Source organism: Bacillus sp. SG20033 (genome assembly GCF_044570195.1).
Classification (GTDB): domain Bacteria; phylum Bacillota; class Bacilli; order Bacillales; family Bacillaceae; genus Bacillus; species Bacillus subtilis.
This window is the reverse complement of record NZ_CP172606.1, coordinates 1,789,625-1,847,295: the sequence shown is the minus strand read 5'-3', so window position 1 is coordinate 1,847,295 and position 57,671 is coordinate 1,789,625. Positions and strand designations below refer to the sequence as shown.

Sequence of the window (57,671 nt, the reverse complement as noted above, 5' to 3'; positions counted from 1 at the left end):
GACGACATATAGTTCCTCGACGCCCGTGTAATCTCTGGGAGGGCGATATATCCCTTTACTTCAAAATCCAAGGAGCTCACATGCAGCGGAAGCATTTTTTTGGCGACAGCCGTGCCGTAAATCGCTGCCAGTACATGGCGCACATCTCCGTTTCCGTTCGTTTGAAGCAGGTTTTTCCCATGATGGCGCAAGCGGATCGATACCTCTGGATGCGCCAGAGCAATACGGTTAACCACGTCTGTAATGTTTCCAAGCTCTGTATGAACGGTTTTCATATATTTCAAACGGGCCGGTGTGTTAAAAAACAGGTTGGAAACGACAATTTCAGTTCCCTTCCTGCTTGAGGAACGCGATTCGGAAATGATGTTTCCTCCTTGGAGGACGAGCTTCGTCCCAGCTCCTTCACCAGTGCTTGTTGTAATCTCCAGATGAGAGACTGACGCGATACTCGGCAGGGCTTCTCCCCTGAAACCGAGCGTTCTCACCCTGAATAAATCATTTTCATCTTTTATTTTACTCGTTGCGTGGCGGCGGAAAGCTCGCTTGCAATCTTCATTCTCCATTCCTTCGCCGTTATCCAAGACCCGAATGGATGCAAGGCCTGCTTCCTCAATATCGATTTCAATGACTGTGCTGTCAGCGTCGATCGCATTTTCCACCAATTCTTTGACGACTGAGGCGGGCCGTTCCACAACCTCGCCCGCCGCTATTTTATTTGAAAGCTCATCTGACAGCTGGATGACTTTTGCCACATTCATCACCCCGTTTTAATGTAATTTCTTTTGCAGCTTGTACATTTCATTCATCGCTTCAAGCGGTGTCATATCAAGTATATTAAGTGATTTGAAAGCATCGATCACTTGCTTTTCTTTTTTTGAAAGCTTTGGTGTTTCAGCCGGCTTTTCCGCTTCGTCAAAAAAGGACAGCTGTGCCGGCTTTTCTTTCACCTGAGGTTTCTGCACCGGCACTTCCGGTTTGTTTCCTGAATGTTCAAGCTCTTTTAAAATATCTTGAGCGCGCGCAATCAGATCTCCCGGCAGTTCGGCAAGCTGAGCTACATGGATACCATAGCTTTTATCAGCGGCACCTTCTTTAATTTGATGAAGAAAGACAACCGTTCCGTTATATTCTTCAGCGCGAACATGAACGTTTTTCAGCTGGGGCAGCTTGTCCTCTAGAACGGTCAGCTCGTGATAGTGTGTGCTGAACAGCGTCTTGGCGCCGATATGATCGTGAACATATTCAATAATCGCCTGTGCCAGCGCCATGCCGTCATAAGTGGACGTTCCCCGCCCGATTTCATCAAACAGGATGAGGCTGTTTTTCGTCGCATTGACAATCGCATTTTTCGCTTCAAGCATTTCTACCATAAATGTACTTTGTCCGGAAATCAAATCATCTGCAGCGCCGATTCGCGTAAAAATTTGATCGAAAATCGGGAGCACCGCTTTTTTCGCGGGTACAAAGCAGCCGATTTGCGCCATAATGGAAATGAGCGCGATTTGTCTCATATACGTGCTTTTCCCTGACATGTTTGGACCTGTAATGAGAAGCATTTGTCTGTTATCGCCCATCATACAGTTGTTCGGGACATATTCCTGGCTGTCCATGACTTTTTCAACAACCGGGTGTCTGCCTTCAATCACTTCGACTTCATCTTTAGAGAACTCCGGTTTCGTGTAGTGGCGATTTTCACTGATTGTCGCAAAGCATTGCAGTGCGTCCAGCTCGCTCATCTGTTTTGCAAGCAACTGTAGCCGCGGAATATACTGCTTCACTTTCTCGCGCAGCTCGGTAAACAGCTCGTACTCCAGCTCACAGATGTTATTTTCCGCCTCTAAAATGAGCGCTTCTTTTTCTTTTAATTCAGGTGTAATGTAGCGCTCTGCATTGGTTAACGTCTGCTTCCGCTCATAACGCCCTTCCTCAAGCAAGTGCAAATTTGCTTTTGTCACTTCAATGTAATAACCGAAAACTTTATTAAAGCCAACCTTTAAAGAACGAATGCCTGTGTATTCCCGCTCCTGCTGTTCCAGGCGGGCAATCCAGTCTTTTCCGTTTCTGCTTGCATCACGATATTCATCAAGCTTTTGATTATAACCATCTTTAATCAGATTCCCTTCTTTTACCGATAAAGGAGGGTTTTCGTACAGCGCTTCTTCCAGCAGTTCAAGTACATCCCCGCAAGGGTCAATGCGCTCTGCACGTTCCTTGGCCTTGTCATGAGCCAGTGAAGCAACCAGCTGTTTGATGCCAGGAACTTGCTTTAACGATTCCTTCAGCTGAATCAAATCCCGGGCATTGACATTTCCGAATGCAACGCGGCCGGCAAGGCGTTCTAAGTCATACACTTCTTTTAAACGTTCACGCAGATCTTCCCGTTCAAAGAAATGGGACATCAATGTTTCCACCATTTCTTGGCGCTCTTCGATTTGATTGACTCTGATAAGCGGCCGGTCAATCCACTGTTTAAGCAGCCGGCCTCCCATTGCCGTTTTTGTTTCATCCAGCAGCCACAAAAGGGAGCCTTTTTTATTTTTCGAACGAATCGTTTCGGTCAGCTCCAGATTACGCTTTGAGTACAAGTCAATTTTCATCGCTTCCTCAAGCTCATACACCTGCACGGGCTGAAGATGATCAAGGCTGCGCTTTTGGGTTCTTTTCAAATACGTATATAAGCGCATAAATGTTTTTGTTATATCTTCATTATTTAAGTGCTCAATGATCGTTACGTGTTCGTCTGTTTCTCCATCTTCAATTGAGATCGTTGCACCGCACCGCTCTCTCAGTTGTGCCACTGTATCGGCATCCAAGCTTCCTGAAACCACGATTTCCCGTGCGCCGACTGAATAAATTTCTGATATGACGTCTTCAAGCCGTTCAATCAAAACAGCCAAATTTTCTCCCGTTGTTAAATCAGACAGCGCAAGTCCGTATCCGTTCGAGCAAGTTGAAACAGATGCGATAAAATTATTTTCCGATTCATGGATGCCTTTGCCGTCCATTACAGTTCCGGGCGTAATCAGCTGAACCACTTCTCTTTTCACAACGCCCTTTGCGGCTTTCGGATCTTCCGTCTGTTCACAGATCGCCACTTTGTATCCTTTTTTAATAAGCTGTTCGATATACGCGGAAGCAGAATGATACGGCACACCGCACATCGGTATTTTTTCAGCCGCACCGCCGTCTCTGCTCGTTAACGTAATTTCCAGCTCCTGTGACGCTTTTTTGGCGTCCTCAAAAAACATTTCGTAAAAATCACCCAGGCGAAAAAATAAAAAGGCATCCTGGTGCTCTGCCTTTATTTTTAAATATTGCTGTATCATAGGCGTATAACCGGCCATTGTTTAATCCCTCACTATGTATCAACGTTTCTATTTTCCAACCTTCATTATAACATAAACAAAAAGTGATAAAAGAATGATATATCAATATAAAAAAGAGACTTGGGGGTACTGTCTCCCCTAGTCCCTTTTTTATTCTTCAGGATCTCCCACTAAAAACTCCGGGTTGATGTCTTCAAGCTCTTCATCAAGCTCATCTTCCCAATCTTCCTCGTCATCCTCTTCCCAGTCAGGATTGACCTCAACAACTACCTTTGTTTCCCCTACCACTTCCGCCAAAAATTCTCTTTCTGCCTGCACAACGATTTTATTTCCATTCGGCGAAATGGTCACTTCAAGGCAGTTTGGCTGCTGAAGCACTTTGGCAATCACTTCATGCTCATCATCTAAGTAATTATTGTCTCTGTATCTGAGTTTAATGACATCTACATATTTTACCCGTTCTGTGACAACCTCTGTCTTTGTGTTGTCCGCGTAAGAGTACCATACGTTTATATCATAATACCCTTCAATTTCTACCGTTTTTCCAATTTTTTCAGCGTCATACTTGTGGTTAATAATCCAACCACCCAAAATGCTGCTCGGTTTTTTCTCAGGCGAGATGGTGTTGGTGCATTGGGTGAATTTTCGGCCTTTCGCTACTACTGCCTTCGTAATAATTTCCCTGTATTCAGACATTCCGGCATGCCTCCTTGTTCTTCTTCGTGTTATCTTATGCTGGGCATTTGTCTAGTGTGCATTTTTATAAATAAAATATAAAAATACAAAGTTTCTGTTCCATTGTATGCAGGGGTGCCTAGAAACTTTACTTATAAGTGCGATAAAGTTTATACGCGGCTGAGCACAGAAAAACCAATTGAACATTTGGTACATAGATTATTTAGTTCATTTTTAACCGCACAAATGATAAAAAAAAACACGGGCCTGTTAAGGCACCGTGTTTAGAGAGAACAGCTGTTATTTGAATGCTTCACCTTTGAACCGGTTTCCCCTTTCAGCAGGTCGCCTCCGGTTGATGTGATGATTTCATTTGTGACTTGGTTGGAAATGGTGTGTGCAACGAGCTGCAATAGGTCATTTACTTCCATCTGCGAGTCTCTGAATTCCTGGATAACAGGAATCTCTTCAAGCTCTTCTTGCAGCGCGTCAATTTTTGCTTCTACTTGTTTGAGCGCTTCATGCTTTTCATAATGCTTCAGATTGACAGCCTGCTTTTGCAGGGCTTTAATCTGATTAACGATTGTGGACACTTTGTCATTCTCATTGATTTGCGCTTCAGCCCGTTTGAAAAAATCAACCTCTTCTGTTTCAGAAATCATTTTTGCAAGGTTTCGAGCCTGCTGCACAATGTCTTTTTTTGAGTAGAGCGTCATCTCATTTCACCTCGATTGCTTCTCCTACCATTTCTCCGTCAAGCGACCATGTTTTCGCTTGCTGGATTTTCACGCGGACGATTTTGCCGATGGCTTCCTTCGGCCCTTTGAAATTGACAAGCTTGCTTTTTTCAGTATAGCCCGCAAGAATATCAGGGTTATTTTTGCTTTCACCCTCAACTAATACTTCGACAACCTTGCCTTCGTATTCCTTCATTTTTTTAGCAGAAATTTCATTCACCAGTGCGTTTAGACGCTGCAGGCGTTCTTTTTTCACACGCATCGGTACATTATCTTTCATCTTAGCAGCCGGAGTGCCTTCACGCGGAGAGTAAATGAACGTATAGGCGCTGTCAAACTCCACTTCACGGTATAGAGAAAGCGTTTCTTCAAACTGTTCGTCCGTTTCATTTGGAAATCCGACGATAATGTCCGTTGTCAAAGAAGCGTTTGGCATTGCTTCTTTAATTTTTCGCACCAGCTCCATGTAACGCTCTCTGTCATATTTGCGGGCCATCAGCTTGAGAACTTCTGAGCTTCCTGATTGAACCGGAAGATGAATGTGATCAAGCAGATTTCCGCCTTTTGCCAGCACTTCAATGAGGCGGTCGTCAAAGTCGCGCGGATGACTCGTTGTAAAACGGATTCTCGGGATATCGATTTTTCTCAGTTCATCCATCAAATCACCAAGTCCGTACGTCATATCTTCAAAGTCTTTTCCATACGCGTTTACGTTTTGGCCTAACAGAGTAATTTCCTTATAGCCTTCACTTGCGAGCCTTCTCACTTCCTGAATGATATCCTCAGGGCGGCGGCTTCTTTCTTTTCCGCGTGTGTAAGGCACAATGCAATACGTACAGAATTTGTCACAGCCGTACATGATATTGACCCAGCCCTTAATTTTTCCATTTCGGACTTTCGGAAGGTTTTCAATAACGTCCCCTTCCTTAGACCAAACTTCTACAACCATTTCTTTTGAAAGGTATGCTTCTGACAAAAGCTCCGGCAGGCGATGAATGTTATGCGTTCCGAAAATCATATCGACAAACGGATGTTTTTTCAAAATACGGTTCACGACTGATTCCTCTTGGGACATACAGCCGCACACACCTAAAATCAGATCGGGATTGTTTTTTTTCAGTGCTTTTAAGTGCCCGAGCTCACCAAACACCTTGTTCTCAGCATTTTCACGGATTGCGCATGTATTTAACAAAATGACATTGGCATCGTCAACAGAGTTTGTCGCTTCATAACCTAGCGCCATAAAGATCCCTGCCATAACCTCTGTATCGTGTTCATTCATTTGGCAGCCGTACGTACGGATATAGAACTTTCTTCCGTCTCCCAATCCTTTAAATTGTTCAGAAATTTTAAAGTCATTATGATAAGTAACGGCTTCCTTGCCTCGTTTTTTCGCGTCTTTTAAAGAAGGCGGAATGTAAACAGCTTCAAAGTACTTGCTGTAATCCTTCTCGGATTTTTTGTCCGATGGATTAACTTGTCCGCTCTCTAATTTTTGTTTTTCATTCATGTCATATTTTCTCCTTTCAAACCAAACTTCCACCCTTCAGTATAAAGGTTATTGAAGCTCTGCACAACTGGCAACCTATCATTGTACACTCATTGAGAATAATAATCAATAAGGAATCAAAAGAGGAAGAGTAAACTCTTCCTCTTGTTACAATAGCTGGAGCTCCTTTGCCGTCTTTTCGATGACATCAAGCGCCTGATCCAGTTCATCCTTGGTGTGCTCTGCTGTTATAATCGTGCGAATTCTGGCTTTTCCCTTTGCTACAGTCGGGAAAACGATACTTTGGGCAAAAACACCGTGAGAAAGGAGCTGATCTGAAAATTGCTTTGCCACACCTTCATCACCTATTAAAATAGGAAGAATCGGCGTTTGACTCTCTGTGAGAGTCAAACCCATTTTCACAAGCATTGCTTTAAAATAGGCAGTATTCTCCCACAAGCGCTCCATATGCTCCGGCTCTTCAAGCAAGACATCAATTGCTTCCATACAAGCTGCAGTGACAGCCGGCGGATGAGATGTGCTGAATAAAAATGGACGGCCTTTATGGCGCAAATAATCGATCAGCACCTTTGAACCTGCAGCGTAGCCGCCGAGCACTCCGATTGCCTTGCTTAATGTTCCGACCTGAATATGAACTCTGCCGTCAAGGCCGAAGTGATTCACCGTTCCCCTGCCGTTTTCGCCAAGTACTCCGGATGCATGGGCGTCATCCACCATCACAAATGCGTCATATTTCTCAGCGAGCTCTACAATATCAGGCAGAGGAGCTATGTTGCCATCCATGGAAAATACGCCGTCTGTCACAATCAGACGCATCCGATAATTCATTGACTTTCTCAGCACCCGCTCTAAATCACTCATATTGACGTGCTGATACACCTTTTTATCCGCCTTTGTCAGTCGAATTCCGTCAATAATAGAGGCATGGTTCAATTCATCTGAGATGACAATGTCCTCTTTTGATAGAATACTTGAAAGTACGCCTTGGTTTGTTGTGAAGCCTGATTGGAATACAAGTGCCGCCTCCGTTTTTTTAAAGGCTGCCAGCTTTTTCTCAAGCTCTTGATGCATTGTAAATGTACCGGCAATCGTTCTCACTGATCCGGTGCCGGCTCCATACTGCTGAACGGCCTCCTGTGCGGCGTTGATGAGTCTAGGATGTGAAGTGAATCCGAGGTAATTATTAGAAGATAGCTGAATGACTTTTTGGTGATTCACTGTGACAGATGAGCCCTGCATAGATTCAAGCTGTTTTATGTCTTGCCATGTATGGTTTTCTTTCATACTATCAAGATCTGCTTTTAAAAACTCAAATTCCTTCGTCATGTTTATCCCCCTTTATGGAATTAAAATTACTTTTCCGCACTGGCCGCTTCTCATCAGTTCGAAACCTTTTTCAAACTCCTCTAACGGAAACTGATGGGTAATAACAGGTGCAAGATCGATCACGTTTGAACTGATCAACTGAGACACCTGGCGCCATGTTGAAAACATTTTTCTTCCTGTGATTCCTTGGATGGTAAGCCCTTTAAATACCACTTTATTCGTCAAATCAATTGTCACCGGATGTTCCGGCAAGCTGAGAATATGAAATCTTCCGCCATTCGCAGCCATCGCAAGACCTTGGGCAATCGCTGAGGGATGACCCGACATCTCACAAACAAGATCTGCTCCTTCCCCACTCGTTAAAGCGCTTACAATTTTGAGCGGGTCTTCTTTTTCAATAGAAACAGTACAAGTCGCTCCCATTTGTTTTGCAAGCCTCAGCCTGTATTCATTCTTATCAATCGCTATCACCTGAGAAGCTCCTGCTGCTTTTGCAACCGCAACAGCCATAAGACCAATCGGTCCGCATCCAATGACTGCAGTCGTTCCTCCTGCAGGCTGGCTCTCGAGTACGGTATGAACTGCATTTCCTAAAGGCTCTTGAATGGAAGCAATCGACGGGTCCATATCAGCGGGATTTCTCCAAATGTTATCAGCTGGAACTTTTACATACTCCGCAAAACAGCCTGCCGTGTCCACTCCGATTATAGCAGTATTGGTACACACATGAGATTTTCCTGTTACGCAAGGGACACATTCACCACAGACAATGTGTGTTTCCGCAGACACATACTCTCCCACTTTTACACTGCTGACATTCTCTCCCACGTCCTCTACGATGCCGCTGAACTCATGGCCGAAAACATAGGGTGTTTTGATTCTCTGACGTGCCCATTGATCCCAATTATAAATGTGGACATCCGTGCCGCATATGGAAGCGGCTTTCACTTTTATGAGGACTTCATGTTTATCAATCTCAGGAATGGGAACTTCAGTCAGTACAGCACCGAACGCCCCGTCCTTTTTCATTAGAGCTTTCATCTTTCCACTCTGCATGTACAATCCTCCTTGAAAAATTCTTGTTATATTCGGATTGTACCATGATATGGAATAAGCGTAAACAGCACTGTCTTTTCCAGAAGGACAAAAGTATCTGTCTTGAAAAATGGGCGGGAATTTTTTTTGAAACGTTTTAGCTCATTTCTGATTTTGTATATTCGCTCATTTATGTGCTAAAAATACTATCGGGAGAAAATATCACAATAAATGAAAAACAACCTGTTTGCATTACGCAAACAGGTTGAGAATGCTTTATTTGTTTTTAGCGAGGCTCCACGATTAATTTAATCGCTGTTCTTTCTTCCCCATCGATTTGAATATCTGTAAAAGCCGGAATACAAATCAAATCAACGCCGCTAGGCGCCACAAATCCCCTGGCAATCGCCACAGCTTTTACAGCCTGGTTTAATGCACCCGCTCCGATCGCTTGAATCTCGGCGGCTCCTCGCTCTCTCAACACGCCTGCAAGCGCACCTGCCACTGAATTTGGACTCGATTTTGCTGAAACTTTTAAGATTTCCATTTCTGCTCCCCCTTAGTTTTACAATGGATAAGTGAGTGTTCATTAGAACAATCATTATTAGATGTTGCTATCCAAAAAGCCATCCCCACAATGCTTTTCAAAAATAGCGGGCTACCTTCCATTTTTACTATATTCACTAAGGAGTTGCTATATTCCTGCTTTTCTTTTTAATATTTTTATAAAATAACCATATGTTCAACTATTCAAAGAACATGTGATCATCGTTGATTAAAATACGCTCAATTTTCACGGCTTTTTTCGTTTGATCGTCAATGTCAATGACAACTCCGCTGAGCGTTGTTTTTCCTTCAGCGACAGTAAACCGGACTGGAAGGTTCGTTTTGAACCGCTTAATAATCGTCTCTCTGTCCATCCCCAGTATACCGTCATACGGGCCAGTCATTCCCACATCAGTAATATATGCCGTTCCCTTCGGCAAAATGCGGTTATCCGCTGTTTGCACGTGTGTATGAGTTCCTACTACAGCCGACGCCCTTCCATCCGCATACCAGCCAAGTGCGAGCTTTTCACTTGTCGCTTCGGCATGAAAGTCGATAAAAATGTACGGTGTTCTTTTCGCAGCTTCTGCGATCAATTCATCCGCTTTTAAAAACGGGTCATCAAGCGGCGGCAAAAACGTACGTCCCTGCAAATTAATAACTGCTAGTTCTTTGCCGTTTGCTTTCACATATGTGATCCCTTTCCCCGGTGTTCCTTCAGGAAAGTTTGCCGGGCGAACCAAGTTCGGAACGTCATCTATAAAATCAAATATTTCTTTTTTGTCCCATGTGTGGTTCCCCATTGTGATTGCATCTGCGCCGGACTGGATTAAGCTGTGATAAATTTTTTCCGTCAGGCCTTTTCCATGTGCGGCGTTTTCACCATTAATAATGGTAAAGTGAGGCTTATATTTTGTTTTTAGCTTTGGTACATATTCTTTGACCATGTCACGGCCCGGTGAACCGACAACATCTCCGATAAATAAAATTCTCATTTTGTAAATCCTTTCTTCTTGAAAATTCCTTGCCGTCAAAAAAATAAAGTGATGCTTAGCGCATCACTTTATTTTGCATACTCTACGGCTCGAGTCTCTCTGATTACTGTCACCTTAATATGACCTGGATAATCGAGCTCGTCCTCAATTCGCTTGCGGATATCTCGCGCCAGTCGATGAGCCTCAAGATCATTAATTGAATCCGGCTTCACCATAATACGCACTTCGCGTCCAGCCTGAATGGCAAATGATTTTTCAACACCTTCGTAGGACTCAGAAATTTCTTCGAGTTTTTCAAGTCTTCGAATATAATTCTCGAGCGTCTCACTTCTTGCGCCTGGTCTTGCAGCAGAAAGCGCATCTGCTGCAGCTACCAGCACAGCGATAATGGAAGTCGGCTCCTCATCCCCGTGGTGTGATGCAATACTGTTAATCACGACTGGGTGCTCTTTATATTTGGTCGCAAGCTCTACCCCGATTTCAACGTGGCTTCCTTCTACTTCATGGTCAATTGCTTTCCCGATGTCGTGAAGAAGACCCGCACGTTTAGCAAGCTTTGCGTCTTCACCAAGCTCCGATGCCATTAGACCGGCCAAGAATGCGACTTCCATGGAATGCTTAAGCACATTTTGACCGTAGCTTGTACGGAACTTTAAGCGGCCGAGGATCTTGATGAGATCTGGATGGAGGCCGTGAACGCCAACCTCAAATGTCGTTTGCTCACCCATCTCACGAATATAGTCATCGACCTCGCGGCGAGATTTTTCAACCATTTCTTCAATCCGTGCCGGATGAATACGGCCATCCTGAACGAGTTTATCAAGAGCAATTCTGGCTGTCTCACGTCTGATCGGATCAAATCCGGAAAGAATGACAGCTTCAGGCGTATCATCAATAATCAGGTCAATTCCTGTCAGCGTTTCAAGCGTACGAATGTTACGCCCTTCCCGTCCGATGATACGTCCTTTCATCTCATCATTTGGAAGATTGACAACTGATACCGTTGTTTCGGCAACGTGGTCCGCTGCGCAGCGCTGTAAGGCGAGTGAAAGAATGTTTTTCGCTTTCTTATCCGCCTCTTCTTTCGCACGGTTTTCAGTTTCTTTTGTCATGATGGCGATGTCATGTGAAAGCTCGTTTTCAACCCGCTCAAGAATGATTTGTTTCGCTTCGTCACGAGTTAGACTCGAAATTCGTTCCAACTCAGACTGCTGCATACGAATCATCTCATCCACTTTGCTTTCCATCTCTTCAATATGTTGTTGTCGTTCATTCAGAGAATGATCTTTCTTCTCCAACATCGCTTCCCGTTTATCAATTCCCTCATGTTTGCGATCAAGGTTTTCCTCCTTTTGGAGTAAACGGTTTTCTTGTTTTTGAAGCTCATTTCGTCTTTCACGAACTTCCTGTTCAGCATCTATTCGAAGTTTGTGGATTTCATCCTTTGCTTCAAGCAGAGCTTCTTTTTTCAGTGCTTCAGCATCACGCTTCGCATCTTCAAGAATTTGCTCGGCTGCACCGCGTGCGCCCGCAATTTTCGCTTCGGCAATGGTTTTACGAACAAAGTAGCCAACAACTAAACCGAGTAGAATCAGCAAAATGGAGATGAGAACCATCATAATTGGGGTCATACTTTCACCTCCTCTTGCTATGAACTTGGTTGTTGCTTAAAAAGTGTCGGCATGTACATTGTCTAGTTTTCTCAACATACAGAACCTTCACAGGGAATGAGTGTGTTCATCGCCCTTGTCAAGTTTAAATGGTTTAACAATCATGTTAAAAAAACAAATGTTACAACTTCATTGTAAATGTGTCGGAAATACTTGTCAAGCTTGCCATCTTAACGTTTGCAGGCCAGTCGTCTTTTCACGTGCCGAATGCAATTCATCCAAAAGAAGATCGCCAATCATTCTTGATTTAGAAGCTGGTATATTTTATTGTTCACTTGGCCCAATTTAGCATTATTTTGAATGTTTGAGAACAAAATAACAATGGTTTGCCCAGATTTGCTAAAGCTGTTCAAGATATTGAAGCCCGGCATAACACCATGGTTTGAATAGCTTCCGGGATCAACATAAAATCCCATGCCGTATGTGGAGCTGCTCCCTGGCGTAAACATCTTTTCATAGCTTTTTTGCGAATACAGTTTTCCGTCTATCAGCGCTTGGTCAAATTTGTACATATCTATAGCGCTCATATAAATATCACCGGCTCCATACAGCTGGGATAGATCAGGTATATACGGTGTAACTGTTTTGCTGCCCTCCATCTTATACCCGACAGCAGGATAAGGTTCTTTTTCATATGTTTTGTAAAAGCCTGCATGCTTCATTCCCGCAGGTTTAAAAATATGATTCTTTATGTACTGTTCATAGGGCTCACCGCTTACTTCAGCAATAATATAAGCGAGAACAGAATAGTTGGAATCCTTGTAGTCCCATACGCCCGGCTGACGTTTGATTCCCTGAAGTTCTATGTCTTTTATTAAATCGTCCGGAGTAATGGCGCCGTTTCCTTCAATATGTCCGTTTATCCCCGATGTATGTGTAAGCAGATTCTTCAAAGTAATCGTTTGTCCGTTAGGAAAATGAGGTAAATACGTGCTTACCGGATCACTTGTCTGAAGTTTCCCCTTTTCCTCAAGCTGCAAAATAGCAGTTGCAATCAGCGCTTTTTGTGATGAACCGACATAAAAAGATGTCAATGGATTATTTTGAATATAGTGTTTACGGTCAGCATAGCCAAAACCTTTATTTGTTACGATTTCTCCATTTCTGACAATCATGGCTGTTCCGCTGAAACCGATCTCTTCTAAATAATTGCTGATTTTTTGATTTCGATCCACTGTTTTGATTTGTTCCTCTGATTTTTTGGCAGTTTTCTTTTTGACCTCTTTTTTCTGATCGGTATTTGAAACCGCTGCAGTTTCTTGAGATGGCTCGTTTTCTTCACTATTTCGATGAAGAGCATTCCAAATCGTAATGCAAACCATCACTGCTAAAAGACCAAGCAACAGTTTTCCTCTTTTATTTAGTTTTCTCCGTCTGCGTTTCGCAGTTCTTCTGCGGGTTGGGCTTGTCATTCATTTTTTCCTCCCAAAATAAATTCCATTTTGCACACGTTTTGTTAGACGAATAAAGCCCTAAAAAAGTTGTCAAAAAAAGCAATATTTTTATCATTTTTTTGCAAAATACAAAAAAGCTGAGTTTTTCACTCAGCCTTTTGTATCATTTGAAACTTATTTTATTTTTATTCTTCAAATTCGAGTTCTTCTTGTGTCTCTTCAGCTTGCTGCTGCACTACTCCGTTATTATCCAAGCCGTAATGTTCGCGAATTTGCTCCTGGATCATCAGCATGATATCTTTATTTTCTTTCAGGAATTGTTTTGCATTTTCACGGCCTTGGCCAAGACGCTCTTCTTCATAAGAGTACCATGAACCGCTTTTTTGCACGATATCAAGTTCAGTTCCTAGATCAATGATTTCGCCTTCTTTTGAAATGCCTTCTCCGTACATAATGTCAACCTCGGCTGTACGGAACGGCGGAGCCACCTTGTTTTTCACGACTTTGATTTTCGTTTTGTTCCCCATTACGTCGTTGCCTTGTTTCAGCTGTTCAGCACGGCGCACTTCAAGACGCACGGAAGAGTAGAATTTCAACGCACGGCCGCCAGGAGTTGTTTCCGGGTTCCCGAACATAACACCGACTTTTTCACGAATTTGGTTAATGAAAATCGCGATTGTCTTCGATTTGTTAATGGCCCCTGAAAGCTTACGAAGCGCTTGAGACATTAAGCGTGCTTGTAAACCGACATGAGAATCTCCCATGTCGCCTTCAATTTCCGCTTTCGGAACGAGAGCGGCTACAGAGTCGACAACGACAATGTCAACTGCCCCGCTTCGAACCAATGCTTCCGCAATTTCAAGCGCCTGCTCGCCTGTGTCAGGCTGAGACAGTAAAAGCTCTTCGATGTTAACACCCAGCTTTTGCGCGTATACCGGATCTAACGCATGCTCCGCATCGATAAACGCGGCTTGTCCGCCCTGCTGCTGAACTTCAGCAATCGCATGAAGCGCCACAGTTGTTTTACCTGAGCTTTCAGGACCGTATACTTCAATAATCCGTCCGCGAGGATATCCGCCAATTCCCAGTGCTGTATCAAGAGCTAGGGAGCCGCTTGGGACAGTAGAAATTCTTGTATCTGTCTTTTCTCCCAGTTTCATAATGGAACCTTTGCCGAACTGTTTTTCTATTTGTTTAAGAGCCATATCTAAGGCTGCCTGACGATCACTCATTCTATTTTTTCCTCCTTTATGTTACCACTACATATACTATACCCTGTTTGAAGGGATTTGCCAAGAAAAAAGCGAACGCATATTCGGATTTTTTCTTAGCGTGATTCCTATCAAAATATCATAATGTATCAGAGAAATCATGTTTTCTTAGGAGGATAATGTGCTGAAAATATTATTTTTGCTCTAAAAGCTTTAAGATTAAATGGCAGCCGTATTTAGCGCCGCGTTTTCTGATCCCCGTTCTGGAGCCCGCAAAGTGAAACTCGTGAACCTCTTCTTTACCGTTTGCGGAAATGCCGATAAACACATGCCCAGGCTCATGCCCTTCTTGAGCATCAGGTCCTGCTACACCAGTAAAGCTAATGCCGATATCGCTGCCAGTGAGTTTTTGAACACCCTTAGCCAGTTCGGATGCGCATTCCTTGCTGACCGCCCCAAAACGATCTAATGTTTCCTTCTTGACACCAAGCACATTCTGCTTCACGTCGTTTGTATAGCAAACAACGCCCCCGGCAAATAATGTTGAGGCACCGCTATGATCCGTCAGCCATTCAGAAAACAGCCCTCCGGTAAAGCTTTCTGCCGCAGAAATTGTAATGCCTTTTTCCTTACACGCTATAGATAGCTCTTTTACAAGAGAAGTATCATCGTAACCATAGAAAAATTCACCTACACGCTCTAAGATAACGGCCTCTGTTTCTTTTAACAGACGCTCTGTTTCCTTTTCATCGGCGTGTTTGGCTGTCAGACGCAGCGTCACCTCTCCATCAGCCGCCAAAGGCGCAATTGTCGGATTGGTTTGTGCATCAATAATATCTTCCAAATCGGCTTCAAGCTGAGATTCACCGATACCGAAAAAGCGAAGAACAGTTGACACAATTTTTTCATTTGAACCCATCTTTTTCAGTAGAAGAGGCTTTGCCTCGTTTTCAAACATTGGACGCAATTCGCTCGGCGGTCCAGGAAGAAGCATATAATAGCGCGATTCATGCTCTGTGAGCATTCCCGGGGCCATTCCAAAGTGATTCGCCAGCACGTCAGAGCCTTCGATCACAAGCGCCTGTTTTCGGTTATTAGGTGACATCGTGCGTTTTGTTCGTTTGAAATAGTCCTCAATGGATTGGAATGCCTCATCATTTAACACAAGCGGACGTCCCAGCGTATTTGCAATCGTTTCTTTCGTCAGATCATCTTTTGTGGGTCCAAGCCCTCCTGAAAAAATAATGAAGTCAGAGCGTTCTTCAGCAATGCGGATGACCTGCTTCAGCCGCTCCGGGTTATCTCCGACCGCTGTATGATAAAATACGTTGACCCCGATTTCAGCGAGCTGTTTGCTGATAAATTGAGCATTTGTATTGGCGATTTGGCCAAGCAGCAGCTCTGAACCGACTGCAATTATTTCTGCTTTTTTTGGAAATTCCATGACGAAGTCCTTCTTTCTTAGTTAGATGTTTTTAACGCTTCCCAGTTTTTAGAGAAATATTCCCAGCCTGAAACGACAGTAAAGAAGACGGCTACCCACAGCGCCAAGTCCGCAAACGGGAATGACACAAGTTCAAATGGAAGATTATGAAGAAGCAATGCGGATACCGCAATAATCTGTGCCCAGGTTTTGATTTTACCAAGCATGTTAGCAGCTACGACTTCTCCTGTTCCGGCCAAAACAAGCCTTAAACCTGTCACGGCAAACTCCCTGCTGATAATCACAATGACCATCCAAGCTGGAGCGAGATCAAATTGAACAAGGATAATTAACGCTGCGGATACGAGCAGTTTGTCCGCAAGCGGATCAAGAAATTTCCCGAAGTTTGTTACGAGATTCAATTTTCGGGCATAATACCCGTCCACCCAGTCTGTTGTAGATGCAATAATAAATAGAATGGCCCCCGCCAAATGTGCGACCGGGATGGATTCGTCTCCAACTTCGAGCCTGCCCCAGTCAAACGGCGCCAGCATGATAATCATGAAGATTGGGATTAATGCGATTCTAGCTAGTGTGATTTTATTTGGTAAGTTAAACATAAAGCCCCTCCAATTTCATACTCGGACGTGAAGAAAAGTCATCTGGTAATTAAGATGACTTTTCTTCCTTTTTATTTACAATCTTTATGGTTTGTGCCATCACTTTTTTCGGATCAAGTTCATATGAAAGAACCTTACCGTTGATTTTTATTTTCAGATTAGGTGCATATCCGGTGCGGATATCAACTTGTTTCTGATCAGTTATGTCTTTTTTATAGGTTTCGTCTTTTTTCAGCGTTCCTTCTTTTAAAGAGCTGCTGTTTTCATCGCGCACTCGAATCCAGGAGCTGTCTGATGCCTTCAGTTCCAGCTCGATTTTATCAGCGCCGGACACTTCATAAGTCGTTAACGATCCTTCAGTGCCAGCAGCTTTAATCTCCAGCTTCTCACTGTCATTTTCTTTTTTCTTATCTTCGTTTTCTTTCGTTTCTTTTTTAGTGTCTGTCTCTTTTTCAGAGCTGTTATTTTGATTCTCTTTCAGCGTTGAATCTTTAGGGATTTCGTACTTGCTCTCACTTTGCGTAATTGCTTTTTCTGATGCCGCATTGTGATCATCACTGTTTTTGTGATTGGCAAATTGAATGATCGCGTACACAATGGCAATCACGACAATCACGCCGAGAATAACAAGTATTGTTGGCAGCAGCTCCAGCGCCTTAGATGCTGGCTTTGGCATTTCCTTTTGAAGATTCATGCCGGAGATCTTTTCAGACACATCATCATGATACGTATTAGGGATATCTTTTTTATGCTCCTCAAACAGCTGATCCGCATCAAGCCCAACGGCTTCTGCATATTGCTTGATGAATGCCCGAACATAAAACTTCCCCGGAATAATGTCATAGTTTCCTTCCTCCAAGGCGGTTAAATACCTTTTTTGAATCTTTGTTGCCGCTTGGAGATCATCCAATGACATTGCTTTTTCCTCTCTGGCTTCTTTGAGCCGGATTCCTAGTTCAGTCACAACAAACACCTTCCAATTTTAAAAATCAAAGCTTGAAAACCCGGATTGATCAAACATTTGGGGTTCCTCGGCATGTTCATATGTAATAACCTCATCAGGGTCATTTCTCAGTTCAATAATATAATCAAAGTCATCTAGTGTATACTCTGTATTTTGAACGAATATGTCCGGATGCTCCACCACTTTTGTTGCAGGCAGCCGCATGATTTCTCGGACCAGCTGGAGATGGCGTTCTGACCCTCTTCGTGTTGACACAATTCCGTCAACGATAAAGACATTTTCAGTGCTGTATTCATCGGCAATCAGCTGGCTTCTTATCGTCTGCTTCAGCAAGGTTGATGACACAAACAGCCACCTTTTGCTCGCACACACACTAGAGGCTACAATCGATTCCGTTTTCCCGACACGCGGCATACCTCTGATTCCGATTAATTTATGGCCTTCTTTTTTGAACAATTCGGCCATAAAATCGACTAATAAGCCAAGCTCGTCCCGTTCAAAGCGGAACGTTTTCTTGTCATCGGCATCCCGTTGAATATAACGGCCGTGGCGTACGGCAAGACGGTCGCGAAGCCTCGGTTCTCTAAGCTTCGTTACTTTAATTGTTTCCATCGTTTTTAAGATTGATTCTAATCGTTTAATTTGATCTATATGGCGGCACCTGAGGAGCATTCCCCTTCTGGAAAGATCGACGCCGTTTATCGTTACGATGTTGATAGAAAGCATCCCAAGAAGAGATGAAATATCCCCGAGCAGTCCGGGGCGGTTCACTTGAATTTCATATTCAAAATACCATTCGAGCTTTGCCAAATGATATACCCCCTTCATTGTGGCAAAATTTTACCTTCCTTTATCATAAAGCATTTTTCTCTAATTAGAAAGAAGAATGTTGCTGTGATGAGGAAAACATAAAAAAGAGAGGAAAAATCCCCTCTCTTCCTAGTGAGTGCTGTTATTTTCAACAAGCTTAACCATCATATTGGCAATGGCGTGCTGTTCATCTTTTGATGCTACACTCCAAAGATCTGCCAGCACTTTTTCCTGCTCGTTCTTAGATTCCACTTCATTAGCCAAGTAGCTGCCGATTTCTGTCGCAAGATCTGTAATCGTATCCTGGCTCATACCTTTATCTTGCGCATAGTTCAGACGGTCGCCAAGGAAGTTTTTCCAGCTATCCCAGTTTTCTAATACTGACATGCTTGTTTCCTCCATTTCATGTGAAGTTACAAGATTATTGTGTCCTTCGCAAAAGAAACTATACACCGAATATTTTCGGATCAGCAGTGCCAGCCGCCATTCACCGACAGAATTTGGCCGGTGATATATGACGCTTTTTCAGACAGGAGAAAAGCTGTTGCATCCGCAATTTCTTGCGGCCGGGCCAGCCGGCCGATCGGAATCTCATCAGCGATCTCTTCTTTTTCAGGCGGGGTAAATTGATTCATCATATTTGTATCAACTGCGCCCGGCGCTACGGCGTTTACTCTGATTCCGCTTGGCGCCAGCTCCTTAGCCAATCCTTTTACAAACGAATGCTGAGCTCCTTTTGCCATGCTGTACAGCACTTCACAGGATGCTCCAGTCTCTCCCCAAATCGAGCTGACAGCCACAATCGCTCCCGATTTATTCCGAATCATGCCTGGCAGAAGGTTTCTCGTCAGCATATACGGACTCGCTACATGAAGCTGAACCATTTCCTGAACCGTTGCGTTATCTACATCCGTAATCAGCCCAAAATGGCTTCGTCCGCTGTTTAAAACAATCGCATCAACCGGCTGAACAATTGAACTTGTCAGCTTATCTGCTCCATCTTGCGCGGACAGATCAGCTTGTAATATCTCCGTATTTACGCCAAACATCTCACTTAGTTTTTCAGCAAGCTCCGCTGCCGCATTTTGATTTGTATTGTAATGCAGCAGCAGATTGTACCCCTTAGCCGCAAGGGTTTCGCTGATGCTTTTGCCAATGCCGCCGCTTGCTCCGGTGATTAGTGCTGTTTTGTTCATTCTCTTTCCTTCTTTCCGCAGAAAAACACCCCTCACACTGGAGGGATGTTTTGTTTATGATTTAGGAACAACCTTGCAGACAGTCAGCCTGTCTGCAGCGATTTCCTCTTGTATTACGTTCTGGACATCCTCGAGGGTAATCTGCTCGAGTACCGTTACAACGTCAAACAGGCTCATATCCAAGAACGCATAACGGGTAAATTGATTGGCGATGTATTCAGGGGAATTCAGCGCTTTTAAGAATGTGCCGATCTTTTTCTTTCTGGCAAGTTCAATCTTTTCAGCAGTAATCAGTTCACCGGCGCGCAAAAGCATGCTTGAAATGTCTTCAGCCAATTGATCAGGCTCAGGCGTATCTCCGCCGATCGCCGCAAAACCGAACCCATATTCAGCAGTAAAATCAAAGCTAAACGTTTCGTCAATATATCCTTTTTCATAAAGTGATTCATACTGGGCAGAGCTTTTGCCAAAAAGAGCTTCAAGCAATAAGTTCATTGAAAGTTCATGCTTTAAGAGCTCTTTGCCTAATTTAAACGGCTTTTTGGATTTCAGCCCGACAAGACATTTCGGTCCCTGCACGTTCATTTTGATCTCTTTTTCTTTTCGGAAAACCGCTTCTTGCTCTTTCACTTCTTCTCGTTTGATCTCCGGCTGATCGGTATACGGCTTTTTCTCCTGGTTTTCTCTTACCTGAGAAATAATCGCTTCAGGATCTACAGGTCCGACAATGAAAAGGAGCATGTTACTCGGGTGATAAAACGTTTCATAGCATTCATAAAGAAGGTCTTTTGTAATATGTGAAATGCTTTCCACTGTTCCCGCTATGTCAATTCTGACAGGATGCTCTTTGTACATGTTTTCAATGACCCCGAAGTAAAGCCTCCAATCAGGGTTATCGTCGTACATATTAATCTCCTGCCCGATAATCCCTTTTTCTTTTTCAACCGTTTTTTCAGTAAAATATGGGTCCTGTACGAAATCGATAAGCGTCTCTAAATTGCGTTCAACATTTGATGTGCTTGAGAAAAGGTAAGCCGTTCTTGTAAATGACGTAAACGCATTGGCAGAAGCTCCCTGTTTGCTGAAATCTTGAAAAACGTCTCCGTCCGCTTTCTCAAACAGCTTGTGCTCAAGAAAGTGAGCAATCCCGTCCGGCACGTGAACCATCTCGTTTTTACCTAAAGGGACAAACCGGTTATCTATCGAGCCGTACTTTGTTGTAAAGACCGCATATGTCTTGTTGAAGCCTTTTTTCGGCAAAACGTAAACATCGAGGCCGTTGGACATTTTTTCATGATACAGCGTCTCCTGAAGCTGTTCATATTCGATTGGTTTGATCAAGATGCACCCTCCGTCCCTTTTAAGAAATAAGTCGTATCAAGCTGAATCTTTTCGCCGGCTTTAATGATATCCTCTTTTGTGACATTCTCAATATTGGCAAGAAAGTCTTCGATAGGAATCTCGACTTGAGCAGCGGCCTGCTGATATAAAAACTCAGATAAACCGTATGCTGTATCAATCGTTTCCAGCACTTGATTTCGAATGACGGCCTTTGTCTGTGCTATATCCTGCTCACTGAAATCGCCATTTTTCATTGCCTGGAATTGCTCAGCAATAATCGAAACAGCCTGTTCATAATTTTTTACTTCAATGCCTGACATCACCATTAACAAGCCTTTAAAACTTTCTATACGGGAAGCCGCGTAGTAAGCAAGACTGGCTTTTTCCCGAACATTAATGAAAAGTTTAGAATGAGAGAATCCGCCGAACAATCCGTTAAACACTTGTAAAGCAGGATAATCCTGATCTGTATAAGTGATGCTGGTGCGGTAGCCGATATTCAGTTTTCCTTGCTTGACATCCTCTTCATCAATTACTTCTTTTGGCTGAACTTTTTCATCAGCGTGATTGTTTTCAATCGTGCCAAGAGTTCGCTCTTCTGTTTTGAAATACTTATCAATTGCCGAATGTACCTGGTTACTGTCCACATCGCCAACTACATATAAATCAAGCTGGTCTTTTTGGATAGCGCTTTGGTATGTTTCGTATAATTGCTCTGCCGTAATGTCATCGACATCGTCGATTTCACCATTGACATGAAGCGCGTAAGGCTCATTTTTGCACATTTCCTGTATCAGCCTTAAATTCGAATAGCGCATTTTATCATCATAGACGGCTTGGATTCTTTGCTTAAGCGTCCGTTTTTCTTGAGCCACATATTGTGACTGAAAAGCGTCTCCCTCCAAAGCAGGTGAAAAGACGATTTCTGCGAGAAGCTGGAGCCCTTTCTCAAGTAGCGGCGTTTGGTCTTTTAAATATTTTTCATTCGGAATTTCAAGCCTGAACGTAATGACGTGCCGCTCTCCTTTTTTCGTAAGATCAGCCGATACTGACGTGCCGTACAGCTCATCCAAATATGAACGCAATTCTGCGGTTTTCGGATGGCTTTTCGTTCCGCGAAGAAGCACATGCGGGAGAAGCGCTCTTTTGGTGACTTGATCCTTTGTCAGCGGCGCAAGCATCTTAAAAATAAGCGAGACGGTTTTGAATTTTTCTGTTTTTACAATATGTGCGGTTAAACCGCCGTGCTTTGATTTGAGTTCATTAACATATGACATATGGAACCTCCTTCGTTCATTTCTTCATTAGTATGTATTATGACCAATTTTCAGCATCCGCAGAAACACTCTTTCATGTAATTATAGCAACTGTAGGATTTATAAGGAAACAATAACCTCCGCATGCTGTATAGGTACAGTTGTAAACTGTGCAAGGAAGCGCAAAAAAAGACGGTTGGCTAGACCGTCCCTAAGTTTTTTTCTTCTTCTTCACTTTTTTTAGCATCTACAGTAAAGAGCACTAAAAATAAAGAAACGATGCTGCAAAACGCCGAGAGTATGAAAATAATCCAGTTTGCATTAGACATTAATGCAGCAAAAACAGGTGGACCGAGAGCTACTCCTATAAAGCGCATGCTATTGTAGAAGGAGGAAATGGTTCCGCATTGTTCACTTTCAATCCCTTCGGTTATCAATGCATCTAAAGCAGGAAGAGCCATTCCAATCCCAATCCCGCCAAAGCTTAAAAAGACAAATAAAAAATAAAAACTGTGGTTCCACCACAAGGCAATAAACGAAAGGGTTAACAGAATCATTCCTGTAACAACGCAAAATTTCATTCGGCCTTTATCTTTACCGATCTTTTTGCCAGCTATAAAAGAACTGGTTGACAAAAACAAAAGTGGGATTGCCAGTAATCCACCTTTAGCTACTCCGTCAATAGCATACTTGTTCTCCAGCGTATCTGATAAATAAAATAATACGCCAAATAACAAAAACATAATGACACACCCGATAATGAAGACCGTATAAAGCCAGCGACCATCCTGTTTAAAAATTTTCTTCACACTCTTAATAAACTCAGAAACAGCAGGCGCATCTTCATCTTCTTCAGGCTTGGCCACCAAAAACAATACGAGCAAAAAGCTGATCAAACAGAAAAACGGAATAAACCAAAACGGTACAAACCAATACCAAGAAGCCAGTAAGGCTCCAAGTATGGGACTCAGTACCTTCCCTGACGTGTTGGCGGTTTCAATATCGCCAAGACCAGCGCTGACCTTTTCATCGTCTCCTTTAAACAGGTCGCCGATAAACGGCATGACGATCGGAGCGGCACCTGCAGAACCAATGCCTTGAAGAACCCGCCCCGCCAAGATCATAGCATAAGGATTTTTCATATAGGTCGAGGCAAAAGCAGCTACGGCTCCCCCCAATCCTGCAATGAGGAGGCATGGAAGCAATATTTTTTTTCTCCCGAAACGATCCGACAAATATCCGGCAATCGGAATGCAAATAATTGCTACTACTGAGTATACAGTAATGATTAAAGACACTTGAAATGAAGTCACAGACAGCTTTTTCTCCATCATCGGAAGAACAGGAATCAGCATGGAGTTCCCGAGTGTCATCACAAGCGGGACGGAAGACAATGCAATAATATTTTTCATTCCATTTTCTCTCAACATTTTCACCCATTCACTTTCTTGTCATCTCTTATATATTGCGTTAACCGGAATGAAAGTATGTACAAAGAAACATGAATCAGTGCAAATAAAAAAACAGACACATACAGGCGTCCGTTTTTAGAATCGTTTACGCAAAACATGAAATCTGAATTTATCCGCTCTAAAATAATTTAAAGAATAAAGCACCGGTTTATCGTGCTGATCGTAATGGGTTTGTTTTAACAGCAAAAGAGCTGTTTCCGGATCGCATTCAAGTACTGGAGAAATGGTATCGTGATAGCCGATCGGTTCTATATCAGTTACTGCATAGCTGATTACGGAGCCTGAATTTTTCTCAAGCAGGTCAAACATGGATTCTTGCTGATGAGAAAAAGAATTCGGCAAAATATTCATCGGAATTTTGTCTATACAATACACAATCGGCTGTCCGTCAGCTGTCCTGACTCGTTCAAGGTAAAAAAGTTCTTGCCCTTCTGCCAAATGAAATCTCTTCGTATCATCTTCAGACGGCATAAGCACTTGTGATGATAGAAAAATCGTGCCAGGGGTCATATTCGCCTGTTCTATCATCTTGGTTACACTGTTCAGCTGTTCAATGCCCGAAAGAAATAACGGCTTAGAATGGACAAAAGTGCCTACACCATGCCTTCTGATAATCACATGCTCTTCTTCCAGTATCCGCAAGGCTTCTCTTAGCGTCGCTCTGCTGACACCAAGCTTTTTGGAAAGCTCAAATTCAGAAGGCAGCTTTTCCTTCTCAGTGTAGATCCCATTTTTTATATCCTCTTTAATTCGTTCAATTACTTTCAAATACAAGTGCCGATTATCAGCTTTTGTAGACATGTTTCCCCTCCGTAAACCACTTTCGATAAAAATTATTGAACAATTGGGACAACTATATCATGTTTTGTCGAAAAAATAAATAGAAAGGTGACCAGTTTACATAATGTTATTATTGACAACTATAGAAAGCGGAACTCCCTTCATTAAGAAGAGAGCTCATCATATTTCTCTTTTGATAATAATACTTCCCTAGGTTTGCTGCCTTCATACGGTCCGACAACACCGCGTTCCTCCATTGCGTCAATCAGGCGCGCCGCTCTCGTATAGCCGATTCTGAATCTTCTTTGCAGCATTGAAACAGATGCCGTCTGCATGCCGACGATTAATTCAACAGCTTCATCATAAAGTTCATCAGTAACCTCGGAATGAGTTTCCGTCGTCTCCTCAGGAATCATTTCTTCTTGATATTGCGCTTTCTGCTGCGTAATCACATGATCGACGACCTTCTCCACTTCGTCATCCGACAAAAATGCTCCCTGCACACGGACAGGTTTGTTAGCCCCTACAGGTAAAAACAGCATATCGCCGCGGCCAAGAAGCTTCTCAGCGCCACCCATGTCAAGAATGGTCCTTGAATCCGTCTGTGAAGATACGCTGAACGCGATTCGTGACGGAATGTTCGCTTTGATCACCCCTGTGATAACATCCACCGATGGCCGCTGTGTCGCAATAATAAGATGGATGCCGGCAGCCCGCGCCATTTGGGACAATCTCGTAATCGAATCTTCCACATCAGATGAAGCGACCATCATGAGATCGGCAAGCTCGTCCACAATGACAACAATATAGGGCAGCTCTGGCTGTTTCGCTCCTTCTTCATTGTTGGCGCGTTTTATATAATCATTGTATCCTTCAATATTTCTTGTACCCGTATGAGAAAATAATTCGTACCGCCGCTCCATTTCATTGACAACCTTTTTCAAAGCCTGCGACGCTTTTTTCGGATCGGTTACAACCGGAGCAAGCAAATGCGGAATCCCGTTGTAGACATTTAGTTCTACCATTTTAGGATCGATCATCATCATTTTCACTTCATGCGGTTTCGCGCGCATTAAAATACTTGTAATAATGCCGTTGACACAGACACTTTTCCCGCTACCGGTTGCGCCTGCGACCAAAAGGTGGGGCATCTTGTTTAACTCAGCCAATACAGCTTCACCTGAAATATTGCGGCCGAGTCCAATTAACAGCTTCGCATCCGGTCTGTCATTCAATTTAGACTCCAGCACTTCCTTCAGCGAAACCATTGCCACTTCTGCGTTTGGAACTTCAATTCCGATTGCTGATTTGCCTGGTATAGGCGCTTCGATCCTGATATCCTTCGCAGCAAGCGCAAGCGCTAAATCATCGCTTAAATTGACAATTTTGCTAACCTTCACTCCGACATCAGGATATACTTCATATTTTGTTACGGCCGGTCCGAGATGAACCTGTGTGACTTTCGCCTTTACGCCAAAGCTTTGGAATGTGCGTTCAAGCTTTCTCGCATTTTCATAAATATTCTTTTTATCAGCCTGCTGGCCGGTATGCTTCGGATCTGCCAGCAAATCCAGTGACGGCATCTCGTAATCCTTATTTTCGAGCTCTGTAAAGGTCATAGGAGGAGCAGAAACAGTTTCCTGATCACCTGTCTCCGGTTGGATGTCCTGAAGCGGCTTCGACACAGGTTCGGCGCGCTTTTCTATAACTGGAGACTCTTCCTCTTCATTACGATCAGAAAAGCTTGAGATAATCGGCTCTGAATGAATAAGAGGCGATACTGTTTCATAATCCCCCTCTTCATCAGGAGGCTCCGGTTCCATTTGCTGTTTTTTGCGGGCCGGTTTTTGTTTTTTGCTCGGCGCTTTCGTTTTTTTCGATGACTGCATATTTGATTTGAAGGATTTCATATCATCAATAAATGCTAACCATTGTTCTTTTATAAAACGTCCAATCGGGCTCATCCACTTTTTTAGCGTTTCTTGTAGCGAGCGTCCTGTTACTAAAATCATTCCGATCAAAATCATGACAATTGCCATAATCTGAGAACCAGTCGACGCAAACAAAAAGTGTGAAGCCGCAAACAGCAGCGCACCGATCATCCCTCCGCCTAAATCAGGTGAAGCAGAGCTGCCATTCATGTCCATTAAAAATAATTCCCACGTATTGCGCACCACGCTTGCAGACTCAATAGACCCTTTGTGCGTCAAATTTTTAAATAGCTGCACGTGAGAAAGCAGCAATATGCTTGCGATGATACAGTACAACCCGGCCTTTCGTCTCGTTAAAAGGCTTGGGGTTTTTTTCTTCCAAAACAGTGAGACTCCTAATACCAATAAACCTAACAAGCATAAAATAAACCACTCTCCAGCAAAAAAGCGGAACAAATAGATAAACGTTTGCCCGACTACCCCCAGCTGCAAGATTGCGATAATTGAAATGGCTATACACAGCAATCCGTTGAGCTCGTATTTTATATTGAGCTGTTTCGCCTGTTTTTTTCTTGATTTTCGTTTTTTCTTTGCCACACTCATCACCTTACTGCGTTAAAAAATGTAAGTTCATACATAATGAAGAAAGCAGCCGTTTACAGGCTGCGTTTTTTCTGTAGGATTCCCCTATTATAGCATATTTTGCCCTTAAAAAAGGGTTGGATTCTTATACGTTTAATTTCAGCTTTTGTCCCGGTGAAATGTCCGGATGCAGAAAATGCATTGGATTGGTGCTCATGATTTGAATGACTTCCGCTTCATTCCCTTTCATTTCGACTAGAAGCGGTACACCTTTATATTCAATTTGCTCATGTGCGCTTTTCTCTTGGTTCTGTTCTGCAAACACAATTTCCTGCGGCATCACGGTATAAAGAATCATTGAATCATCCGTCCTTCTTCTTTCCTTGCTTCATCGATGAGCTCATTCAGTTTATTGATTGCCTGTCCGACACCGCCTGCGTGATCGATCAATCCGTATTTAACTGCATCCTTACCGACCACATTTGTTCCGATATCGCGTGTTAAGTTTCCTTTTGAAAACATTAGCTCTTTAAACTTCTCTTCGGTTATATTGGAATGGCTTGTCACAAATTTAACAACTCTTTCTTGCATCTTATCCAGGTATTCAAACGTTTGCGGCACCCCGATGACCAGCCCGGTGAGCCTAACTGGATGAATCGTCATCGTTGCTGTTTCGGCGATATAGCTGTAATCACAGGATACAGCAATCGGAACGCCGATTGAATGCCCCCCGCCAAGCACGATAGAAACGGTCGGTTTCGATAAAGATGCAAGCATTTCCGCTATGGCAAGACCAGCTTCAACATCTCCTCCGACAGTATTTAATATGATCAGCAAGCCTTCAATTTTAGGATTTTGTTCAATTGCCACAATCTGCGGGATGACATGTTCATATTTTGTTGTTTTGTTTTGCGGAGGAAGCTGAACATGGCCTTCAATTTGTCCGATAATGGTCAGACAATGAATATTTGTATCTTGGGGCAGCTGCGGAAGCGTCGTTTCACCAAGCTGCTGTATTTTATTCATAATGCTGTCCTTCGCATCATTTTTTTCAGGACGCTCTTCTTCTGTGTTTTCCATACGATGATCCATCTCGCTTTCATCCTTTCCGAGTTTCTCTTTGTATTATGAACAAAGATACTTCATTCAATCCCGGCTTGAAGGACAAAAAATAAAGACCGGAGCAGCTCCGGTCTTTAGTCAGTCATTATACTTCCATAATAATTGGGATGATCATCGGTTTACGTTTCGTTTTTTCATAAAGGAATTGGTTCAAAGCATCCCGCATTGCCTGCTTCAGCGTTGACCATTCGACATTTGATGTTTCAGTCGCTTCTGTCACGATGGACCGGACAAGCTCAGTAGCCTGTACGATAAGACCTTCAGACTCTCTTACATAAACAAAGCCGCGAGTGATAATTTCTGGTCCTGATACAAGATGTTTCTTTTGTTTATCAAGTGTAATGACAACGATTAAAATTCCGTCCTGTGAAAGCAAGCGGCGGTCTCTCAATACGATATTGCCGATATCACCGACACCTAAACCATCAATTAAAATATTGCCGTAAGGAACTTTATCCCCAATTTTTACGTTTTGGCCGCGGAATTCAACGACGTCGCCTTTTTCAATTAAGAAGATGTCACTGCGCTTCATGCCGGTTTCTTCAGCGATTTTTGAATGAGCTTTTTGCATTCTGTATTCGCCGTTTACAGGAATCAAATATTTTGGTTTAAGCAGGTTGATCATCAGCTTTAACTCTTCTTGTGAGCCGTGGCCTGATACATGAACACGCTTTTGGGCAAAGATGACTTGTGCACCGGCTCTCGCAAGAAGATCTACTGTTTTAGAGTAAATGAGTTCCTGCCCGGGAATCGGAGTTGACGCAATGACCACCGTATCCCCTTCTTCAATGTTCAGCTGTTTGTGAGCTTTGTTTGCCATTCTTGTCAAAGCAGCTAATGGTTCACCTTGGCTTCCGGCTGTAATAATGGCCACTTCGCGCTTCGGATATTTTTTGACATCCTGTACAGAAATAAACAATTCATCATCTGCTTCAATATATCCTAACTTTCTCGCCAGCTGCAGGACAGATTGAAGATTTTTTCCGGCTACGGCAATCTTTCTGCCATTTTGAGCCGCTGCATGAATGACTTGCTGAATCCGGTTAATATTGGATGCGAAAACAGCAATAATCACCCGGTTCTGTGAATTATACAGCGCATCCGAAATTTCTCCGCTGACAGCCGCTTCCGAAGGGGTGTAACCCGGCCGTTCCGCATTTGCACTGTCAGAAAGCAGAGCGAGCACGCCGCTATTGCCGATCTTGGCGATCTCGCCAATGTCGCACGTCTGATTAAGTGCAGGTGTTTGGTCAAATTTGAAGTCTCCCGTGCATACAATAGATCCAAGTGATGTTTTAAAGCTCACACCTACAGAATCAGGAATGCTGTGAATCGTTCTAAAGAACGATACCTTTGTTGATTCAAATGTAATGACAGATTTGGAGTGAATTTCTCTTAAATCAGTTTTTCGGTTATGTCCGTATTGTTTTAATTTCTCTCTTAACAGTGCAAGCGTCAATTTTGTTCCGTACACTGGAACGGACAGCTTGTTTAATAAGTAAAAAACGCCGCCGATATTTTCATCGTGCCCGTGCGTTAAAAAGATTGCCTTGACGCGGTCAGCCCGTTCAATCAAATATGATATGTCAGGAATCACTACATCAATACCGAGCATTTCGTTTTCTGGATGCATAAGGCCGGCATCAACGACAAATATGTCTGAGTCAATTTCAATGACATAAAGGTTCTTCCCAATCTCTCCGACACCGCCAAGGGCGATAATTCTAACGTTTTCTGTATTTTTCTTTTTCAAAATCTATATCCTCCTAGTCTCATACCCGTCCATCATCACTTGTTCCTATTATAACTGAAAGTAAATTTAGAAAACAAGATAAAGCAGAAGGTTTAGGGAAAACCAATATGTAAAAGAAACGGTCAAACTCAGCTGAATGTGAGAATGACCGCGTTTGTTTCACTGTATGAAATTTTCTTACAGTTCGCTGATCGTGCTGCTTAAGCTCAGACGTTCATCCTCAGTTAACGGGACTAGAGGCAGACGCACAGAACCGACATCAAGACCTCTCAGCTGAAGCGCTGTTTTGACTGGAGCAGGATTAGGCGCTTTAAACAGTTCCTTCATAATCGGCAGCAGTTTCTGATGGATCAGTGCCGCATTAGCTGTTTGCCCATTCGTATAATTTTTGATCATTTGCTGCATATCAGAGCCTGCAATATGGCTCGCCACTGATACAACTCCTCTTCCTCCAACTGAAAGAATAGGAAGCGTCAGAGCGTCATCCCCTGAATAGACATAGAAGTCTTCCGGTGTTTCAGCAATAATTTTTGTAATCGCTTCTAGGTCTCCGCTTGCTTCTTTAATCGCAACCACATTCGGAATGTCCGCCGCCAAACGGATCGTCGTTTCAGGAGCAAGAGAAGCAACGGTACGGCCAGGAACATTATAGAGCATAACCGGAAGAGATGTCTCTGCCGCAATTGCTTTAAAATGCTGGTACATTCCCTCTTGAGAAGGTTTATTGTAATACGGGGTAACAAGCATAACAGCGTCCACGCCCGCTTCCTCAGCTTTTTTTGTCAGCTTAATGGAATCTTTCGTATTGTTGCTTCCAGTACCAGCGATAACCGGCACCCGTCCGTTTACTTCTTTTACCGTATATTCAAAAAGCGCAATTTTTTCTTCAGTTGATAGGGTCGGAGATTCTCCAGTTGTTCCCGCTACTACTAAAGAATCCGTTCCGTTTTTCAACAAGTAATCGATCAGTGTAGACAGTTTTTGAAAGTCTACGTTCCCTTTATTGTCAAAGGGTGTAATCATCGCTGTAGACACATTTCCGAAATTCATTTTATTCACCTCATCATGATTCAATCACATTTACTTCGAAAGTTCAAACACTTCATGCAAAGCGTTTACAGCAGGAACCATATCCGCTTCATGGACAAGCACCCATATCGTCGTATGGCTGTCAGCCGACTGAAGGATCGGAATTTCTTTTTCTGAAAGAGCCGATACAATTTTGGACGTAACACCGGGAACACCCATAATGCCCGCGCCGACCGCCGATACCTTCGCGCAGTTTCTCGTCACCATTGGATCATAGCCCATATCCATTAAAATACGCTGAGCTGTTTCTGTTTTATTTCCGGCTACCGTATAGACGATTTCACTAGGTGTAATGTTAAAGAAATCGACACTGATTCCAGCGTTTGCCATAGCCTTGAACACTTCAGTCTGAACGTTATACTGGCCGATTTTCGCAGGCACTTTGAACTGCGTGACATCTTTGACATGGGCGATTCCCGTAATCAGCCTTTCAAAAACATCACTGCCGACCTTGGAAGAGTGATGTGATGTCACCAATGTACCTTTATCATTCGAATAAGTCGAACGGACGCGGATCGGAACCTTGGCCTGCATTGCGATTTCCACCGCACGCGGATGAATGACCTTGGCCCCCTGATACGCCAGGTTGCAGATTTCTGTATACGTCACAACAGGAAGCGGTTTTGCATTTTCCACCACTCTTGGGTCAGCAGTCATCACGCCTTCTACATCGGTGAAAATATCGATGTATTCCGCATCAACAGCTGCTCCGAGTGCGGCTGCAGACGTATCGCTGCCCCCTCTGCCGATTGTTGTTGTATCACCCTTTTCAGTTGCGCCCTGGAAGCCTGCGACGACTACTGCATCATGATTGGCGAGCACACTGAATAAACGCTCCGGTTTCATTTCAATGATTTTCGCATTGGTATGCTGATCATTCGTTAAAAAGCCAGCCTGAGCCCCTGTCAGCGCAGCTGCTTTCACACCGTTATCAAGCAGCATGCTTGTAAAGACGACAGAGGAAATAGTCTCTCCGCAAGATAAAAGCAAATCCTGTTCCCTAGGAGAAATCGCTGACTGATCGCCGTAAAGCAGCCCGAGCAAAGAATCTGTTGCATACGGGTCTCCTTTTCGGCCCATCGCTGAAACGACAACGACAACCTTATATCCTTCACTGATTGCTTCTTTAATATGCCCTAAAGCCAGTTTGCGGCCTTTATCATCTTTTACTGATGTTCCGCCGAACTTTTGAACAATTATCTTCACTGTTTTCACTCCAAATTATTCGGACGTAACAGAAGAGAGCAGGCTGATAGCGCCTTACTCTCTTCTATTCGTCTTTAGAAAATTCTCTCTTTTATACGAGGTTTAGTTTTTTCAGGCTTTCTGCAATTTGAACAGAGTTCCATGCCGCGCCTTTTAATAGGTTATCAGAAACAACCCATAAATGAAAACCGTTTGCTCTGTCCAAGTCTTTGCGGATGCGGCCTACAAACACATCGTTTTTGCCGACAGCATCAGCAGGCATCGGATAAAGCTGCTGGCTTGGATCATCCTGAAGTGTCACGCCCGGAGCTTCTTTCAATAGATTTTTAATATCTTCAACTGTAGCGTCTTCACGGTCTATTTCGATGTAGACGGACTCTGAGTGCCCAGTTTGGATTGGCAGTCTCACACATGTAGCCGCTACTTGAAGGTCAGGCATGTGCATGATTTTTTTCGTTTCATTTATCATTTTCATTTCCTCAAACGTATAGCCGTTATCTTGGAATTTATCGATTTGCGGAATCGCGTTGAAGGCGATTTGATAGTGTTTTTTGTCACCTTTTACAGGCATGATCTCAGGCTCTATTTCTTCTTTATTTAAAATCGCCTGTGTTTGGCTGTAAAGCTCTTTTACAGCTTCATTACCCGCTCCTGATACTGCCTGGTAAGTTGATACGATGACTTTGTTTAAGCCATATGCTTTGCGGATCGGTTCAAGTGCCGCAACCATTTGGATTGTAGAGCAGTTTGGATTGGCAATAATGCCGTTGTGTTCATGCAAGTCTGCCTCATTCACTTCTGGCACAACAAGCGGTGTATTTTCATCCATGCGGAACGCGCTCGTATTATCTATAACAATAGCGCCGCGTTTTACAGCTTCTGGTGCCAATGCTTGTGATACGCTTCCGCCGGCGCTGAACAAAGCAATATTTACCCCTTCAAAGCTCTCAGGAGAAGCTTCCTGAACAGTCAGCTCTTGGCCTTTAAATGTGACTTTTGTCCCCGCAGAGCGTTTTGAAGATAGCAATGTAAGTGTGTCCATTTCAAAGTTTCTGTCTTCAAGTGTTTTAAGCATTTGTTGTCCCACAGCCCCTGTCGCTCCGACAACAGCTACGTGTAAACCTCTTCCCATCTGTAAAACTCCTTCCGCCAATCAGCTTCATTGAATTGATTTGACTATGATTTTACGTTTTATTTTACCATAGAATATGCGGGTGATGACCGAATTTTTTAGTTTGGGAAAGATTTTCTGTAAATTTAGTCATTTCCCTGATAATTCTCAACTAGAATCGGCTGAAGCTGCTGGTGCATGAGTGCCTTTTCAATCGTTTGCGGTAGCAGATCCATTTTGGCTACCATTGAATTCGGTTTTTTAAAGGGATCGTCTTGCCCGAATGGAATAAAAAAGATATTTTTTGTTGACATGAGCCTCATTAAATTTGTTCCGTTTAAACCAAGAGCATCATTTGTCGAGATACCCAGAACGACAGGCCGATTGTTCCGGATTGTCGCTTTTGCCGCCATCAGCACCGGGCTGTCCGTCATGGCATTTGCCAGCTTGCTCATTGAATTGCCTGTTAAAGGCGCAATGACCATGCAGTCAAGGGGCAGCTTCGGCCCAAGAGGTTCTGCCTTTACAATCGAATCAATGGCCTCATATCCAGTCAGCTCTTCAATTTTTTTAACCCATTCTGCGCCCTCTCCAAATCGGGTATTTGTGGATTTTACATTAAATGTGACAACCGGACGGACTTCAGCTCCTTCGTTGACCAACGCCTCAATTTGCGGGAAAACCGCTTCATATGTGCAATGCGACCCGGTCAGCCCAAACCCGATTCTTTTTCCTTTTAATGACGACATCCTTATTTCCCCTCCTCAGCTTGTATTTCAGCCAAAAGCTTGCTCAAGACGTTTGCAAGGATTTGCCCAGCTGTTTTAGGAGCGACAATCCCTGGAAGCCCGGGAGCAAGAAGTGCTTTAATCCCTTGTTTCTCGGCATATTTAAAATCCGTTCCCCCGGGACGTGAGGCCAGATCCAATATTAAGGTTTTTGGTGTCATGCTAGAAAGTACCGTTTGATTTAAAATCATACTCGGTATGGTATTAATGCAAATATCTATATCTTTTACATGCTCTTTCAGCTCATCGGTATGAAACGGAACGAGCCCCATTTCAGTGATACGTGCCAGATGCGCTGAACTTCTTGCCCCCACTTTTACATTCGCTCCGAGCGCGGCAAATGTACGGGCAATCGTCATCCCGGTGCGCCCCAGACCAAGAACGGCCACCTGTGATCCGTGTATCGTATAATCCGTGTGCTGAATAGCCAGCATGATCGTTCCTTCTACTGTCGGAATAGAGTTGTATATCGCAATGTCATCCCGCTCAAACAGTTTAACAAGTTTTCTTTTTGCCTGAGCTGCAATGTTTTCTAAATAGGCGTTAGAAATTCCTGAGAAAATGACACAATGTGCAGGCGTTCTGTCGAGATGGTCCTGTTTTAACACAACTTCTTCATTAGAAAATACAGTCGATACGACACCTTCTCCTGTTGTCGCGGATACTGGAAGAATGATGCTGTCTATTTGCTGAAAAGGAATTTCATCAATATTGCATTTTACTGCCCCGGTAAAACCGTGATCCAATTGGTCAAAACCGACAAGATAGATGTCAGCCTGCTGTTCAGTGAGCTTTCTTATAATTTCGAGCTGTCTTGCGTCACCGCCGATAACTGCAATTTTCAATCCGGTTAACATTCTAAACGTTCACCTTCTTTGTATATACTGGATCTCTAGTTGTTAAGCTCCCCTTCATCTTATGATCAAAAGGAAATACCGGTGAATATAAAAGATGCGCTTTTTCCATATAAAAAAACATCGGCTCCGGCAGCCGATGTTTCAGATGTTTTCTTTAGAGCCCGCTTCACAGTCAATTGGGCTATTTACTCTTGTCGAGGAGGCATTTCCTCAGGTACATCTAATATAATCATATCTGAACCGATCTTTTGAATATGGTGCCATGGGACACGAATGTCATGACCTTGCTTTCTCAAACCAAACCACTTAACTGTGGGAATGAGGAGTGCTGTAATCTGTCCATCCTGTTCATTGATTTCCAAATCGGTCTGGCCGAGCACTCCGAGCCGTTCAGCTCTTTTGATGTCTACAATTTCCTTTCCTGATAATTCACTGAGCCGCATGTCTGTCACCCCCTTGTACTATGTATGATGAAAGGGATTAAAAAATGCCTGCTCCATTATGGAGCAGGCTTTCCTTTTTAAGACGGCATATTGCCGGAAGGGCTGATAAGTGCTAATGCATAGTCTTCGGTAAACAATTGTCTGGCAAGGCCGTTAACACGCTCTAAGTTCACGGCGTTTAATTCATTGATGATTTCATCTAATGTTTTATGTTTGCCGAGCAGCAGTTCATTTTTTCCGTTTCGGCTCATTTTGCTGTTTGTGCTTTCTAAGCTCAGCATTAAGCTTCCCTTCATTTGCTCTTTGCTGTTTTCCAGTTCTTTCGAGGTAATGCCGTCACGTTTTAATGTGGCAAGGGTTTCTTGAATTGTTTCCGACAGCTGCTGAAGCTGATTTGCACCCGTTCCGCCGTAAATCGTGAGCATTCCGCTGTCCTCATATGAGCTGTGATAGCTGTAAACAGAATAAGCAAGTCCTTTATCTTCACGCACATCTTGGAACAGCCGGCTGCTCATGCTGCCTCCGAGCACATTGTTGAGGACGATTAAATCATAAATACGTTCATGGCCAACCTCTAAGCCTTTAAATCCAAGGCACAAATGAGCCTGCTCTGTTTCTTTTTTTCTCGTCAGTTTTTCCGTGTGGAACTCAGGCTTCTCAAGGCCTGTCGCTTTGCCTTTCGCCTCGTATGACCCGAACCATTTTTCTACATCTTTGATAAAACTGTCAGATATATTGCCCGCTACCGAAATCACCACTCGGTCCGGCGTATAATAATCATGCATGTATTGTCTGAGAGAGTCACCGTTAAAGGAAGCAAGCGTTTCTTCCGTGCCTAGAATTGGGTAGCCTAAAGAATGATTGCCGTAAGTGGCTTTGCTCAATAAATCATGTACAATGTCGTCCGGCGCATCTTCATACATTTTAATTTCTTCATATACTACATTTTTCTCTTTTTTCAGCTCGTTTTCATCAAACGTTGAATGAAAGAACATATCTGCTAATACGTCCAGCGCGTAATTCGCATGCTCGTCAAGCACCTTTGCATAGTAGCAGGTATATTCCTTTGAAGTAAACGCATTGACCTGGCCGCCAATACGATCAAAAGATTCTGCTATCTCGCGTGCAGATTTTGTGCTCGTCCCTTTAAAGAACATGTGCTCTAAAAAGTGAGAAATTCCGTTTATCTCCGGCGTTTCATGTCTCGAACCTGTGCCGATCCATACACCGATCGCAACAGAACGGACTGTCGGATTATTTTCCAGCACAATTCTTACACCATTTTGACACGTATATCGTTTAATCAAATTTGTTCCTCCTATTCAAAGACAAGCTGCCTTCATCTGTTACTTCAATAGTCTTGTTTCATCCATTAGTTCAGTGACTGTTCCAAGCGCATATCCTTTGTCTTTTATCTTTGTAATCAGCGCTTCAAGACTTTCCGCCGTAGGGTCAGTCGGATGCATTAAAATCATGGCACCATTATGTATCTTGCTTAACACTCTCGTCTGAAGTACAGACGGAGCCGGCTTTTGCCAATCGATTGTATCAACTGTCCACATGACTGTTCCCATCTGTTTCTCTGCTGCAATGTCGATAACCGCTTTTCTGAAACTTCCGCTTGGCGGAGCGAACCACTTTGGCTTAACGCCGATCGTTTGTTCTATTTGTTCATTAGTCTTGTCGAGCTGCTCGGAAATTCTTCCTGTAGTCAGTTTGCTCATATCCGGATGATTGTATGAATGATTTCCGATTTCATGTCCGTCTTTTGCAATCTTCTTAGCGAGCTGTTCATTGTTTCTCACCCAATTGCCTTCTAAAAAGAACGTAGCTTTAACCTGGTGCTTTTGCAGAATAGGGAGCATTTTTTCCAAATACTCATTTCCCCATGCCACATTGATTAAAAAAGCCACCATCGGTTTGTCAGGATTTCCTTTATAAATAGGCTCAGGCTGAAGTGACTCAAGATGAACACTTGGTTTTACTTGGCTGTACACCAAATCTTTTTCCCGAAACTCGCCATTCTTTTTCATTTTTTTATATGATTGTTCAATATTGACCTTTAATCCATTGTAGCCTGGAATTCTTTTCCACACTTTATCAATTCTTGCATTCTGGGGTTTAACTTCGTACTCCGGCGCTTTTTGAAGCAATTCTTCATATAACGGGTCTTTTGACGCCGTGACAGTCACCGTATCTTTTTTCATTGCCCCTATATAATCAAGTGCATGCGGATTTTCCATCATCTCAAATGAGACAAAAAAAAGAAATAAAAAAACGGCAAACGGTACAAATTTTTTGTACATGTTCTGTCCCCCCTCACCTCACATTATGAAGGAGAAGGACAAGGTAGAACCCGCCTGCTTTTGAAAAGCTTCAAAATAAAGAAGCCGGGTCTCCCAGGCTCCTTTTATGTTTTCATTTAAGATTGTTGTTCTTCTTTTTCTTTCTCTTCACGGAGCACCGCTTTGCGGGATAAATTCACTCGTCCTTGTTTATCAATTTCAGTGACTTTGACAAGAATCTCGTCTCCGATTTTTACAACATCTTCAACTTTCCCTACGCGTTCAAGCGCAAGCTCTGAAATGTGCACCAAACCGTCTTTTCCGCTGAAAATTTCAACGAAAGCCCCGAATTTTTCAATCCGTTTCACTTTACCTAGGTAAAGTTGGCCGACTTCAACCTCTCTAACAAGGTCTTCGATGATTTTTTTCGCTTTTTGGTTGCCGCTTTCATCTGTAGAGGAAATAAAGATTGTGCCGTCCTGCTCAATATCAATTTTAACACCGGTTTCTTCGATGATCTTATTGATTTGTTTTCCGCTTGGTCCGATGACATCGCGGATTTTATCAGGATTAATGGTCATTGTTAAGATCTTAGGCGCATATCGAGAAAGCTCTTTTCTTGATTCGCTTAATGTTGCAAGCATGCTGTTGAGGATTTCCATTCTGCCCTTTTTCGCCTGCTGAAGCGCTTCTTCAAGAATCTCTCTGGAAAGGCCTTCAATTTTAATGTCCATTTGCAGGGCCGTTACGCCTTTTTCAGTTCCCGCTACTTTAAAGTCCATATCTCCGAGCGCGTCTTCCATGCCTTGGATGTCAGTCAAGACAGTGTAATGTTCGCCTGATTTGACAAGACCCATTGCAATACCAGCAACTGGCGCTTTAATCGGTACACCGGCATCCATCATTGCAAGTGTGCTTGCGCAAATGCTTGCTTGAGATGTAGAACCGTTTGATTCAAGCACTTCTGAAACAAGACGGACAGTATAAGGGAAGTCTTTTTCAGACGGAATAACTGGCTCAAGCGCACGCTCACCCAGTGCTCCGTGTCCGATTTCACGACGTCCCGGTCCGCGCATCGGTCCTGTTTCCCCAACGCTGAATTGCGGGAAGTTGTAATGATGCATAAACCGTTTCGACTCTTCGACACCTAAGCCGTCAAGGATTTGCACATCTCCCAGAGCACCTAGCGTACATACGCTGAGGGCCTGAGTTTGTCCCCTTGTAAATAGACCTGAACCGTGCGTTCTTGGCAAGAGGCCAACCTCTGAAGAGAGCGGGCGGATTTGATCGACACCGCGGCCGTCCGGTCTTACTTTCTCTTCAGTAATCAGGCGGCGAACTTCATTTTTCACCAGCTTGGATAAAATCTGCTTCACTTGCTTGATTGTGTCTTCATCATGTTCTTCATCCTCGAATTTTGCCACAACTGCGTTCTTCACTTCGTTAATGGCATCTTCACGGGCATGCTTTTCATGAACTTGGATGGCTTTCAGCAGATCCTCTTCTGCCAAAGCTTTTACTTTTTCATTAAGCTCTTCATCAATTTCAAAGAGCTTAATTTCAGATTTCTCTTTGCCGACTGCTGCAACAATTTCTTCTTGGAATGCAATCAGGCGTTTAATCTCTTCATGGCCGAACATAATGGCCTCAAGCATGATTTCCTCAGGAACTTCGTCCGCTCCCGCTTCTACCATGTTAATCGCATCTTTCGTGCCGGCAACGACAAGATTGATGTCGCTTTTTTCAAGCTGATCGACTGTCGGGTTAATGATAAATTGATCATCAATGCGTCCGACAGTAACCCCTGCAATCGGTCCTTCAAACGGAATATCCGATACAGAAAGTGCAAGAGATGAACCGAACATGGCAGCCATTTCTGAAGAGCAGTTTTGGTCAACACTCATGACAATGCTGATGACTTGAACTTCATTACGGAATCCATCGGCAAACAAAGGACGGATCGGACGGTCAATTAAACGGCTGGCAAGAACCGCTTTTTCACTTGGACGTCCTTCTCTTTTAATAAATCCGCCCGGAATTTTCCCTACCGCATATAATCTTTCTTCATAGTTTACAGTAAGAGGGAAGAAATCAAGCGGTTTAGGTTCTTTTGAAGCGGTTGCTGTACTAAGCACTGCTGTATCACCGTAGCGGATCATCACAGCACCATTTGCCTGTTTGGCAAGCTGGCCGGTTTCAACAGTAAGCGTTCTTCCGGCCCAATCTATGGTAAAGACATGTTTTTCTTGTCCCATACAATTACGAACTCCTCTCTTCGTTGTGTGAAATAATCAATTACTCCTATTATGAACGAAATGAATTGAACATATCAATGTCAAAGTAGTATGTAAAAGGATTTCAATGATTTGTTATAAGAAATTTCGCTTTAATACGATAAAAAAGCGGGAATCCTCCCGCTTTTTACGATTATCGACGTAAGCCTAGTTTGTTAATTAACTCACGGTAACGAGTTACGTCTTTATTACGCAGATACGTAAGAAGATTACGACGCTTACCTACCATTTTAAGAAGACCGCGACGTGAGTGGTGGTCTTTCTTGTGAGTACGTAAATGCTCGTTCAAGTTGTTAATTGAGTCAGTTAGGATAGCGATCTGAACTTCTGGAGATCCAGTATCAGATTCGTGTGTTTTGAACTCATTGATGAGTTGGTTTTTACGCTCTTGAGTAATTGCCATCCTGTTTCACCTCCAAATCATATTTAGCCCCAGTTACCTAGCAACCGTCGGTGACTTCGGATTGCCAAGCAATGGTTTTAAGACTACGAAAACTATCATACTAAAAATCGCGCCTATATGCAAATATTTTAGAATAAAATTTGTGTGCGTTGCAAGTTATTTCCGCAAATTGCTGAAATAACGGATGGCTTCCTGCTTATCTTTCTGAATTTGTTCAGTTAATTCTTTGATGCCATTGAATTTCCGCTCGCTCCGAATCCGTTTATACCATTCGATTTTTATAGCGGCTCCATATACTTCCTGATCGAAATCAAACAGATTGACCTCGATCGAAGGCTGCTCAGGGCGCTTTTCATAAAACGTCGGCTTATAGCCAATATTGCAAACGCCATTGTAAACTTCGCCGTTCACTTCCGCTTTTACGGCATATACACCTGTGGGCGGAACGATATAGCTGTTATTTAAACCGACATTTGCTGTCGGAAACCCGATGGTCCGCCCTCTTTTATCACCATGAATGACAATTCCTTTAATAAAATAAGGCTGTCCAAGCAAGACATTCGCCAATTCAACATCTCCGTTTTGAAGCGCGGTACGGATATACGAAGAACTGATTTTTTTATCCTGCTCCGTCAATTTTTCTACCATTGTGCACCCAGCTTTTCCGTCTAAATCATCCGGCATGGTCTCCATTGTTCCCTTGCCGTATTTGCCGTACGTAAAGTCAAAGCCTGCCACTGCGTGCTGCACATTAAGGCCGATAATATACTGGTCTATAAACTGCTTAGGAGAAAGAGAAGCAAACACTTCATTAAATTTAACGACATACAGAACTTCTGTGCCTAATTGTTCAATTTGGTTTATTTTGTCTTCAAGAGGCGTAATCAGATCCTTTGGTTCCTTATCTCTGCCCAACACGTGAGAAGGATGGGGATGAAAGGTCATCACAGCCAATGTCAGACCTTTTTCTTCGGCTATTTGCTTCGCTGTGCCGATTACCTTTTGATGCCCGAGATGAACGCCGTCAAAATAACCTAACGCCATCACTGATTTTGCCTGCTCCTCTTTTATTAAATGATGAGGATGTGTAATATGTATCGTCTTCACAGAACGGTCACCTTTTTTCTATTGTTCGCTTTTTTGCATCAATACTTTTGCCGGCTTTAACAGCCCTTTTTTTGCAGGATGAGGGAAATAGATCGCCAAGCAGGTTCCGGATTCAGTAAAGACGGCGATACGGTCTTCACTTGTCATTTCAGAAAACTGCTCGGGCGTCTCAAGCAAAGCCCCATTTTCTACTTTCTTAGCTAATGTATCACTTATGATCCATTTCGGCAAATGATTGAGCGCACGTTCAATAGGAACTGTATGCTCTTCCACGGTTTCGGATTGGGCCTGTGCTTCGAGCTCATCAAAAGTAAAGCATTCGTCGAGAGAAAAATCTCCGGATGCCGTACGGATTAAATGAGACATATGAGCCGGATATCCGAGCTTTTCTCCGATCATGACCGCCAGCGTCCTTACATAGGTCCCTTTGGAGCAAGTCACTGTAAACCGGAAGCTTGCGGTTTCTCCATGATGTTTAATCTCTGTCGTCAGGGCAATGTCTTCAATGGTTATCATACGTTTCGGACGTTCTACTTCAATCCCTGCTCTTGCGTATTCGTATAATTTTTTGCCGTTTACTTTTACAGCGGAATACATGGGCGGAATTTGTTCTTGTTTCCCCTTTAAACTGTTTAAAACCTTTTCTACATCCGCTTTATCAATCTCGTGATTGACAGGCTTTGTTTCCACCGTTTCTCCGGTTTGATCCTCTGTTGTGGTTGAAAAGCCAAGCGTTATTTCTGCATCATACGTTTTAGATTTTTCAGTTAAGTATTCGACTATTTTTGTCGCTCTTCCTACACAAATCGGAAGCACGCCTGACACTTCCGGATCGAGCGTTCCTGTATGTCCTACTTTTTTTGTTTTTAACAGCTTTCGGATCTTCATGACACAGTCGTGCGATGTCATGCCAACAGGTTTATGTAAAAGGAGAACTCCGTTAACCATTTGCCTTTCACTCCTTCTTTTGAGCTTTTTTCTTTTAAACGAAGAAAGAGGACAGACGATATACGCCTATCCTCTCATTTTTTATTCAGATGGTTTCTCTGAATGTAATTCGTGAATCAGTGTTTCGATCCGATTCCCGTAATCGATTGATTCATCGAACTCAAATTCAATTTCAGGCGTTTTTCGAAGTCTGATGCGGCTGCCGATTTCGGATCGGATAAATCCTTTCGCTTTTGCCAGCCCTTTCAGCGCTTCTTCCCGTTTTTTCTCGTCACCGAGAACCGAGATATACACCTTTGCAATTTGCAAATCACCTGATACACGTACATCCGTTACTGTCAGAAAACCAATTCTCGGATCTTTCAGCTTGCGGCTGATAATATCACCGAGTTCTTTTTTCATTTGCTCGCCGACACGGTTTGCTCTCATACTCAATTCAATCACCTCTAAGTTAAAACCACTCTGTCCTAGTGATCGTCCGTTCAATTTCAGGAAAAGAATCGATAAACGCTAGGACGCGCTGCAGTTCTTTTTCTGTTTGAACGCGAGAGGAAGAAACAGCGGCGATTCCGAAGCTGGTTCTTTGCCAGGTGTCCTGATAGCCAATCTCCGAAATCGAAACATTGAACTTGTTTTGAACCCTGGTTAAAACCCGCTTCAGAACGGCACGCTTTTCTTTTAGCGATCCTGCATCATAAATGATGCATTCACACTCCGCAAATCCGATCACGTTCTTTCAATTTCTTGCATGACAAACGCTTCTAGGATGTCACCTTCACGAATGTCATTGTATTTCTTAATTGTAATACCACATTCATAGCCTTGTGAAACTTCTTTCACATCGTCTTTAAAGCGTTTCAGAACATCTACTTCGCCTTCAAAGATGACGACGCCGTCACGAATTAAACGGAGGCCGCTGTCGCGCGTAATGGTTCCTTCAGTAACATATCCGCCGGCAATTGTACCGATTTTAGATACTTTGAATGTTTGGCGTACTTCTACTTGACCAATTACTTTTTCTTCATATTCAGGATCAAGCATACCTTTCATGGCAGCTTCAATCTCGTCGATTACTTTGTAAATGATACGGTGAAGTCGAATATCTACATTTTCAGCTTCAGCCGTACTCTTAGCATTTCCGTCCGGTCTCACATTAAACCCGATAACAATTGCATTGGAAGCAGATGCCAAGATAATGTCTGATTCAGTAATCGCACCAACGCCTGTATGGATGATTTTCACTTTAACGCCTTCTACTTCAATTTTTTGAAGCGCAGCCGTTAAAGCTTCAGCAGATCCTTGAACGTCAGCTTTTACGATGAGGTTGATGTCTTTTACATCACCTTGCTTAATTTGCTCGAATAAGTCATCAAGACTGAGCTTCGCTTTATCGCTGCGCTGCTCTTCAAGCTGTTTCGAAGCACGGGCTTCACCGACAGAACGAGCTGTTTTTTCATCTTTAAAGACAAGGAATTGGTCTCCCGCTTGAGGGACATCATTCAAACCGGTAATTTCAACCGGAGTTGACGGGCCGGCAGTTTTCACACGGCGGCCAATGTCGTTGACCATTGCACGGACACGGCCAAATGTATTGCCGACTACGATCGGATCACCGACATGCAGTGTTCCAGTCTGTACGAGCAACGTCGCAACTGACCCTCTGCCTTTATCGAGTTCAGCTTCAATAACCGTTCCTTTTGCCTGACGGTTCGGATTCGCTTTCAGTTCCTCTACCTCACTGACAAGCAAAATCATTTCAACGAGCTCATCAATGCCTTTTCCAGTTAAAGCGGAAAGCGGCACAAAAATGGTTTCTCCGCCCCAAGCTTCAGGGACAAGTCCGTATTCCGTCAGTTCTTGCATTACACGGTCAGGGTTTGCGGATTCTTTATCTATTTTATTCACAGCAACGATGATTGGAACCTCTGCTGCTTTTGCATGGTTAATCGCTTCAACTGTTTGCGGCATGACACCGTCATCGGCAGCTACGACAAGAATCGTAATATCAGTTACTTCTGCACCGCGTGCACGCATTGTTGTAAATGCGGCGTGGCCCGGTGTATCCAAGAACGTGATTTTCTTGCCGTTCTCTTCAATTTGATAAGCGCCGATATGCTGAGTGATTCCGCCTGCTTCTCCTTCAACAACCTTTGTTTTACGGATGCTGTCAAGAAGCGTTGTTTTCCCATGGTCAACGTGGCCCATGATTGTCACGACAGGAGGACGAATTTCAAGATCCTCTTCATTATCAGGCTCTTCGTATTTTTCCAGCTCTGTTTCTTCAAGCACAATGACCTCTTCTGTTTCAACACCATATTCTGATGCAATGAGTTCGATTGTGTCTTTATCAAGCTCTTGGTTAATGGTTGCCATTACGCCAAGAAGCATCAGCTTTTTAATGATTTCTGAAGGCTCTTTGCCAAGCTCTTCAGCAAGTGCGCCAACTGTTAAAGTGCCAGAGAATGTAATTTTCTCAGGAAGCTCTTTTTTCGGCTTTACAGGCTTTTGCTGATGTTGGTTTTTATTATTGTTGTTGTTGCGTTTATTTTTTTTGTTGTTGTTATTCTTCTTGTTTTTGTTAAATTGATTATTCTGCACGTCATTCTTCTTTCCGTCTCGAATTTTATTTGGTTGATTTCCAGCTGATTGCTGATTAACCCCTTGTGGCTGTTTGTTTTTGTTCGTTTCTGCTGGCTTTTGAGATTTAGCAGCTGCGCCGCCTTTTTTATATTTGGCATCAAGCTTTTTAATGGCCTTTTCTTCAAGCATGGCCATGTGATTATTCACTTCTAAATCCATGTTCTTCAGTGCGGTCAAAATTTCCTTACTTGAAACATTTAACGCTTTTGCATATTCGTATACTCTCATTTTAGCCATTCGTTCACCCCCAAAAATATTAATCGAGCAAGCTGATCAGCTTATTCGCAAAACCTTGGTCAGTGACGGCGACAACGACACGGGCTTCTTTACCGATAGAGCGTCCAAGAACCGCGCGACTCTCGACTTTTTTATAAGGGACTTTATAATAATTGCACTTGTCAGTTACTTTTTTTGCTGTGTTAGATGATGCATCCTCTGTAAGCAGGACAAGCTTTGCACGCGCATTCCTGATTTCTTTTATTACCAAGTCTTCGCCCGACACGACCTTACGAGCTCGATTGGCCAGACCCAGCAAGGGAAACCATTCCATTCCAGACATTTTATTTTTTCACCTTTTCCGCCAGTTCCAGCAATTCATCGAAAATCTGGTCATCGATTTGTGATTGAAATTGATTTTGCAAAGTGTTTTTCTTTTTTGCTGCTAAGATGCACTCTTTATCCAGCGTTAAATAAGCACCCCGCCCATTCTTTTTTCCGGTCGGATCTACTGAGATTTCGCCTTCTTTCGACCGTACAACTCGGATCAGTTCCTTTTTAGGCTTCATTTCACCAGTCACTACACATTTGCGTAATGGGATCTTTTTGTGTTTATTCACCTAAAGTCACCTCTTATTCATCCGATTCAGCAGTTTCAGGCTCCGTAAAGAGCGGCTCATCATCTTCTTCAAGTTCTCTCGGATAGATTCCAAGTTCTCTTGCGTCCGTTTCGCTCTTAATATCAATCTTCCAGCCTGTCAGTTTAGCAGCTAAGCGTGCGTTTTGTCCTCTTTTGCCAATTGCCAGAGACAGCTGGTAATCAGGAACAATAACAGTTGTCGCTTTTTCTTCTTCATTAACAATGACATCAAGCACTTTGGAAGGGCTGAGCGCATTCGCGACAAATTCTACAGGATCACTGGACCAGTTGACAATGTCAATTTTTTCACCTTTTAATTCATTGACGATTGCTTGCACACGCTGGCCTTTAGGCCCTACGCATGAACCGACAGGATCAACGTCAGGATCATCTGTGCGAACAGAAATTTTTGAACGGTCGCCGGCTTCTCTGGCAACAGATTTTAGCTCGACAGTTCCATCATAAATTTCAGGCACTTCAATTTCAAACAAACGCTTTAACAGGCCTGGATGTGTTCTTGACACATAAATCTGCGGGCCCTTCGTTGTTTTTTCTACTTTTGTGATATATACCTTAATGCGGTCATGGGGCTTGTAGCTTTCATTCGGCATTTGCTCATTAACCGGCAGCAAGGCTTCTATTTTGCCTAAAGACACGTAGATAAATTTATTGTCCAGACGCTGGACGATCCCTGTCATGATGTCTTCTTCACGGTCGATAAATTCAGAATAGATCACACCGCGCTCAGCTTCGCGCACACGCTGTGTGACGACCTGCTTCGCTGTTTGAGCAGCTATGCGCCCGAAATCCTTAGGTGTAACTTCGATTTCGACGACATCGCCGACCATATATTCCGGATGGATGCCCTGTGCCTCTTCAATTGAGATTTCTAATCTCTGGTCGTATACTTCGTCAACGACATCTTTTCTTGCAAATACACGGATGGAGCCAGTTTCACGGTTTAGATCCACCCGTACATTTTGCGCTTGATTAAAATTCCGCTTATAAGCAGAAATTAACGCAGCTTCGATTGCTTCGATGATAATTTCTTTACTGATGCCTTTTTCTTTTTCAAGAATCGTGAGAGCATCTAATAATTCACTGCTCATTTAACGGTCTCCCCCCTTAAAACATTTGTATTCATTAGAATGTAACAGCTAATCTTGCATTAGCTATCTTTTCATACGGAATATTGATCCGTTTCTTTCTTGTTTTGATCGTGATCTCAACTGTCACTGTTTGTCCATCAAATTCAGCCAGTTCACCTTCAAACACTTTTACGCCGTCAATAGGCTCATACGTCTTAATGTATACGTTTTTTCCTAGTGATTTTTCGAAATCGGCTTTTTTCTTTAGCGGACGCTCAGCTCCTGGAGATGAGACTTCAAGAAAGTAATTTTGGCTGATTGGGTCTGCCTCATCAAGCTTTTCGCTTAAAGCTTCGCTTACTTTGGCACATTCCTCAATATCCACACCGTCATCGGAATCAATAAACACGCGAAGGAACCAGCTTTGGCCCTCTTTGACAAATTCAATGTCAACGAGTTCCAGCTGAAGGTTGTCTACGATTGGCTGAGCCATTTCTTGAACGGTGTCAGTCACTTTTTTGCTCATGTTCTTCCTCCTTGTGCTGTCGATCTCATATTCGTCTCGTCACTCTGCATAAAAACCCTGCTTCAAAAGAGCAGGGGCTAAAAAGTAAACGATGAACATGTCGAGACAAAATTCTCCTGTTCAATACAAAAGAGCGGGTTTCCCCACTCTTTGCCTCGGTAATCGTTAGCATTTCCAATAAAACTATACCATAACCATATTTTTATTGCAAATGGATATACGCTTACCTTCATACCTAAGCAAGTGACAGAAACTCTAATATTACGATGGCACTTTTTGCGCTTATGTATGCATAGAAGCAGAATTTCTGAGAAATTCTGCTTTCCATATTAGAACAGTGACAATTGGTTTTGATCAGGCAGTGATTCCAGACAGCCATGGCGATCTAAGTACTCTAAAATCGTTTTTGATACTTTCCCTCTCTTTTGCAAATCTTCTTTTGAGAGGAATTCGCCTTCTTCGCGAGCTTTTACAATGTTCAAAGCAGCGTTCGTCCCTAATCCTGGAATAGAGTTAAACGGCGGAATAAGACTGTTGCCGTCAATAATAAACTCTGTAGCGCTGGAGCGATATAAATCGACTTTTTGGAATGAATAGCCTCTCTCACACATCTCAAGCGCTAATTCTAAAACAGTCAGAAGGTTCTTTTCCTTCGGTGAAGCATCAAGTCCTTTAGAGTTTATATCCTCCATTACCGCTCTGATTGCTGTAGAGCCCTTGATCATTGTATCGATATCAAAGTCATCTGCACGAACGGTAAAATAAGCCGCATAATACAAAAGAGCATGATGCACTTTAAAGTAAGCAATGCGGACTGCCATTAAGACATATGCCGCGGCGTGGGCTTTCGGGAACATGTATTTAATCTTTTTACAGGAATCAATATACCAGTCTGGGACATTGTTATTTTTCATTTCTTCTTCCCATTCAGGCGTTAATCCTTTTCCTTTACGCACGAATTCCATGATTTTAAAGGCAAGGGACGGTTCAAGGCCTTGATAGATTAAATAAACCATAATGTCATCACGGCAGCCGATAACCTCACTCAGCTCACAAATATTATTGTGGATGAGCTCCTGTGCATTGCCAAGCCATACATCAGTTCCGTGAGACAAGCCTGAAATCTGAACGAGCTCAGAAAAAGTGGTCGGCTTTGTATCTTCAAGCATCTGCCGGACAAATCGGGTTCCGAATTCAGGAATTCCAAGAGTGCCCGTTTTACAGCCAATCTGTTCTTCAGTCACACCGAGTGATTCGGTTCCCTGGAAGATCTTCATCACTTCAGGATCATCCGTCGGAATTGTTTTCGGATCTATTCCGCTTAAGTCTTGAAGCATCCGAATAACAGTCGGGTCATCGTGTCCGAGAATATCAAGTTTTAACAGGTTGTCATGGATGGAGTGGAAATCAAAATGAGTCGTTTTCCACTCTGAACCTGTGGCATCTGCCGGGAACTGGATCGGTGAAAAATCATAAATATCCATATAATCCGGAACTACGATAATACCGCCAGGGTGTTGTCCAGTTGTACGTTTTACACCTGTGCATCCCTGTACGAGCCGATCTATTTCGGCACCGCGCATATGAAGATTGTTGTCTCCGGCATAGCCTTTTACATAACCGTAGGCTGTTTTTTCTGCCACCGTGCCTATTGTTCCCGCACGATATACATTGTCTTCTCCGAACAATACTTTTGTGTAATTGTGTGCTTGCGGCTGATATTCCCCTGAGAAGTTCAAATCGATATCAGGTACTTTGTCCCCTTTAAATCCTAAGAACGTTTCAAATGGAATATCATGGCCGTCTTTTTTCAAAGGCGTTCCGCAATGAGGACATGTCTTGTCAGGCAGGTCAAAACCAGAACCGACAGAACCGTCATTAAAGAACTCAGAATGCTGGCACTCAGGACAAACATAGTGCGGCGGCAGCGGGTTTACCTCAGTAATCTCAGTAAGTGTCGCAACTAATGAAGATCCTACGGAACCACGGGAACCAACGAGATACCCGTCATCTAGTGAACGTTTTACAAGTTTGTGAGAGATCAAGTAAATAACAGCAAATCCGTGGCCAATAATACTCTTTAACTCTTTTTCAATCCGCGCTTCGACAATTTCAGGCAGCTCTTCCCCGTAAATGCTTCTTGCACGCTGATAGCTCATTTCTCTGATCTCTTCATCAGCGCCTTCGATTTTCGGCGTATATAAATCATCTTTAATCGGCTTGATGTCATCAACTAAAGAAGCAACCTTTTGGGTATTGGTGACTACGATCTCCTTCGCTTTTTCTTCACCTAAGAAAGAAAAAGCTTCAAGCATTTCGTCTGTCGTTCTGAAATGCACTTTCGGCAGTTCATGCCTATTCAGCGGATTTGCCCCGCCTTGTGAGGATATTAAAATCTTTCTGTAGATTTTATCCTCATCATTCAAGTAATGAACATTTCCCGTAGCAACAACCGGTTTATTAAGCTTTTCCCCCAGCTTCGTGATATTCGCAATAATTTCTTTCAGCGCTTTTTCATCACGGACCAGTTCAAGCTCCAGCAAGTGACGATACACTTCAGGCGGCTGAACCTCAAGGTAATCATAGAATGACGCGATATCTTCCACCTCTTCAGGCGATTTTTGCATCATTCCCTCAAAAACCTCTCCCCTGTCACAGGCAGAACCGATCAGCAGCCCTTCCCTGTATTTCTCAAGCTGAGATCTCGGAATACGCGGCACTCTGTAAAAATAATGAATATGAGAAAGTGACACAAGCTTAAATAAATTTTTAAGTCCCGTGCTGTTCACGGCAAGTAATGTTGCATGATACGGTCTTGATCTTTGATAAGCATTGGACTGACCCATATTTTCATTCAACTCATCATGGTACTGAATACCTTTTTCAGCTGCGTCTTTCAGCATTTTCAGAAGCAAATAAGCGGTTGCCTCAGTATCATAGATCGCACGGTGATGCTGTGTGAGTTCGATATCAAACTTTTTACAAAGTGTGTTCAACCGGTGGTTCTTAAATTCCGGATAGAGAAAACGTCCTAGTTCTAGCGTGTCAATGACTGGGTTTTTAGCTTTATCGACTTCAAGAAGCTTTTTATAGGCTACATTTAAGAATCCCATATCAAAGCTTGCATTATGAGCGACAAGGATATCATCGCCAATCCATTCTCTGAAATCTCTTATTACATCTACGACATCCGGAGCGTCTTGTAGCATATCATCAGTGATCCCTGTCAGCTCTATGATTGTGGCGGAAAGCGGACGATGCGGGTTCGCAAACGCCTCAAATTTATCAATAATTTCTCCGCCTTTTACTTTTACTGCAGCCAGCTCAATAATGGTATCGTATACAGCAGACAATCCTGTCGTCTCAACGTCAAAAACAACATATGTTTCTTCTTCGAGCAGACGATGTGCGGCATTATAAGCAATTGGCACGCCATCATCCACGAGATTCGCTTCCATCCCGTAAATCATTTTAATTCCATGCTTTTTGGCCGCAGAATACGCATCAGGGAAGGATTGAACGACAGCATGGTCAGTCAAAGCGATGGCCTCATGCCCCCATTTTTTCGCCTGTTCGACAAGCTTTCCGATACCCGTAACAGCATCCATTTGGCTCATTGGGGAATGAAGATGCAATTCCACTCTTTTTTCTCCTTCAGGTGCTGAATCTTCACGGGTTTTTGCTTTTATTTCGTTTACGTCATTTGCGATCATGACAAGGTCTCTGACAAATGTATCATTTTGAATGCTTCCGCGTGCTTTTACCCACATTCCTTTTTTCAGAGACTTCATCAGTGCCGCATCTTCTTTTTCACGTGCAAACATTTTGATCAAAATACTATTTGTATAGTCTGTAATTTTGAAGATACACAGCGTGCGCCCGCTCTTCAACTCGCGCGTCTCCACATCAAACACATAACCTTGGACCGTAATTCTCCGTTCTTCGTCCATGATGCTGTCAAGTGTTCGGATTTCCTCGTTATCTTTAATTTGATAACCGATAACAAGAGGACCAGATGGTGCTTGGTCTTCATCACTTTCTTTATCTTTCTTCTCCATTTCAATCAAGGCCTGCATCGCCCGCTCTTGGTCTTCCGCAAGCTTTTGCTCCCGAAACTTTTGAACTTCCTGCTCGGATACAAATATTTCAGCATCAAGCTGAAGATCCGGAAAGCCAAATTGACGGTAGCCTGCTTGAATCATGGAACTGTATTTGTTTTTTAGCGCAGCCGCTTCTGTATCCGTTTTGGTTTTGACAATCAGTTTATTGCCCTTCAGCTTCGGTTTTTGCTGGTTTAAAAGACTGACAATCGGCGGCGAAATGCCCTGCAGTTCTTCTATGCAGCGTGACCAGTAGTCTTGAACGATACTTTCACTGACCTCGGCATCCTGAACTTCAATTGAAGATGTCACTTTTGCTATGTGGGCAAACGATTGCGTCAGCCTCGTTGTTAATGTGTCATATATTTGAAAAGGCAGCAAAGATTTAAATTGAAAATGAAAATGCCAAGACTTAGAAGCTTTGTGAATTGTCAGCTTTTTAATCTCGCCATGTTCAAAGTAGGTCATGAAGGTATCATCTGTCATATTAATCTGCTGCAGAAGAATTTGAAACTGCCTTCTGTTTACTGATAACTGTTCCATTAAGACAGTATCCCTCCCTAAAAACATCATAAGTGAAGGTACCTCAGGCAATGAGGTACCTTCTATTATTTCTATTTTAACATGTTTTTTGATAAATCGTTATGGTGATTACTGCTTGCTGATAAACGCAGATAATTCGTCTACTGAAATCTCAGTTGACTCACCAGTTTGGCGAATTTTCACTTCGACGATTCCTTCGTCAGCTCGTTTTCCGACAGTGATGCGGATTGGAAGGCCGATTAGATCTGAATCAGCGAATTTTACACCGGCACGCTCAGCACGGTCGTCATAGAGCACTTCATAGCCTTCCGCTTTTAAATCGTCATACAGCTTTTCAGCAAGCTCTCTTTGCCCATCGTTTTTCATGTTCAATGCAAGAATATGAAGATCGTACGGCGCAACGCTTTTTGGCCATATTAATCCTTTTTCGTCGTGATGCTGTTCAGCAATAGCAGAAAGCGTTCTTGACACACCGATTCCGTAACAGCCCATCAGCATTGGCTGCGCGCGTCCGTTTTCATCTAAATATGTCGCATTCATCGCTTCTGAATAGCGTGTTCCGAGCTTAAAGACTTGTCCGACTTCGATTCCCTCAGCAAAACGGATCGTTCCCTTGCCGTCTGGTGAAGGATCACCTTCTTTAATAAAACGAAGATCAGCAAATTCTTTAATTTGCGCGTCACGATTCACATTGACATTTTTATAATGATGATCTCCTTCATTTGCCCCGGCAACAGCATTAACCATTGCTTTCACAGCTTGATCGGCATATACTTCCACATCCTGATGAATACCGACAGGGCCTACAAAGCCTGGCTCTGTTCCGAGCTGCTGAATGACCTCTTCATGTGTAGCAAGCTCTACAACTTCTGCATGAAGCAAGTTTTTCACTTTAATATCGTTAACTTCATGATCCCCTCTTACAAGCACTAAGACAAAACGGTCATCAGCTTTAAACAATACTGACTTAATGCACGCTTCAGCCGAAACCTGTAAGAACGCAGTCAGTTCTTCGATTGTTTTCACGTTAGGCGTATGAACCTTCTCTAGAGCTTTAGGCTCTTCATCTGAAGGAACTTCCTGGTGAAGAACTTCAGCCATCTCGATATTAGCCGCGTACTGTGATTCATCAGAATATGCAATCGTATCCTCTCCGATCGCAGAAAGTGCCATAAATTCGTGCGTATCCTTTCCTCCCATTGCGCCTGAATCAGCGATAACAGGTCTTACATTAATGCCGCAGCGGGCAAAAATATTAGAATAGGCCTCGTACATTTTTTGATACGTTTCATCCAGGCTCTCTGCAGATGCATGGAAAGAGTACGCATCCTTCATAATAAATTCGCGGCCTCTTAACAAACCGAAGCGAGGACGTTTCTCATCTCTGAACTTAGACTGAATTTGATAAAGAGTCAGAGGGAGACGCTTATAAGATTTAACCTCATCGCGAACAAGCGAAGTGATAACCTCTTCATGCGTTGCCCCTAAAGCAAATTCACGGCCATGACGGTCTTTTAGTCTCATCAGTTCGGGACCATACGTATACCATCTGCCTGATTCCTGCCATGTCTCTGCCTGCTGCAATGCGGGCATGAGCATTTCTACGGCATCAATTTTCTCCATTTCCTCTCGAACAATCTGCTGAATGTTTTGAATCACCTTATACGCAAGAGGCATATAGCTGTATACCCCGCTCGTATTCTGTCTGATAAATCCTGCTCTCAGAAGAAGCTGATGACTTTTTGCTTCGGCATCAGCTGGAACTTCACGGAGCGTAGGAATAAGCGTCAAGCTTTGTCTCATTTCTTCGCACCTCTGATTGATTTACTTTTCGTTTACAAAAACAGCCGCTGGATATCGTTCCATGTGACAACCAGCATAAGAAGCATTAAGAAAGCTACTCCGATAAACACAACAAATGCTTCTTTTTCCCTGTTAATCGGTTTGCCCCGAATCGCTTCAATAAATAGAAACAACAGTCTTCCTCCGTCAAGTGCCGGAATCGGAAGCAGGTTGACAATCCCAAGGTTAATGCTTAAAAACGCCGCAAACTGAAATAAGTTCACGATCCCAGTTTTCGCCACTTGGTCTGTCATGTCATATATGCCGACAGGACCTGACAGCATATCGAGTTTAAATTGGCCTGTTACTAATTTGCTCAGATTGGTTAAAATGGCTTTGGTGACATCAACTGTTGATGTCGCGCCGTAAGCAACCGCTGAGAGTACGCCTTTTTCAGTCGGCGCATAGGAACCGAAACGTCCGATTGTTTTTTTGTTCTCATCTTTAACAGCTTCCGGAGTCACTGAAAGATGAAGTGTTTTGTTATCTCTTTTTACTGCAACGTCCATTTCTTTATCCGGGTTTTCTTTTACAGCGGAGACAATGTCAGTCCAAGACCTCATTTTCTCTCCGTTAATGCTTTGGATATAATCCCCTTCTTTTAGCCCTGCTTCAGCCGCCCGTCCATTGTCTGTCAGCTGCCCGAGCATAGGTTCATTTGACGGTACGCCTTGAATCAGCCCAAGCATCACTAAAATGACGTAAGCTAAAATAAAGTTCATAATCGGCCCTGCAGCAATTGCTTTAATCCGCTGCCACACAGGTTTGGAACCAAATTGGCGATTATACGGCGCAATCTGCACTTCTTCTCCGTCTACAATAAAAAAGGATGTTTCGCTGACAGTAAAGCTGGAAAGTTCGTCCTCTTTCCCCTGTTCATAACCGGTGATCTTCATGTCATGCTCTAGATCCGCTGTTTCCACTTCAATGACTAAAGCATCCGGATATTTTTCCTTTTGATTGATGATGACTTTCTCAACTTGATCTTTTTTATTAAAGAGAAGCCCGACCGTGTATCCGGGTTTCACCTCAATCATTTCCGGATCTTCGCCGGCCATACGAACAAACCCGCCGACCGGAAGCAGCCTGATCGTATAAACTGTTTCATTTTTTTTGAAAGAAAAAATCTTTGGACCGAAGCCGATCGCAAATTCACGGCAGAGAATTCCCGCTCTTTGGGCTAGCAATAAATGGCCCAGTTCATGGAAGAAAACGAGCGTTCCGAAAATAATGATAAACGCTATAACTGTATTCACGAACATACCACCTTATGTGAGTATTGAATTGACGTATCCCCGGGTATCTTTGTCCACTTCTTGAATGTCCGCCAGGCTCGGTTTTTTCAGTAATTGATGGCGGGTTAGTGCCTTTTCGATACAGTCTTCAATAGCCAAAAACGGTATCTTGCCAGCTAAAAAGGCAGCGACAGCTACTTCGTTTGCCGCATTTAGCACTGTCGGCATTGTTCCTCCTATTTTACCCGATTCAAAAGCAAATTGTAAGCATCGGAACCTGTCAAAATCAGCTTTCTCAAAATGAAGGCTGCCGATTTCCCATAATTCAAGCCTTTTCGCATCTGGTAATGGCAATCGGTCAGGATAAGTGAGCGCATATTGAATGGGGACTCTCATATCCGGAGTTCCGAGCTGTGCGATCACACTTTTATCATGGAACTCAACCATTGAATGGATGATGCTCTCCTTATGTAAAACCACATCAATTTGTTCATAAGGTATATCGAAAAGCCAGTGTGCCTCGATCACCTCTAATCCCTTATTCATCATTGTAGCCGAATCAATTGTAATTTTTGCACCCATTGACCAGTTTGGATGTTTTAATGCATCTTCAACTGTTACTGATTCGAGCTCCTCCCGCGTCTTGTCCCGAAAACTTCCGCCGGATGCCGTAATGATGAGGCGTTCAATGTTTTTAGCCTGTTCGCCTTGAAGAGCTTGAAAAATGGCTGAATGCTCACTGTCAACAGGCAGCAGCGGAACATCATATTTCTTAGCATGTTCTTTTACTATATGCCCTGCAGTGACAAGAGTTTCCTTATTTGCAAGCGCAATTGTTTTTTTCTGTTCAATTGCCTTTAATGTCGGGATAAGACCGACGCTTCCAAGCAAAGCGTTGACAACAATGTCAACCTCCTCCATCACTGCTGCTTCTATCAGTCCTTCTTCTCCCAGCCCGATTTGGCATTCAAAAGAAAAAGACATTTGTTTTAATTTATGATATGTATCCAGATCACCGACAGAGACAAACTTCGGCTGAAAGACCTCAATCATTGGAACGGCCTTATCAATATTTCTGCCAAACGACATAGATACCAGCTGAAATTGGTCTTGATGTGCACGCAGTACATCAAGAGTCTGTTCGCCGATTGATCCTGTTGCTCCTAAAAGACAAATATTTTTCAAAGTTGCCACTACTCCTATTCTTATTGCTGCATGATCAGTCTCATATTCATATTAGACTTTTTTATGAAAAAAGGGCAAGCAGAAAGTACAAGAAAGGCATGACAAACAAGAAACTGTCAAAACGGTCTAATATACCGCCATGCCCGGGAAGAATATTCCCAGAATCCTTTACATCGTAATGTCTTTTCAACGCGGATTCCACTAAATCTCCCAGTTGTCCAAAAACAGACAAAAACAGCGTGATCAACAGCAGATAAATATACGGGATCGGAAGTTGTGCAACAAGCTGAAAAATCGTCGCCAATACAAGTGCGATGACAATTCCGCCTGCAAACCCTTCCACTGTTTTATTCGGACTGATTTCAGGCCACAGTTTCCGCTTCCCAAGCGATTTACCGACAAAATAGGCACCGGAATCCGTGGACCAAATGACAACACACGCATAAAAAATGTATGTTAATCCGTATTGGTCAAGATTTCTGATTTCGATAAAATAATGAAAACACATTCCGATGTAAATTGCTGCAAGCGTAATAAACCCGACTTCATCAAAAGTAAAGGTGTTCTTGACCAACACTGTGTAAGTCAGCAATAGCAGTACCGCAAATAAAGCGATTTCCATTTTGGAAATTCCGTCCGCTTCAAAAAACGAATACTGGCTTGGCAATAAGAACATCCACAACAATAAAAGACCGATCAAACCCGGCAGTGAAACCAGCTTCAGCTTTTTCATCCGTAAAAGTTCAAAAAGCGCCACACTGCCCATAGCATAAATTAATATGGTGAACGGCAATTCCCCGACAATAACCAAAAATAAAAATACAATTGCTGCCAGAACACCTGTCAAAATTCTTTGTTTCATGTCCACCATCCTCTAAATTCCGCCAAACCTCCGGCCTCTCTGCTGAAACTCTCCTAACGCCTGCAGGAAGTGATCTTCTTTAAAGTCAGGCCACAAGACGTCAGTAAAGACAAATTCACTGTAGGCAACCTGCCATAGCATAAAATTACTCAGCCTTATCTCGCCGCTCGTTCGAATTAAAAGTTCAGGATCCTGCAAAGATTCAGTCATCAAATAAGTAGAAAAAAGCGATTCATCAATGTCTTCAATATTCAAAGAGCCTTCCTTCACTTTTTCCGCGAGTGATTTTGCAGCACTGACAATTTCAGTACGGCCTCCATAGTTAAGAGCAAAATTAAGGATCATTCCGTCGTTTTGCGCCGTGTCCTGTACAGCTTTTTCAATCGCACGTAATGTGTGCGCCGGCAAAGCCGTTTCATCCCCAATGATCCGAACCTGTACATTTTCCTCAACAAGCTCTGGAAGATACGTATTCAAAAATTCTTCCGGAAGCTTCATTAAAAAATCGACTTCCATTTTCGGTCTTTTCCAGTTTTCTGTTGAAAATGCATACAATGTCAGTACTTTGACACCTAATTCGTTTGCGAG

Annotated in this window: 51 protein-coding genes (2 of these 51 running past the window's edge); all 51 read right to left on the bottom strand. The window is 43.1% G+C overall.

Translation table 11 applies throughout. From position 1 onward, the window contains the following. Window positions 1-752, bottom strand: the 5' end (the start) of a protein-coding gene (gene mutL, locus ACFVP7_RS09760) for a DNA mismatch repair endonuclease MutL (protein ID WP_167408201.1). It extends 1,132 nt beyond the left edge of the window; only the first 752 of its 1,884 coding nucleotides appear in the window; it begins with the start codon at window positions 750-752; its stop codon lies beyond the left edge, outside the window. Window positions 753-767: 15 nt separating this feature from the next. Beyond that, on the bottom strand, window positions 768-3,344 hold the full coding sequence (mutS, locus tag ACFVP7_RS09755; RefSeq protein ID WP_396583170.1) for a DNA mismatch repair protein MutS: 2,577 nt from the start codon (window positions 3,342-3,344) through the stop codon (window positions 768-770). Between the two features lie 132 nt (window positions 3,345-3,476). Beyond that, entirely contained in the window at window positions 3,477-4,022 is a 546-nt protein-coding gene (gene cotE / locus ACFVP7_RS09750) for an outer spore coat protein CotE (RefSeq protein ID WP_003231833.1), read from the bottom strand. Between the two features lie 263 nt (window positions 4,023-4,285). Continuing rightward, window positions 4,286-4,717, bottom strand: coding sequence for a regulatory iron-sulfur-containing complex subunit RicA (ricA, locus tag ACFVP7_RS09745; protein WP_003231834.1), 432 nt, complete (start codon window positions 4,715-4,717; stop codon window positions 4,286-4,288). A 1-nt stretch (window position 4,718) separates the two neighbouring features. Next, window positions 4,719-6,248, bottom strand: coding sequence for a tRNA (N6-isopentenyl adenosine(37)-C2)-methylthiotransferase MiaB (miaB, locus tag ACFVP7_RS09740; protein ID WP_014664026.1), 1,530 nt, complete (start codon window positions 6,246-6,248; stop codon window positions 4,719-4,721). A 147-nt stretch (window positions 6,249-6,395) separates the two neighbouring features. Beyond that, window positions 6,396-7,574, bottom strand: a complete 1,179-nt coding sequence (locus tag ACFVP7_RS09735) for a glycine C-acetyltransferase (protein WP_133953826.1) — start codon at window positions 7,572-7,574, stop codon at window positions 6,396-6,398. Between the two features lie 12 nt (window positions 7,575-7,586). Beyond that, window positions 7,587-8,630: an L-threonine 3-dehydrogenase gene (gene tdh / locus ACFVP7_RS09730; RefSeq protein ID WP_076457704.1), complete on the bottom strand. Its 1,044-nt coding sequence runs from the start codon at window positions 8,628-8,630 to the stop codon at window positions 7,587-7,589. A gap of 265 nt (window positions 8,631-8,895) precedes the next feature. Further along, a complete protein-coding gene (gene spoVS / locus ACFVP7_RS09725; RefSeq protein WP_003154135.1) occupies window positions 8,896-9,156 on the bottom strand; it encodes a stage V sporulation protein SpoVS in 261 nt (86 codons plus the stop codon). A gap of 199 nt (window positions 9,157-9,355) precedes the next feature. After that, complete coding sequence (gene ymdB / locus ACFVP7_RS09720; RefSeq protein ID WP_029726483.1) at window positions 9,356-10,150, bottom strand: 2',3'-cyclic-nucleotide 2'-phosphodiesterase; 795 nt, start codon at window positions 10,148-10,150, stop codon at window positions 9,356-9,358. 68 nt (window positions 10,151-10,218) lie between these two features. Then, window positions 10,219-11,781 (bottom strand): ribonuclease Y, encoded by a 1,563-nt coding sequence (gene rny, locus ACFVP7_RS09715; RefSeq protein WP_003221010.1) that lies wholly within the window; start codon window positions 11,779-11,781, stop codon window positions 10,219-10,221. A 275-nt stretch (window positions 11,782-12,056) separates the two neighbouring features. Further along, complete coding sequence (locus ACFVP7_RS09710) at window positions 12,057-13,232, bottom strand: serine hydrolase domain-containing protein (protein WP_341116515.1); 1,176 nt, start codon at window positions 13,230-13,232, stop codon at window positions 12,057-12,059. Between the two features lie 167 nt (window positions 13,233-13,399). Further along, window positions 13,400-14,446: a recombinase RecA gene (gene recA / locus ACFVP7_RS09705; RefSeq protein ID WP_003245789.1), complete on the bottom strand. Its 1,047-nt coding sequence runs from the start codon at window positions 14,444-14,446 to the stop codon at window positions 13,400-13,402. A 172-nt stretch (window positions 14,447-14,618) separates the two neighbouring features. Beyond that, entirely contained in the window at window positions 14,619-15,869 is a 1,251-nt protein-coding gene (locus tag ACFVP7_RS09700) for a competence/damage-inducible protein A (protein ID WP_144531009.1), read from the bottom strand. 17 nt (window positions 15,870-15,886) lie between these two features. Then, complete coding sequence (gene pgsA, locus ACFVP7_RS09695) at window positions 15,887-16,468, bottom strand: CDP-diacylglycerol--glycerol-3-phosphate 3-phosphatidyltransferase (RefSeq protein WP_003244753.1); 582 nt, start codon at window positions 16,466-16,468, stop codon at window positions 15,887-15,889. A gap of 49 nt (window positions 16,469-16,517) precedes the next feature. Continuing rightward, window positions 16,518-17,384 (bottom strand): cell shape determination protein RodZ, encoded by an 867-nt coding sequence (gene rodZ, locus ACFVP7_RS09690; RefSeq protein WP_010886511.1) that lies wholly within the window; start codon window positions 17,382-17,384, stop codon window positions 16,518-16,520. 66 nt (window positions 17,385-17,450) lie between these two features. Then, window positions 17,451-18,242, bottom strand: coding sequence for a YmfK family protein (locus ACFVP7_RS09685; protein WP_003220998.1), 792 nt, complete (start codon window positions 18,240-18,242; stop codon window positions 17,451-17,453). Between the two features lie 129 nt (window positions 18,243-18,371). Next, window positions 18,372-18,629, bottom strand: a complete 258-nt coding sequence (locus ACFVP7_RS09680; RefSeq protein ID WP_003245199.1) for a DUF3243 domain-containing protein — start codon at window positions 18,627-18,629, stop codon at window positions 18,372-18,374. Between the two features lie 80 nt (window positions 18,630-18,709). After that, a complete protein-coding gene (gene ymfI / locus ACFVP7_RS09675) occupies window positions 18,710-19,438 on the bottom strand; it encodes an elongation factor P 5-aminopentanone reductase (protein ID WP_396583169.1) in 729 nt (242 codons plus the stop codon). A gap of 54 nt (window positions 19,439-19,492) precedes the next feature. Then, window positions 19,493-20,779, bottom strand: a complete 1,287-nt coding sequence (gene yfmH / locus ACFVP7_RS09670; protein ID WP_015252075.1) for an EF-P 5-aminopentanol modification-associated protein YfmH — start codon at window positions 20,777-20,779, stop codon at window positions 19,493-19,495. Next, window positions 20,776-22,056 carry an EF-P 5-aminopentanol modification-associated protein YfmF gene (yfmF, locus tag ACFVP7_RS09665; protein ID WP_046160415.1) on the bottom strand — a complete coding sequence of 427 codons (1,281 nt, stop codon included), beginning with the start codon at window positions 22,054-22,056 and terminating at the stop codon, window positions 20,776-20,778. The genes yfmH and yfmF overlap by 4 nt, the downstream gene beginning before the upstream one ends. 179 nt (window positions 22,057-22,235) lie before the next feature. Further along, on the bottom strand, window positions 22,236-23,447 hold the full coding sequence (gene bcbE / locus ACFVP7_RS09660; RefSeq protein WP_031600514.1) for a bacillibactin exporter BcbE: 1,212 nt from the start codon (window positions 23,445-23,447) through the stop codon (window positions 22,236-22,238). 135 nt (window positions 23,448-23,582) lie between these two features. Continuing rightward, window positions 23,583-24,308, bottom strand: coding sequence for a GntR family transcriptional regulator (locus tag ACFVP7_RS09655; protein ID WP_003245732.1), 726 nt, complete (start codon window positions 24,306-24,308; stop codon window positions 23,583-23,585). Between the two features lie 143 nt (window positions 24,309-24,451). Next, on the bottom strand, window positions 24,452-26,815 hold the full coding sequence (gene spoIIIE, locus ACFVP7_RS09650; RefSeq protein ID WP_003245350.1) for a DNA translocase SpoIIIE: 2,364 nt from the start codon (window positions 26,813-26,815) through the stop codon (window positions 24,452-24,454). A 130-nt stretch (window positions 26,816-26,945) separates the two neighbouring features. After that, a complete protein-coding gene (tepJ, locus tag ACFVP7_RS09645; RefSeq protein ID WP_047182622.1) occupies window positions 26,946-27,158 on the bottom strand; it encodes a TepA modulator TepJ in 213 nt (70 codons plus the stop codon). Beyond that, window positions 27,155-27,892 carry a translocation-enhancing protein TepA gene (tepA, locus tag ACFVP7_RS09640; protein WP_003245712.1) on the bottom strand — a complete coding sequence of 246 codons (738 nt, stop codon included), beginning with the start codon at window positions 27,890-27,892 and terminating at the stop codon, window positions 27,155-27,157. Before tepA ends, tepJ begins: the two co-directional genes overlap by 4 nt. Window positions 27,893-28,007: 115 nt before the next feature. Next, complete coding sequence (gene rnjB, locus ACFVP7_RS09635; protein ID WP_003231875.1) at window positions 28,008-29,675, bottom strand: ribonuclease J2; 1,668 nt, start codon at window positions 29,673-29,675, stop codon at window positions 28,008-28,010. Between the two features lie 177 nt (window positions 29,676-29,852). Further along, on the bottom strand, window positions 29,853-30,725 hold the full coding sequence (gene dapA / locus ACFVP7_RS09630) for a 4-hydroxy-tetrahydrodipicolinate synthase (RefSeq protein WP_014476832.1): 873 nt from the start codon (window positions 30,723-30,725) through the stop codon (window positions 29,853-29,855). A 30-nt stretch (window positions 30,726-30,755) separates the two neighbouring features. After that, window positions 30,756-31,970 (bottom strand): aspartate kinase, encoded by a 1,215-nt coding sequence (gene dapG, locus ACFVP7_RS09625; protein ID WP_015483233.1) that lies wholly within the window; start codon window positions 31,968-31,970, stop codon window positions 30,756-30,758. Between the two features lie 91 nt (window positions 31,971-32,061). Next, window positions 32,062-33,102 carry an aspartate-semialdehyde dehydrogenase gene (asd, locus tag ACFVP7_RS09620; protein WP_167559727.1) on the bottom strand — a complete coding sequence of 347 codons (1,041 nt, stop codon included), beginning with the start codon at window positions 33,100-33,102 and terminating at the stop codon, window positions 32,062-32,064. A gap of 125 nt (window positions 33,103-33,227) precedes the next feature. After that, a complete protein-coding gene (gene dpaB / locus ACFVP7_RS09615; RefSeq protein ID WP_088272326.1) occupies window positions 33,228-33,830 on the bottom strand; it encodes a dipicolinate synthase subunit B in 603 nt (200 codons plus the stop codon). Window positions 33,831-33,832: 2 nt separating this feature from the next. After that, window positions 33,833-34,726: a dipicolinic acid synthetase subunit A gene (gene dpaA / locus ACFVP7_RS09610; RefSeq protein WP_003231888.1), complete on the bottom strand. Its 894-nt coding sequence runs from the start codon at window positions 34,724-34,726 to the stop codon at window positions 33,833-33,835. A 185-nt stretch (window positions 34,727-34,911) separates the two neighbouring features. Next, window positions 34,912-35,169: a YlmC/YmxH family sporulation protein gene (locus tag ACFVP7_RS09605; protein WP_003231890.1), complete on the bottom strand. Its 258-nt coding sequence runs from the start codon at window positions 35,167-35,169 to the stop codon at window positions 34,912-34,914. A gap of 77 nt (window positions 35,170-35,246) precedes the next feature. Further along, window positions 35,247-36,476 carry a pitrilysin family protein gene (locus tag ACFVP7_RS09600; RefSeq protein ID WP_003245717.1) on the bottom strand — a complete coding sequence of 410 codons (1,230 nt, stop codon included), beginning with the start codon at window positions 36,474-36,476 and terminating at the stop codon, window positions 35,247-35,249. Window positions 36,477-36,515: 39 nt separating this feature from the next. Then, complete coding sequence (locus ACFVP7_RS09595; protein WP_396583168.1) at window positions 36,516-37,475, bottom strand: polysaccharide deacetylase family protein; 960 nt, start codon at window positions 37,473-37,475, stop codon at window positions 36,516-36,518. Between the two features lie 116 nt (window positions 37,476-37,591). Beyond that, window positions 37,592-39,709, bottom strand: a complete 2,118-nt coding sequence (gene pnp, locus ACFVP7_RS09590) for a polyribonucleotide nucleotidyltransferase (protein ID WP_003231897.1) — start codon at window positions 39,707-39,709, stop codon at window positions 37,592-37,594. Between the two features lie 172 nt (window positions 39,710-39,881). Beyond that, window positions 39,882-40,151 (bottom strand): 30S ribosomal protein S15, encoded by a 270-nt coding sequence (gene rpsO / locus ACFVP7_RS09585; RefSeq protein ID WP_003220957.1) that lies wholly within the window; start codon window positions 40,149-40,151, stop codon window positions 39,882-39,884. 156 nt (window positions 40,152-40,307) lie between these two features. Further along, window positions 40,308-41,258: a bifunctional riboflavin kinase/FAD synthetase gene (gene ribF / locus ACFVP7_RS09580; protein WP_210216400.1), complete on the bottom strand. Its 951-nt coding sequence runs from the start codon at window positions 41,256-41,258 to the stop codon at window positions 40,308-40,310. Window positions 41,259-41,276: 18 nt separating this feature from the next. Further along, window positions 41,277-42,206: a tRNA pseudouridine(55) synthase TruB gene (truB, locus tag ACFVP7_RS09575; RefSeq protein ID WP_396583167.1), complete on the bottom strand. Its 930-nt coding sequence runs from the start codon at window positions 42,204-42,206 to the stop codon at window positions 41,277-41,279. Between the two features lie 81 nt (window positions 42,207-42,287). Beyond that, window positions 42,288-42,641 (bottom strand): 30S ribosome-binding factor RbfA, encoded by a 354-nt coding sequence (gene rbfA, locus ACFVP7_RS09570; protein WP_009967251.1) that lies wholly within the window; start codon window positions 42,639-42,641, stop codon window positions 42,288-42,290. A gap of 16 nt (window positions 42,642-42,657) precedes the next feature. After that, window positions 42,658-42,936: a DUF503 domain-containing protein gene (locus ACFVP7_RS09565; protein WP_003231905.1), complete on the bottom strand. Its 279-nt coding sequence runs from the start codon at window positions 42,934-42,936 to the stop codon at window positions 42,658-42,660. Continuing rightward, a complete protein-coding gene (gene infB, locus ACFVP7_RS09560) occupies window positions 42,933-45,083 on the bottom strand; it encodes a translation initiation factor IF-2 (RefSeq protein WP_014479801.1) in 2,151 nt (716 codons plus the stop codon). The genes ACFVP7_RS09565 and infB overlap by 4 nt, the downstream gene beginning before the upstream one ends. A gap of 19 nt (window positions 45,084-45,102) precedes the next feature. Further along, window positions 45,103-45,405 (bottom strand): YlxQ family RNA-binding protein, encoded by a 303-nt coding sequence (locus ACFVP7_RS09555; protein ID WP_003220946.1) that lies wholly within the window; start codon window positions 45,403-45,405, stop codon window positions 45,103-45,105. Between the two features lies 1 nt (window position 45,406). Continuing rightward, the gene (gene rulR / locus ACFVP7_RS09550) at window positions 45,407-45,682 is read right to left on the bottom strand and encodes a glucose-induced regulator RulR (protein ID WP_009967250.1); all 276 of its coding nucleotides are present in this window, start codon (window positions 45,680-45,682) and stop codon (window positions 45,407-45,409) included. A 13-nt stretch (window positions 45,683-45,695) separates the two neighbouring features. Continuing rightward, window positions 45,696-46,811, bottom strand: coding sequence for a transcription termination factor NusA (gene nusA, locus ACFVP7_RS09545; protein ID WP_003231912.1), 1,116 nt, complete (start codon window positions 46,809-46,811; stop codon window positions 45,696-45,698). Window positions 46,812-46,845: 34 nt separating this feature from the next. Next, on the bottom strand, window positions 46,846-47,316 hold the full coding sequence (rimP, locus tag ACFVP7_RS09540; protein WP_283934355.1) for a ribosome maturation factor RimP: 471 nt from the start codon (window positions 47,314-47,316) through the stop codon (window positions 46,846-46,848). Between the two features lie 329 nt (window positions 47,317-47,645). Continuing rightward, complete coding sequence (locus ACFVP7_RS09535; RefSeq protein ID WP_160831743.1) at window positions 47,646-51,959, bottom strand: PolC-type DNA polymerase III; 4,314 nt, start codon at window positions 51,957-51,959, stop codon at window positions 47,646-47,648. A gap of 108 nt (window positions 51,960-52,067) precedes the next feature. Then, window positions 52,068-53,762, bottom strand: coding sequence for a proline--tRNA ligase (gene proS / locus ACFVP7_RS09530; RefSeq protein WP_338733796.1), 1,695 nt, complete (start codon window positions 53,760-53,762; stop codon window positions 52,068-52,070). 32 nt (window positions 53,763-53,794) lie between these two features. Beyond that, the gene (gene rseP, locus ACFVP7_RS09525) at window positions 53,795-55,063 is read right to left on the bottom strand and encodes an RIP metalloprotease RseP (protein WP_338733794.1); all 1,269 of its coding nucleotides are present in this window, start codon (window positions 55,061-55,063) and stop codon (window positions 53,795-53,797) included. A gap of 6 nt (window positions 55,064-55,069) precedes the next feature. Continuing rightward, window positions 55,070-56,221, bottom strand: coding sequence for a 1-deoxy-D-xylulose-5-phosphate reductoisomerase (dxr, locus tag ACFVP7_RS09520; protein ID WP_003245155.1), 1,152 nt, complete (start codon window positions 56,219-56,221; stop codon window positions 55,070-55,072). Window positions 56,222-56,282: 61 nt separating this feature from the next. Further along, window positions 56,283-57,092: a phosphatidate cytidylyltransferase gene (gene cdsA, locus ACFVP7_RS09515; RefSeq protein ID WP_072174243.1), complete on the bottom strand. Its 810-nt coding sequence runs from the start codon at window positions 57,090-57,092 to the stop codon at window positions 56,283-56,285. A gap of 3 nt (window positions 57,093-57,095) precedes the next feature. After that, window positions 57,096-57,671, bottom strand: partial view of an isoprenyl transferase gene (locus ACFVP7_RS09510; protein ID WP_003231925.1) — the 3' portion only. The gene runs 207 nt beyond the window's last position; 576 of the gene's 783 nt are visible here — the last part of the coding sequence; the start codon falls outside the window, past its right edge; its stop codon occupies window positions 57,096-57,098.

Bases quoted from the DNA above. Each gene is read 5' to 3' on its own strand.
- ACFVP7_RS09680 (WP_003245199.1), bottom strand. From the start codon at position 18,629: ATGTCAGTATTAGAAAACTGGGATAGCTGGAAAAACTTCCTTGGCGAC.
- cdsA (WP_072174243.1), bottom strand. From the start codon at position 57,092: ATGGTGGACATGAAACAAAGAATTTTGACAGGTGTTCTGGCAGCAATT.
- dpaB (WP_088272326.1), bottom strand. From the start codon at position 33,830: ATGTCGTCATTAAAAGGAAAAAGAATCGGGTTTGGGCTGACCGGGTCG.
- tdh (WP_076457704.1), bottom strand. From the start codon at position 8,630: ATGCAGAGTGGAAAGATGAAAGCTCTAATGAAAAAGGACGGGGCGTTC.
- ACFVP7_RS09700 (WP_144531009.1), bottom strand. From the start codon at position 15,869: ATGGAATTTCCAAAAAAAGCAGAAATAATTGCAGTCGGTTCAGAGCTG.
- rimP (WP_283934355.1), bottom strand. From the start codon at position 47,316: ATGAGCAAAAAAGTGACTGACACCGTTCAAGAAATGGCTCAGCCAATC.
- yfmF (WP_046160415.1), bottom strand. From the start codon at position 22,056: ATGTCATATGTTAATGAACTCAAATCAAAGCACGGCGGTTTAACCGCA.
- ACFVP7_RS09655 (WP_003245732.1), bottom strand. From the start codon at position 24,308: ATGTCTACAAAAGCTGATAATCGGCACTTGTATTTGAAAGTAATTGAA.
- rodZ (WP_010886511.1), bottom strand. From the start codon at position 17,384: ATGTCATTGGATGATCTCCAAGCGGCAACAAAGATTCAAAAAAGGTAT.
- cotE (WP_003231833.1), bottom strand. From the start codon at position 4,022: ATGTCTGAATACAGGGAAATTATTACGAAGGCAGTAGTAGCGAAAGGC.
- dpaA (WP_003231888.1), bottom strand. From the start codon at position 34,726: ATGTTAACCGGATTGAAAATTGCAGTTATCGGCGGTGACGCAAGACAG.
- rseP (WP_338733794.1), bottom strand. From the start codon at position 55,063: ATGTTCGTGAATACAGTTATAGCGTTTATCATTATTTTCGGAACGCTC.
- asd (WP_167559727.1), bottom strand. From the start codon at position 33,102: ATGGGAAGAGGTTTACACGTAGCTGTTGTCGGAGCGACAGGGGCTGTG.
- ricA (WP_003231834.1), bottom strand. From the start codon at position 4,717: ATGACGCTCTACTCAAAAAAAGACATTGTGCAGCAGGCTCGAAACCTT.
- infB (WP_014479801.1), bottom strand. From the start codon at position 45,083: ATGGCTAAAATGAGAGTATACGAATATGCAAAAGCGTTAAATGTTTCA.
- ACFVP7_RS09535 (WP_160831743.1), bottom strand. From the start codon at position 51,959: ATGGAACAGTTATCAGTAAACAGAAGGCAGTTTCAAATTCTTCTGCAG.
- ACFVP7_RS09735 (WP_133953826.1), bottom strand. From the start codon at position 7,574: ATGACGAAGGAATTTGAGTTTTTAAAAGCAGATCTTGATAGTATGAAA.
- truB (WP_396583167.1), bottom strand. From the start codon at position 42,206: ATGGTTAACGGAGTTCTCCTTTTACATAAACCTGTTGGCATGACATCG.
- ymdB (WP_029726483.1), bottom strand. From the start codon at position 10,150: ATGAGAATTTTATTTATCGGAGATGTTGTCGGTTCACCGGGCCGTGAC.
- pnp (WP_003231897.1), bottom strand. From the start codon at position 39,709: ATGGGACAAGAAAAACATGTCTTTACCATAGATTGGGCCGGAAGAACG.
- bcbE (WP_031600514.1), bottom strand. From the start codon at position 23,447: ATGAAAAATATTATTGCATTGTCTTCCGTCCCGCTTGTGATGACACTC.
- ACFVP7_RS09710 (WP_341116515.1), bottom strand. From the start codon at position 13,232: ATGACAAGCCCAACCCGCAGAAGAACTGCGAAACGCAGACGGAGAAAA.
- pgsA (WP_003244753.1), bottom strand. From the start codon at position 16,468: ATGTTTAACTTACCAAATAAAATCACACTAGCTAGAATCGCATTAATC.
- recA (WP_003245789.1), bottom strand. From the start codon at position 14,446: ATGAGTGATCGTCAGGCAGCCTTAGATATGGCTCTTAAACAAATAGAA.
- rpsO (WP_003220957.1), bottom strand. From the start codon at position 40,151: ATGGCAATTACTCAAGAGCGTAAAAACCAACTCATCAATGAGTTCAAA.
- ACFVP7_RS09595 (WP_396583168.1), bottom strand. From the start codon at position 37,475: ATGTACAAAAAATTTGTACCGTTTGCCGTTTTTTTATTTCTTTTTTTT.
- ACFVP7_RS09605 (WP_003231890.1), bottom strand. From the start codon at position 35,169: ATGCGGCTCAGTGAATTATCAGGAAAGGAAATTGTAGACATCAAAAGA.
- tepJ (WP_047182622.1), bottom strand. From the start codon at position 27,158: ATGATTCTTTATACCGTGATGCCGCAGGAAATTGTGTTTGCAGAACAG.
- spoVS (WP_003154135.1), bottom strand. From the start codon at position 9,156: ATGGAAATCTTAAAAGTTTCAGCAAAATCGAGTCCAAATTCAGTGGCA.
- ACFVP7_RS09555 (WP_003220946.1), bottom strand. From the start codon at position 45,405: ATGTCTGGAATGGAATGGTTTCCCTTGCTGGGTCTGGCCAATCGAGCT.
- miaB (WP_014664026.1), bottom strand. From the start codon at position 6,248: ATGAATGAAAAACAAAAATTAGAGAGCGGACAAGTTAATCCATCGGAC.
- ymfI (WP_396583169.1), bottom strand. From the start codon at position 19,438: ATGAACAAAACAGCACTAATCACCGGAGCAAGCGGCGGCATTGGCAAA.
- proS (WP_338733796.1), bottom strand. From the start codon at position 53,762: ATGAGACAAAGCTTGACGCTTATTCCTACGCTCCGTGAAGTTCCAGCT.
- dapA (WP_014476832.1), bottom strand. From the start codon at position 30,725: ATGAATTTCGGAAATGTGTCTACAGCGATGATTACACCCTTTGACAAT.
- tepA (WP_003245712.1), bottom strand. From the start codon at position 27,892: ATGGATCATCGTATGGAAAACACAGAAGAAGAGCGTCCTGAAAAAAAT.
- rny (WP_003221010.1), bottom strand. From the start codon at position 11,781: ATGACCCCAATTATGATGGTTCTCATCTCCATTTTGCTGATTCTACTC.
- nusA (WP_003231912.1), bottom strand. From the start codon at position 46,811: ATGAGCAGTGAATTATTAGATGCTCTCACGATTCTTGAAAAAGAAAAA.
- mutS (WP_396583170.1), bottom strand. From the start codon at position 3,344: ATGGCCGGTTATACGCCTATGATACAGCAATATTTAAAAATAAAGGCA.